This window comes from Lentisphaerota bacterium (genome assembly GCA_016873675.1).
Taxonomy (GTDB): domain Bacteria; phylum Verrucomicrobiota; class Kiritimatiellia; order RFP12; family JAAYNR01; genus VGWG01.
Genome location: VGWG01000016.1, coordinates 1 through 41,519, shown reverse-complemented (window position 1 = coordinate 41,519; position 41,519 = coordinate 1). Strand labels below are relative to the sequence as shown.

At 63.4% G+C, this 41,519-nt stretch carries 31 protein-coding genes; 10 read left to right on the top strand and 21 right to left on the bottom strand.

What is annotated here, in order from left to right; all coding sequences use genetic code 11:
* Positions 1-150 precede the first annotated feature (150 nt).
* The 3 genes from FJ222_03865 to FJ222_03855 are packed head-to-tail and all read left to right on the top strand — an operon-like array spanning position 151 to position 5,966.
* Positions 151-3,102, top strand: a complete 2,952-nt coding sequence (locus FJ222_03865; GenBank protein ID MBM4163563.1) for an FAD-dependent oxidoreductase — start codon at positions 151-153, stop codon at positions 3,100-3,102.
* Positions 3,103-3,137: 35 nt separating this feature from the next.
* Entirely contained in the window at positions 3,138-3,296 is a 159-nt protein-coding gene (locus tag FJ222_03860; protein ID MBM4163562.1) for an FAD-dependent oxidoreductase, read from the top strand.
* Positions 3,297-3,323: 27 nt separating this feature from the next.
* Positions 3,324-5,966 carry a hypothetical protein gene (locus tag FJ222_03855; protein ID MBM4163561.1) on the top strand — a complete coding sequence of 881 codons (2,643 nt, stop codon included), beginning with the start codon at positions 3,324-3,326 and terminating at the stop codon, positions 5,964-5,966.
* Between the two features lie 91 nt (positions 5,967-6,057).
* Here the strand turns inward: FJ222_03855 and FJ222_03850 are convergent, their stop codons facing one another.
* The 4 genes from FJ222_03850 to FJ222_03835 form a co-directional block, all read right to left on the bottom strand.
* The gene (locus FJ222_03850; GenBank protein MBM4163560.1) at positions 6,058-6,357 is read right to left on the bottom strand and encodes a hypothetical protein; all 300 of its coding nucleotides are present in this window, start codon (positions 6,355-6,357) and stop codon (positions 6,058-6,060) included.
* A 318-nt stretch (positions 6,358-6,675) separates the two neighbouring features.
* Positions 6,676-7,761: a hypothetical protein gene (locus FJ222_03845; GenBank protein ID MBM4163559.1), complete on the bottom strand. Its 1,086-nt coding sequence runs from the start codon at positions 7,759-7,761 to the stop codon at positions 6,676-6,678.
* 9 nt (positions 7,762-7,770) lie between these two features.
* Positions 7,771-8,538 (bottom strand): S-methyl-5'-thioadenosine phosphorylase, encoded by a 768-nt coding sequence (mtnP, locus tag FJ222_03840; GenBank protein MBM4163558.1) that lies wholly within the window; start codon positions 8,536-8,538, stop codon positions 7,771-7,773.
* A complete protein-coding gene (locus FJ222_03835) occupies positions 8,535-8,738 on the bottom strand; it encodes a hypothetical protein (GenBank protein MBM4163557.1) in 204 nt (67 codons plus the stop codon). The genes mtnP and FJ222_03835 overlap by 4 nt, the downstream gene beginning before the upstream one ends.
* 270 nt (positions 8,739-9,008) lie before the next feature.
* Here FJ222_03835 and FJ222_03830 point away from each other — a divergent pair, with 270 nt between their 5' ends.
* From FJ222_03830 to lpxA, 3 genes are read left to right on the top strand one after another with little or no spacing between them, the layout of a single operon-like run.
* The gene (locus tag FJ222_03830; protein MBM4163556.1) at positions 9,009-10,304 is read left to right on the top strand and encodes an OmpA family protein; all 1,296 of its coding nucleotides are present in this window, start codon (positions 9,009-9,011) and stop codon (positions 10,302-10,304) included.
* Entirely contained in the window at positions 10,304-11,398 is a 1,095-nt protein-coding gene (locus tag FJ222_03825) for a YjgP/YjgQ family permease (protein MBM4163555.1), read from the top strand. Before FJ222_03830 ends, FJ222_03825 begins: the two co-directional genes overlap by 1 nt.
* A 32-nt stretch (positions 11,399-11,430) precedes the next feature.
* Positions 11,431-12,204 carry an acyl-ACP--UDP-N-acetylglucosamine O-acyltransferase gene (gene lpxA / locus FJ222_03820; GenBank protein ID MBM4163554.1) on the top strand — a complete coding sequence of 258 codons (774 nt, stop codon included), beginning with the start codon at positions 11,431-11,433 and terminating at the stop codon, positions 12,202-12,204.
* Here the strand turns inward: lpxA and FJ222_03815 are convergent.
* Together FJ222_03815 and FJ222_03810 are read right to left on the bottom strand one after the other, a co-directional pair.
* A complete protein-coding gene (locus FJ222_03815; protein MBM4163553.1) occupies positions 12,182-13,324 on the bottom strand; it encodes a hypothetical protein in 1,143 nt (380 codons plus the stop codon). The two genes, lpxA and FJ222_03815, sit on opposite strands and share 23 nt — an antisense overlap.
* Positions 13,321-16,134: a serine/threonine protein kinase gene (locus FJ222_03810; protein MBM4163552.1), complete on the bottom strand. Its 2,814-nt coding sequence runs from the start codon at positions 16,132-16,134 to the stop codon at positions 13,321-13,323. The genes FJ222_03815 and FJ222_03810 overlap by 4 nt, the downstream gene beginning before the upstream one ends.
* A gap of 138 nt (positions 16,135-16,272) precedes the next feature.
* Between FJ222_03810 and lgt the strand changes: the two genes are divergently transcribed.
* Together lgt and FJ222_03800 are read left to right on the top strand one after the other, a co-directional pair.
* A complete protein-coding gene (lgt, locus tag FJ222_03805) occupies positions 16,273-17,121 on the top strand; it encodes a prolipoprotein diacylglyceryl transferase (protein MBM4163551.1) in 849 nt (282 codons plus the stop codon).
* On the top strand, positions 17,118-18,128 hold the full coding sequence (locus tag FJ222_03800) for an RluA family pseudouridine synthase (protein MBM4163550.1): 1,011 nt from the start codon (positions 17,118-17,120) through the stop codon (positions 18,126-18,128). The genes lgt and FJ222_03800 overlap by 4 nt, the downstream gene beginning before the upstream one ends.
* 32 nt (positions 18,129-18,160) lie before the next feature.
* On the opposite strand, the gene FJ222_03795 is transcribed toward FJ222_03800, so the two are convergent.
* Genes FJ222_03795 through FJ222_03785 form a run of 3 tightly spaced genes read right to left on the bottom strand, consistent with a single transcriptional unit; the run spans position 18,161 to position 23,186 of the window.
* Entirely contained in the window at positions 18,161-19,357 is a 1,197-nt protein-coding gene (locus tag FJ222_03795; GenBank protein ID MBM4163549.1) for a carbohydrate kinase family protein, read from the bottom strand.
* Between the two features lie 20 nt (positions 19,358-19,377).
* Positions 19,378-22,161, bottom strand: a complete 2,784-nt coding sequence (locus FJ222_03790) for a hypothetical protein (GenBank protein MBM4163548.1) — start codon at positions 22,159-22,161, stop codon at positions 19,378-19,380.
* Entirely contained in the window at positions 22,158-23,186 is a 1,029-nt protein-coding gene (locus FJ222_03785) for a calcium:sodium exchange protein (protein MBM4163547.1), read from the bottom strand. Before FJ222_03785 ends, FJ222_03790 begins: the two co-directional genes overlap by 4 nt.
* 321 nt (positions 23,187-23,507) lie before the next feature.
* Here FJ222_03785 and FJ222_03780 point away from each other — a divergent pair, with 321 nt between their 5' ends.
* A complete protein-coding gene (locus tag FJ222_03780) occupies positions 23,508-23,810 on the top strand; it encodes a TM2 domain-containing protein (protein ID MBM4163546.1) in 303 nt (100 codons plus the stop codon).
* 51 nt (positions 23,811-23,861) lie between these two features.
* Positions 23,862-25,241: a glycosyl hydrolase gene (locus FJ222_03775; GenBank protein MBM4163545.1), complete on the top strand. Its 1,380-nt coding sequence runs from the start codon at positions 23,862-23,864 to the stop codon at positions 25,239-25,241.
* Positions 25,242-25,263: 22 nt separating this feature from the next.
* On the opposite strand, the gene rimO is transcribed toward FJ222_03775, so the two are convergent.
* The 12 genes from rimO to FJ222_03715 form a co-directional block, all read right to left on the bottom strand.
* The gene (gene rimO / locus FJ222_03770; GenBank protein ID MBM4163544.1) at positions 25,264-26,706 is read right to left on the bottom strand and encodes a 30S ribosomal protein S12 methylthiotransferase RimO; all 1,443 of its coding nucleotides are present in this window, start codon (positions 26,704-26,706) and stop codon (positions 25,264-25,266) included.
* Positions 26,639-27,541 (bottom strand): hypothetical protein, encoded by a 903-nt coding sequence (locus tag FJ222_03765; protein MBM4163543.1) that lies wholly within the window; start codon positions 27,539-27,541, stop codon positions 26,639-26,641. The genes rimO and FJ222_03765 overlap by 68 nt, the downstream gene beginning before the upstream one ends.
* Before the next feature lie 6 nt (positions 27,542-27,547).
* Positions 27,548-30,202, bottom strand: a complete 2,655-nt coding sequence (locus FJ222_03760; GenBank protein ID MBM4163542.1) for a DNA translocase FtsK — start codon at positions 30,200-30,202, stop codon at positions 27,548-27,550.
* On the bottom strand, positions 30,199-31,311 hold the full coding sequence (locus FJ222_03755; protein MBM4163541.1) for a hypothetical protein: 1,113 nt from the start codon (positions 31,309-31,311) through the stop codon (positions 30,199-30,201). The genes FJ222_03760 and FJ222_03755 overlap by 4 nt, the downstream gene beginning before the upstream one ends.
* Positions 31,304-32,194: a TIGR00159 family protein gene (locus FJ222_03750; GenBank protein MBM4163540.1), complete on the bottom strand. Its 891-nt coding sequence runs from the start codon at positions 32,192-32,194 to the stop codon at positions 31,304-31,306. The genes FJ222_03755 and FJ222_03750 overlap by 8 nt, the downstream gene beginning before the upstream one ends.
* Positions 32,188-33,060, bottom strand: a complete 873-nt coding sequence (gene folP, locus FJ222_03745) for a dihydropteroate synthase (protein ID MBM4163539.1) — start codon at positions 33,058-33,060, stop codon at positions 32,188-32,190. Before folP ends, FJ222_03750 begins: the two co-directional genes overlap by 7 nt.
* An 18-nt stretch (positions 33,061-33,078) precedes the next feature.
* Complete coding sequence (hflB, locus tag FJ222_03740; protein MBM4163538.1) at positions 33,079-35,031, bottom strand: ATP-dependent zinc metalloprotease FtsH; 1,953 nt, start codon at positions 35,029-35,031, stop codon at positions 33,079-33,081.
* 234 nt (positions 35,032-35,265) lie between these two features.
* Positions 35,266-36,522, bottom strand: coding sequence for a hypothetical protein (locus FJ222_03735; GenBank protein ID MBM4163537.1), 1,257 nt, complete (start codon positions 36,520-36,522; stop codon positions 35,266-35,268).
* 7 nt (positions 36,523-36,529) lie between these two features.
* Positions 36,530-37,714 (bottom strand): UDP-N-acetylglucosamine pyrophosphorylase, encoded by a 1,185-nt coding sequence (locus tag FJ222_03730; GenBank protein MBM4163536.1) that lies wholly within the window; start codon positions 37,712-37,714, stop codon positions 36,530-36,532.
* 11 nt (positions 37,715-37,725) lie between these two features.
* Positions 37,726-39,075, bottom strand: coding sequence for a phosphoglucosamine mutase (locus FJ222_03725; protein ID MBM4163535.1), 1,350 nt, complete (start codon positions 39,073-39,075; stop codon positions 37,726-37,728).
* 30 nt (positions 39,076-39,105) lie between these two features.
* Complete coding sequence (gene glmS / locus FJ222_03720) at positions 39,106-40,947, bottom strand: glutamine--fructose-6-phosphate transaminase (isomerizing) (protein MBM4163534.1); 1,842 nt, start codon at positions 40,945-40,947, stop codon at positions 39,106-39,108.
* Between the two features lie 444 nt (positions 40,948-41,391).
* Entirely contained in the window at positions 41,392-41,517 is a 126-nt protein-coding gene (locus FJ222_03715; GenBank protein MBM4163533.1) for a hypothetical protein, read from the bottom strand.
* Positions 41,518-41,519: the final 2 nt, after the last annotated feature.

The following is a 41,519-nucleotide window of genomic DNA, read 5'->3' as shown; positions in this document are numbered from 1 at the left end:
GCTGTTCACCGGTCACGCGCGTGTAAGACACTTTGTCTCCTTTCATGTTTACCACATGAAGGAAGTGTACTTCACCGCGTGGCCGTTTTCAAAACCCTAAGTGTTGCACTGGCCGGTCGCGCGCGCGGTCTCTTTCTTAGGAGGTCCACCATGACTCGTTCCCTCTGCGAAGATAGCGTGCCCGGATGCAATTTCGATCATTCAGCGGGCAAGTCGTCAGGAAAGTCCTTCCGTCCGTTTGAGCGTCGCTACGACGTCGCCATCATGGGCGGTGGGCTCTGCGGCATCGGCGCCGCGCTCACACTCGCTCGAAACGGGAAGAAGGTGATTATCTGTGAACGCCGCCCGCTTCTGGGGTGGGAGATCACAGCCGCCTACACGTGCAATCTGGATGCGTCGGCTTCTGCGGCGGTGCATAGGATTCGTCGTGCAATCAGCGCGGTATATGGACTGCAGGGCGATGCCGTGGATGCAGTCGTTGCCGAGGTGGCCTTGGATAATCTGGCCGAGTCGTATGGCATCGATGTCCTGCTCTACTCGACCCCGACCGACCTCATTGCCGAGAGTGGCCGGGTCACCGGCGTTGTGATCGGCAACAAGGCCGGCGAGCAGGTTGTCCAGGCGGACGTCTATGTGGATGCCACTGAGGAGGCGCTGGTCTGGCATCTGACCGATATGGCGTGGGGGACGGGCGACACGCCGCACGTGTGCCAGTCGTTCTTCTTCAACCGCGCTGAGCCGGGCATGGACCTTCCGTCGGCGCTGGGCGACGCTTCGGCGCATGTGCGTGATGTCAGGTTGTACGGCTCCGTTCGCAAGGGCGAGGTACGCGTCGAATACACGGTGCCTGACGGATCCATCAGCAGGGCAAGACTGCTTTACCCGGATGCCGTGGCCTTTGTGCGCAAGACCGTTTCGCAGTTAGCCGATGGGCCGGCAACGCACGAAGGACTGGAACCGTTGCCCATCGGCGCGGCGCAACTCCCGGTCGAACCCGGTTCGCGTCACGCGACCTTCCAGAATCTCTACGGAGCCGGAATCTGGGCAATTGCCGATGCAGAGGAGCGCGTGCGCGCGACACAGCCGGCAAAGCGTATTGAAATTGGAGAAGCCACGGCGCAAGCGATTCTGACGGCCACCCCGCCCGCGCAATCGAAAACCGGGCCGTCGAAGCGACGGCGCGACGTGGCGGAACTGCCGGTGCGTGAGTGTGATGTCTTGATCGTCGGCGGCGGCACGGGCGGATCGCTGGGCGGTATTGTTTCCGGTCGCCAGGGCGTTCGCACGATCCTGTTGGAGGCCACGACCTTTCAGGGGGGCATCGCAACCGGTTCCGGGATGAACTGGGGCGGACATGGTGTTCACGGCGGATTCCAGGATGAGTTTCATGCGCGAATCAAGGAGGTGCTTCCGCTCTATGAGGCCGCCTATTCAGCCGACAAAATCCACCGTCCTCCGGATGAAATCGGCGCAGGCGGCGCGACGTACGCTGACCTCGAACAGACCACGGCGGCGCCCACCAGTGGCTGTCCTTTTCTGGCCTATCCAGCCGGCGCAGGCAGAGTTGTGCTGGAAAGTCTGTCGGCGGAAGCCGGCACCGAACGGGTGTATGGCGCTACCGCGATCGGCGTGGAGATGAACGGTCGGCGGGTCATCGGGGTGGTGGCGGCGACACCGTCCGGCAAAACGCTTTATCGGGCCAAGGTGGTGATCGACTGCACCGGCGACGCCGACGTGGCCCGCATGGCTGGGGCGCCGTTGACTATTGGGCGGGACTACGATGGCGTTCTTCACTGCTACAGCCAGGTCTGTGCTTTGTTCACGACACGCGGCGTGGTTAATATTACGAACTGGGACTCCGGCTTTGTTGACCCGTGGGATATTGTGGACCTCACACGCGCCCGGCGCGAGGGGATCCGGCAGGTGTGGGATCGTTTTGCTCCGGATCCGTTCGGGTTCCGCCCGCTTCTGTATCTCTGTCCGTTGCTCGGCCTCCGCGGCGGGCCGCAGATTGTGGGTGACTATGTCCCTGATTTCCTGGAGGGCATTCTGCCGGTAGAATTCGATGACTGTGTGGGCTATTCCGCAGCCAAGTTCGATTGCCACTCGCAGGATTTCGAGAACCATCAGGACGGCCCGATGCTGTGGGTATGGCTGCTGGGTAATCGCGAGCGGCGCATGGGCGGGCAGTTACCCTATCGCATGATGTTGCCCAAAGACGTTGACGGTGTGCTCGTGGCCTGTCGCGGCGCGTCCTGCACACACGAACATAACTACCAGTTCCGCACCATGCGCAACCAGCATCGCCTGGCGGAGGTCGCTGCCTACGCGGCCGCGCAGTGTGTCAAACGGGGGATTACCCCGCGGCAGGTGGATGTGCGGTTGGTTCAGGCCGAACTCCGGAAGAGCGGCGCGTTGAGCGAATCGCTGAAACCCAAACCGGTAGTACCGGCAATGCCCTTGGACCAATGCTGTGAGCGGCTGGCGTCCGATGATCCCAAGGATGCCGTCTGGCTTCTAGCCCACGGCGGCGAGCCGGCGCAACGCCTGTTGAAAGAGGCATTGAAAACAGGAGAGCACGGCGCCCGGTTCTGGGCCTCGGTGGCATTGGCCTGGCAGCGCGATGAGGCTGCGCTTCCCGAACTGGTCAAGGCGGTGGACGAACGCTTGTCGAAACGCCCGGACTACACACCGCGCAGCCGCAACATGGTGCCGTTGTGGCAATCGTGCATCGTATTACTCGGCCGCATCGGGTCCGCTACCGCCGTGCCGGCGCTGCTCGACGTCCTGGCGGACCGCACAGTGGCATTTGACGCCCTGATTGCGACGCTGCGCGCGCTGGGTCGGATCGGCGATCAGCGCGCCGTGTCGCCGATCCTGGAACTGCTCAAGCGGGACGACATTGCCTGTGAACGCAAGCTTCAGATCTATTCACTGAACGGGCGCTGGCCCCAGTGTGAAGATGTGTTCTGGCAACTCGAACTGGCGGCGGCGGAAATTCTGGGGCGTCTCGGGCATCCACAGCGGCACATCGCGGAGAAGTACGTGCAGTCACCCCACAGCCAGGCCCGGCGATATGCCGCGATGGTGCTGAAAATCTGAAACAGAGGTCGTGTAGACGAACTGGACGAGCAAGCATGAACACCTATTCCGAACCGAAAAGGAAACTTCCCATCGTCGGAGACTACGATGTCCTGGTGTGCGGCGGAGGCACCTCCGGTATTCCTTCGGCGATCAGCGCGGCGCGCGCCGGCGCCAAGGTCGCCTTGATCGAGCGGGGTATCCGGTTCGAGTGAAGATGAGGATTAAGGAGAGGATCGCTTATGAAACAGAAATGTTTTCTCGTCTGCAACGCGCATCTTGACCCGGTCTGGTTGTGGCCCTGGGAAGAGGGGTTGGCCGAGGCCATTTCCACGTTTCGCGTGGCCGCGGATTTCATCGACGAATACCCCGAATTCGTTTTCAACCACAACGAGGCGTTGTTGTACGAGTGGGTGGAACGCAATGATCCCGCCCTGTTTGCGCGTATACAGCAGCAGGTGAAGGAGGGGCGTTGGCATATCGCAGGCGGCGCTTACGTGCAACCGGACATGATAGCGGCCTCCGGCGAGTCCATGATCCGGCAGTTTCTGATCGGGAAGCGCTACTTTGCCGATAAGTTCGACGTGGAGCCGCGGGTGGCCTACAACTTCGATTCCTTCGGGCATCCGCAAGGCATGATCCAGATCCTGGCCGGTTGCGGCTGTGACGCCTATGTCTTTTGCCGTCCCACGGCGGGCCAACGACCGTTGCCCATCGGTAGCTTCCGCTGGCGGCACGCATCCGGAGCCGAAATCATCGCCCGCCGCAGCGACGATCATTACCTGACCCAGGGAAATCTTCGGCGATGGATGATGGGGACAGCGATCGACGGAGAGGGCGACGTGCCGAAGGATGAGGCGCGAACCGGCAGTTGGCCGGCCCACTACCGCGAGGCGGAAGGCGACTTCATGTATCTCTGGGGGGTGGGTAATCACGGCGGCGGCCCCTCCCGGGCTGAATATGCGCAGATTCCGGGCATGCGCGCCGATTTCCCGAACGTCGCGTTCATCGAGTCCACCCCGGAGGCATTCTTTGCGCACACACTCACGGTGCGCGGTCGCGAGAACCTCCCCGTGGTGACCGGTGATTTCAACAGGGTCATGGAGGGGTGCTACAGCTCGATGCAGCGCGTCAAGCAGCAGCACCGCCGCTTGGAAAACCTGGCTCATCTCACCGAAAAGATCTGCGCGCTCGCGTGGTGGCAGGGGCGAAGGGATTATCCGACCAAAGACTTGGAGGTGGCCTGGAAGGACATTTTGTTTGCCGAGTTCCACGACATCCTGCCCGGCTCGTGCACGCAGCAGGTGGAAGCCGACAGCCTGAAGCTTTTGGGGCATGCCGAGGAGATCCTGCGCCGCAAAAAGGTCGAGGGCATGATTGCCTTGCTGCGCGATGAACCCCTGACCGATCGTGAGATCACGCCGTTTTTCATCTTTAACCCGCACAACTGGGAGGTCACCCGCGAGGTGGAGATGGAGTACGGCACGGCCCGCCAGGCTGGCGCGGACGCCATCGTGCGCACCCTCACCTGTGACGGCAAACCGGTGGAGGCCCAGTTTGAAAAGGGCGATCTGAACCTTGACAATCCGCACTGGAGCGAGTGGCGGCAAAAGGCTGTCTTCCGCGCCACCATCCCGCCGTTGTCCTATAAGCGGTTCGATGCCGACTATCGGGTGCTACCGCCAGACCAGGTCGTTCGCTGGCAGTCGCCTGCGCTCCCTGCCGGCGACTTGCTCACGATCGACGGCGCGGCGATGCAAGTGACGATCAACCTGAGCACCGGGTTGATCGACAGCCTCATGGCCGAGGGTCGGGAACAGGTGCAACCGGGCGCGTTTACGCCTCGCATTTTCGACGATGTGCCGAGCTGTTGGGGCTGGAGCGCAGCCAAAGAGTGGGCTCAGTCAAAGGAAAACTTCCGCCTGGCCACTCCCGCAGAGACCGCGCGACTCCTGACCTCGGAATCGATCAATCCAGACTACGCGGAGCTGATCCCGCCGGTGCGCATCCTGGAGGACGGCCCGATCCGCAGGGTGGTGGAAGCGCTCTTTGTCTCCGGACGCACGGCGTTGACGCAACGCTACAAGATCAACAAGCAGCGCGCGGTCCTGGAGGTGGAATTAGACATCTTCTGGGCAGAGCGTGACAAGATGCTGAAGCTCGGATTGGTTCCAGCCGACCCATTGCCTCGCATCCGCGCGGAGAAATGTTACAGCATCGATGATGAGGCCGACGCAGTCGACCGTCCGGACCGGGAGCGCACCTATCAGCGCTTTCTGCGCCTGACCGACGCCGATAACCGGCACAGCATCGGGATGATCAGCCACGGAACGCACGGCTACCATCAGCAGGACGGCGCCACCTGGCTCAGCGTCTTGCGCAGTCCGGCCTACGCGTGCATGACGGTGACCGACACCTGGCAACGCTACCGTCACCGGTTCATCCCGCACCACGAACAGGGGGAACGCCAGGCGCGCTTTACTTTCGTGTTCGGCGAAGCAGCCTCCACCGACGAGCGCCTGGCGCGCCTGGCCTACGAAGCGAATGTGGGGCTTGAGCAACTGGTCTATTACCCCACCCGGCGCGCTGATCGACCTGTATGTTCCGTGCCGTTTGCCGTGACCGATCGCGATAACGTCATCCTGGGCGCCATGAAGAAAGCGGAAGCGGGCGATGCCCTGATTTTGCGCTTTTGGGAAGTGGCCGGAGTGGATACCGATTTCACGCTGACCGTGGACGGACAGGCCTACAAAACATCGATTGGCGCGCGGTGTCTGCAGACCGTTCGCCTAGACCGCCACACCCGAACACTGACCCTGACGGACCTTCTGGAACGGGAACCCTCTGGCGCGTGTGGCCCAGACATGCGTTCGCCGAGCACGTGATCGCGAACGCAACGCGCTTTCAGGTGCGGTGGGTACAGGCCCGTGTCCCCTGAAAAGCGAATGCCCGCCGTGAACGTCCCGCATGGCGTGTCTATTTAGGTCTGATCGCGGCCTTCATCTCCAGCCCCGTGTTGTAATCCAACTGCCGTGGCTCTTGTTCGTCTTCTCGCTGCCGAGTCATGGCGGTGTAATCCCAGGTGGCTGATCGGGCATCGGTGCGCCACGGGCGGCGTTCCCAGCAATAGCCTCGGAAGGGGTCGCGGGTACGATTCATCCAGTCCAGAATAGCGTCGTGCAACCGGGTTCGTATCGGGGCGTGATCGGCCGAGTCGATCAGATTGGTGAGCTCACCCGGCTCGGACTGCAGGTCGTAACATTCGTCGGTGGCCAAGAGATTGATGACCAGTTTATACCGGCCATCGCAGACCGCGCGAATCGGCTGGAATCCGCCAAACCCGTCGCGGTCCGCGCATCGCGCGGCACGACCGTCAGGATTGTGATCGTCACTTCAGGATCGCCCCACCCTGCCGCGCGGACCCAGCCAGCGGCCAAGCAGGCGAGCGTGATAATCCGCCGCATCGTTATCATCACCGTCTATCTCCCGAGACTCTTGCAAAAAGAACGGGGCCATCATCGCACATGACGGAGCCTTTGCCTATCCCCACCGCCGCCACGGCAGCAATTCTCATTCTCAGGGGCGAGGCACCGCCTACGATCCAAACCCAATATTAGAATTGCTGCAGTTCAAGGGGGTGATCGCCTTGATCAGCACAACCAGATCGCCCGGGTCGGCGTAGGCATGCATCCCCTGCAAAACCACGTCGGCTTTGGGCCCGTTGCGGGCAATCAGCCAGATCGCACCATCGACGGGCGAGACGATATCGGTGCGCTCGCCCGTCTCCACGTCGAGCATGTAGCCCAGCAATTCGCCGGCGCGCGTGACCTGTTCGAGCGCCTTCAGGGGGACGAACAGCCCGGCCTTCGGCGCGCGAATCAGGTGCTCCGCGCCCGCCGCGAACATCGGCCGCGGGAGTTCGAGAGGCCCGTCCACCATACCCAGGGTTACCATGACATTCCAAAGGCCCTGCCGGACGCGCTCCACAGCCTCGGGCTCGATACGGCACTGACCGTGTGTCTCGACCAGGGCCGCGGGGCGGCCGGTCTCCAGCACGCGGGAATGCAGGCACCCCTTCAGGTCATCCTCCAGAATATTAAAGACGTTACCAAAGCTCCCCGCCAGCGCCGCCGCGCCGGGAACCAGCCGGTCGGTGAACAGGCAACTGGCGCTGTTCTGCCAGGCGTGGAAGTTGACCACCACATCGGCGCGCGACACGACCTCGTTCCAGACGCGGTGGCACAGCCGTTCACCGGTGGAACCGTCGGGCCGCCCCGGCCAGGCCAAATAGGTGTCGTACTCCCCTCGCCTCTCCTGCGAGCCGTAGGTTTGGCCGTACGTATGGGCCCGGTGGCGGATATTGCCCGGCATCAGGCAGGGGATCGCCAGCACGGTTCCGCAGAAGGCGGCGCTGGCCAGACGGCGGCACAGACTGTCAATGCCGGCGCATCCCGAGAGTTCCACGCCATGCTCGCCGGCCGTCACGAGCAGCGTGGGGCCATCGCCACCACCGATGATCTCGCGCACAAAGACACCGCCGACGCCCGCGCCGTTGTCGGGCCAGTCAAGCGTGAAGCACCGTTCCGTGGTCGCCCGTGAATGAGGTCTGGAGCCGTGTGAACGTGTCTTCTTCATCCGCGTGTTCCTTTCATTGGACACCTGTTTTGCGATCAATTCCATCTCCGCGTGTCAGCGCGCCTCTCCGCCGGGGGTCGTCACCAGAGGAATCACCTGCATCAAGAGCCGGGCGACCTTTTCGGCGTTCTGCTTGAACACTGCGGCGATCGCCTCCCAGCTCACCGGCTCTTCATCCTCTTTCCAGCAGTCGTAGTCCGTGCACATCGCCACCGCCGCATAAGGGATGCGCGCTTCGTTGGCCAGGCCCGCCTCGATCGCGACCGACATGTTGACCACGTCGGCGCCCCAGAGGCGGAACATGCGCGACTCGGCGCGCGTGGAGAAGCGGGGCCCCTCGATCGTGATCACGGTTCCACGGGGGTGATGCGCGTAGCCCAACCGCTCGCACGCCGCGATCAGGAGGGCGCGCATGGCGCCGTTGAACGGATCGGCCATCGGCGCATGCACCGGGGCTTGCCAGGCGAAGGAATCGTGGAAGGTCAGATGCCGCCGCCGGGTGAAATCAATGAACTGGTCCAGAATCACCAGATCGCCCCGGTGGATTTCTTCGCGCAGCGAACCCACGGCGGTGGTCGCCACAATGTGCGTGCAGCCCGCCATCTTGAGCGCGTGGATGTTGGCGCGATCATTCACCTGCGTCGGCGGCAGGGTGTGCCCGCGGCCGTGACGGGCCAGCAGCACAACAGCGACACCGCCGATCGTTCCGTGCTTCAACGGCGAGGACGGCTCCCCATAAGGGGTGACGACCGCCTCGTCATGGGGGTTTGCGAAGAAATCGGGATTGTCCAGACCGGATCCGCCGATGATGCCAATGCTCATGGGATGCCCCGTGTGGCTTGGGGGATTTTTGTTTTCATCTCGGGGAAGAGGCCGAGAATCGCCCGCCAGACCGCCTCCACCGTGCGCCAATCCAGGACGGCAAAGGCATGGGGACGCCTGCGCTGGTCGATCACCTGCACGGCGGCGGGACCATTCGGGTTGATCCAGATGCTGCGGTAAGGCTTGCCGTTTACATTCATGCTCGGAAATCGCGTGTGGGACCGGACCAGCACGCGCCCCAGGACGCCTGCCCAATGATCCGCCTCTTTATTGAGAGCGTGCCAGAAACAGGCCGGGGGTGTCAAGCGCGCTGTTGCTGCTAGGGCTTGCAAGGGCATATCTTTTTCTGATGAAAGAGGGGGCAAAGAAAAAGCCATGGCCACGCAGATCGGCCACCGAATTTTTTTATTGCCAATTTGAGGCGTCATCCGCTACAGTGACACCGCACATAACAAAAGGAGTTTCCTCTCATGAAAACACTCAATCTGATCCTTCTGGCCACTGTAGCCAGCGTGGTTGCTTCGGCCCCGGTTTCCGCGCAGGAAAAATCGGATATTGGCAAATGGTATGTGAGCCCGGGCATCGGCGTGCTGATCTTTGAAGGCAACGAGCCCGCAAATGCCGGCAGCATCGGCTTGCTGCGGCTTGGGTATGAAGCCACCGACCATCTCACTTTTGAGTTTGGCGGGCTTTACGGACCGCGGTTTTCGAAAAGCAGTCAGAGCAAATACGGACCCGAGACGTTTAAACCGGCTGAGGCTTGGGGCGTGTCTGCCGACGTGCTGTATCATTTCAACCGCTGGGAGCGGTGGGATCCCTACGTCTCCGTCGGCGCCGGCTATATGCGCAGCCCGGATCGCATCTTTGCGGATCACTCGGTCGACGCCTGGATGCCGCGCGTGGGCGGCGGTGTGATTTGGCACTGGACCGACTCCGTCTCGCTGCGGGCCAATGCGACGCTGGCGGCTGGTATCCACAGCAAGGTGGAAGCCGTGCCCATGTTTGATCTGGGCATGATCTACCGGTTTGGCGGCCAGCCGGCCGCTGCGCCGACGGGCACCGGCGCAGTCGTGGGTGAGACCGACACCGACGGTGACGGACTGACCGACGCAGAGGAGGCTCGCCTGGGAACGAATCCCCGCATGAAAGACACCGATGGCGACGGGCTCACGGACGGGGAAGAGGTCAACGTCTACAAGACCGACCCCTTGAATCGCGACACCGACTTCGACCTGTTGAGTGATGGCGACGAGGTCTTGAAGTACAAGACCGACCCGCTGAAACCCGACACCGATGCCGGCGGTGTGTGGGACGGGCATGAAGTGCTGGAAGACAGCACGGACCCGTTGAACAAGAACGACGATCTGATGCTCTTCGCCGTGCAGGTGGAATTCGGTTATGACGAGACGGTCATTCGCGATCCGAAGTACTTTGCGCAATTCGATGTCATTGCCAAAGTGCTGACCCGACACCCCGAAGCCACCGCCGTGATCGAAGGTCACGCCGACCGCAAGGCCAAGTCCAGCCCGCAGTACAACCAGAACCTCTCTGAACTGCGCGCCAAGGCGGTGCAAAAGCACCTGACCGAGAAGGGCATTCAGGCTTCGCGGCTGAAGGCCGTGGGCTTCGGCTTCACCCGTCCCAAGGTGCAACCCGATCTGGTGAATGGCAATCCGGAGAACCGCCGGGTTGAGATCTACATTCGCGGCGCGGGCGGCCTGGCGGCGAAGGAAGCTTTCTTGAAAGAAGAAGCGTCCACCAAATAATGAAAATCCTGGAGCGTTATGTAACCGGTTCGCTGCTATCATCCGTTCTATTGGCGTGGCTGGTGTTGACCTTTGTTCTGGCCGTCGGGCTGATGATACGGGTGACGGGGCTCTTGATTCAGGGATTGCCGATCCACATGATCGGAAAGTACTTGGCGATCGGCATCCCTGAGACGCTCAATTTGACCATTCCCATGGCGATTCTGGTGAGCACGTTGCTGGTGTTTGGACGACTCTCCGCCGACTCCGAGATTGCCGCCATGCGGGCCTGCGGGATCAACCTGTGGCGGATTATGGTGTGGCCGCTGGCCGTGGGCGCGGCATTTTCACTATTCAGTTTCTACATCAACAACGAAGTGACGCCGCCCAACCACGAAGCGCGCCGCCGCCTGACCGCCGCCGCGGGGTTCGGATCCGCGCTGGACCTGCTCGAGCCCGGCCGGTTCGTCAACAGCTTTAAGAGCGTCAAGATCCGCTTCGATTCCAAGACCGGGCACTGGCTGCACAATGTCCTGATTTATGATTACAGCCATCCGAAGGTGGTCCGGGAGATCCGAGCGGAGAAGGCCAGAGTCGAGTTTGAGCAGGACAATCTGCAGATTGAACTCTATCGCGTGCGGATCGACCCCTTCCAACCGGACAAACCGGGGGCGGCGATGGCGGACCGGATGACGCACGTCATCCCGGATGCGCTGAAAGCGCGCAACTACCGGCAGCGGATCAAAGACATGCGTTTCCGGCCTCTGCTGAATCACTACCGCAGTCTGGCCCGCGACGTGTCGCCCGATAAGACTGAACCCCAACCGCCGTCGCAACGCGGTGCGGCGCTCTTTGAACTTCATAAACGCTTCGTGCTCGCCAGCGCTCCGTTGTGTTTCATCCTGATCGGCATGCCGCTCGGCGTCCGCTCCCACCGCAAGGAATCGACCATCGGCGTGGCGACTGCGCTGGGGATCTCGTTCTGCTTTTACATCCTGCTCATCGCCGCCGAGTCGCTGGCGCGCAAGCCGCAGTTCTATATGCACCTGCTCATCTGGATACCCGTGGCTGTCTGCGTGGCGCTGGCCTTCGTCCTGGTGCGGCGAAACCAATGATGACGGCCCCATCGAAGAAAAGGAAGGTCAACATGGCAACCATTCATCCCTCGGCTGTGATCAACCCAGGCGCCCAGATCGCCCCGGATGTTGAGATCGGCCCCTATTGCGTGATCGGCGAACAGGTCGTGATCGGCTCGGGAACCCGGCTGCACCCACATGCGGTGGTCGGCGGACGCACGACGCTCGGCAAGAACTGCGAACTGTTCCCGTTTGCCTGCATCGGCATGAAGACACAGGATTTGAAGTGGCGCGCGGAATACCAGACTTACGCCGAGATCGGAGAGGGGACGGTTCTTCGCGAATTCACAACGATCCACACAGGAACGAAAGACGGCGAAGTGACCCGCGTCGGCGCGGGCTGCCTGATTATGGCGTATTGCCATGTGGCTCACGGGTGCGCAGTCGGTAATCGCGTGATTATGTCAAACGGCGCCCAACTGGCTGGCGAAGTGGTGATTGAAGACGATGCCATCATCGGCGGCATGACCGGAATACACCAGTTCTGTCGCATCGGGACGATGGCCATGCTCGGCGGCGCATGTAAAATCCGCCAAGACTGTCCGCCCTACATGATTGTTGATGGGCTGCCTCCGCAGTCGGTCGGTCCCAACGTGGTCGGCATGCAACGGCACGGGCTCTCCGCGGACACACGGACAGCCATTAAAGAGGCTTATCGCCTCCTCTTTCGCGAAGGGCTGAACCGGTCGCAGGCGCTGGAGCGCATTCAGCTCGAAATCACCGATTGCCCCGAAGTCCGGCACCTGCTGGCCTTTGTCAAGGCTAGCGAGCGCGGGATTCTGTAACGGCCTTGCGCGCGCCTTTGGGTGGCCCGACGATTTTGAGGAGGGTGGTCTCCAGAAGGAATCGCGCATCGAGCGTCGTGGAGACGAGCTTCTCGCGCAGTTCCATCAGGTGGTGCCGGGCGGCACGCAGTTCGTTCAGCGTGTAGTTGCCGGCTTGCGCCACCCGCTTCGCCACGATGAACGGCGATTGGGATCGCAGATCGTGGGTCATCGCGGTGAGGGCGATCTCGGCCTCGCGGGGCAGATTCCCCTGCCAGGCCGCCCGGCCGGCCGACACCGACACCCATCGGTTGTCCAGCGCGACGCGCAAAACGATCAGGTCGCGCACGCGGCCATCCAGCATCGCGGAAAGCTTGATGGGCGGCTCGTCCTGCTCCTCCAACCGCCGCAGCGCGCCCGTCAACTTGCCAGGATCGCGCTCGCCGAATGCATCGGTCAGATCCCACGCTTCGGCCTCCCGGCCGACCGAAGTGACCGCCTCGATCATATCGGCTGTGACTTTGCCGGGGCCGCCCCGGTAGAGGCTGAGTTTCTCGATCTCCTGAAGGATCAGCCGCGTATCGACGCCGACCCTGGCCAGGAACGCCTCGCGCACCCCATCGCTCATCTCCAGACCGAGCCGAGCAAGCAAGTGTCCCAGATTCTCCTTCGCTGCCTTCTCGATCTCCCACGGCTTGCCGCCCGAGCCGAGATCGGACACCGCTCCATTCTTTTGAAAAACCTTGAACAACGCCGAATTGCGCGGTACGGAACGGGCGCTGATTAACAACGCATGGCCTTCGGGAAGTCCGCCCTTGATCCGCTCGGTCAATTCGGCGATCATCTCCTTGACCGTCTGTGAATCAAACGAGCGGCCGCCCCCCGCGAGGAACTCGGCATTACGCAGCCAGACGGTTTTGCCGCCGCCGAAGAAACTGGTGGTCTGCATGGCTTCGACACATTGACGCACCGCCTTCACCACGGCGTCAACGGTGTCGACCCGGCCGTCGATAATTTCAAGGCCGAAAGCCCGATCCGCCTCGGGCACCCATGCGTCCACGACCGCCTTGGCCTTCTCGGCGACCCAGTATTCGTCTTCGCCACACACCAATTGGAGCCGCGATTCCGCCACGTATCTCACTCCTCGATCTTGAGCAGACCGGGCATCAACCGGTCAATCTCTTTGCGACTCTGGGGCAAGAGGCTGATCGCTTCGCGAGCCAATACAACCGCCAGGTCATTGACCGATGGGCTGTTGGGGATAAACGTCTTCAGAAACAAAGCCGCATTGATATACTGTTGGATGCGGTAACGGAATCGCAAGGACGAAGCCTGCTTGCGGTCCTGGAGCAGGTGGCGAATGATCATCACCCGGATCACATAGTCCTTGTCGGCTTCCACCCACGTCTTCGTGATATTGTTCACCGTAATTCCTGTGGCATCCGCCTTCTGCACCGTCCAGCCCGACATCGGGTGGCGGAAGGGCGCAATCGGTCTTTCCGCGTCCACCACCCCCTCGCCGGGATGCTCCGGAACGGGGACCGGCACGCCGGGCACCGCGCCACCCAGGAACACGTAAAACGCCTCGATGCGGACGAGTTTATCCTGGGCCAGTGCCACCGCGGACTTTCCTTCTGAAGTCTCAAGCCCGTCCCCCAGCGTGCGCAGCGCACGTGCGGCCTTTCGGAAATCGAGCGCGTGCATCAGTTCGAGCGTCTCTTTCTCCGCATCCGCCACGCGTGCCACATCAGCCTGAATGCGGGCTTTGCGTTCGTCCGCCTGCCGTTCCAGATCGCGCGCGGCTTGCGCGGCGGCCTCGCGGGCCTTCACCTCACGCGCCTGACGCTCCACCTCGGCTCTGATCTCATCCAGCAGCCGCTGAACCACCGCCTGATCGTCCGCGATCGCCCGCACGATGCCCGCGACATCGGAAACCGGGGGCTGTGCCTCAATCGTCTCGCATGAATGGGTCAGTTGCGCCTGCAACAACCGCAGGGCTTCCAGCGGACGGCTGGCCACGTCGGGTGCCTGAATCGCCTGCTCGATCTCATCATGCGCGCGCGCCGCCAGATCGGCCGCGCGATCGAGTTCATACACCCCCCTGAACATGGAGCGTATGCGCTGAACCACCGGCGGGAGGTCCTGCTCCGGAATCGGCGCTGCTGCAGCGACTTCCGCATCGTTTGTCCCGTCCTCGCCCGTGGCGCCGTCCGCTGCGGCAGGTGTCGCCGACGCCGCAACCCCTCTTTTTTCCTCAATCTTCCGGATATAGGAGACGATGAAGTCCTTGGTTGGCGGCAGGCCTGCCGCCACCGCCGCCGCCACCGCCTCCGCCATCTGTTCGGTATCCAAGGCCATCGGTTGCTCATCGTTATTCTGAGGCGGGGCGGGCTCCTCATTCGCCGTCGCCCGTGGCGGCTCTGGAGGAGGCGGCACCAGATACGAACGCATCGTCTCGGGAATGAGCTCAGCCGCCTGAGCCGCCACGTTCGTGGCCTGAGCCCGGGCTTTCTGGGCATCGGCCGCACACTGATTCGCCAACGCTTTCGCCCGCTCCACAACAGGCTGCAATTGAGCCAGGGCATCCTCCCGCAACAGGACCTGCTGACGTTGCGCCGCCTCCGCATTGCGATCGCGCATTTTCTTCCAGACCAACAGACCGTACAGGCTGCCCAAAACACCCAGGATGCCGAGGAGCACCAACACCACGATCAAACGGACCACCCACATGCGTATGCCCGGTTTGTGATCGGTTGCGTCTGCGGACGCCGCCGGGTATCCCGACGCTTTCAGCTTGTCGGTCAGAGACCCCGATGTGTGGAAATCTGCCGACATCACCCCGCGACCCACCACGATCTTCTTGTCCGGAGACACCTGGGATGTGTTGGACATCGCCACGGGAGAGGTCGTGACAGCCGGATTGGCAGGCGTGGGATCGGCCGCCGTCCCCTTGCCCTTGCGGCGCAACACGATCTTTTTGCCGGTCGGCGGAGGCGCCTCGACAGGCCCCAGCCGATCCAACACCCGCCGCATGTCGCTCAGCAGCGATCCGTACGTTGGATAGCGCCGGCCCGGCTCAACCTGCAGCATCCGCGTTATGATCGCCGAAACCTCGGGATCAATATCCGGACGCACGTCCACCAGGGGCTTGAGTGGCTCTGCAAATCGCGCCCGAACCACTGCGTTCGCGTCCGGGCCGTCAAATGGCGGCCGTCCGGCCATCGCGTGATACAACGTCCCGCCCAGACTGTAAATGTCGGCCCGATGGTCGGTCTTCTGCCGTCGCACCTTCTCTGGCGCGATGTAATAGGGCGTCCCCCAGATTTCGTTTGACGCCGTTCCCGAGACCGACGCCAGCCCGAAATCGACCAGTTTGGCCACGTTGCCCTCAAACAGCAGGATGTTCTCCGGCTTGACGTCTCCATGCACCATCCCCTCATCGCTCGCGTGACGCAGCCCCTCGGCGACCTGCTTGCCGATACCCATCACCAACGCCTGATCGAGCGGCACGCCACCGGCCATCAGTTTCTCCAGGCCACCGCCCAGAACGAGTTCCATGACGATGTAGGGCTGCCCCTTCTCCATGCCGAACGCATGAATCTGCACGATGTTGGGGTGATTGATCCGGGCCGCCGCCTGCGCCTCGCGGAGGAACGTCTCGCTGAAGGCCAGATTATCCCCCAGACTCTTGCGCATCACCTTGATGGCGACTTGTCTGTTGAGCACTTCGTCATGCGCCTGATAAACCCCGCCCATGCCGCCCAGTCCGATGACCTTGAGGAGCAGAAAATGCCCGAGCCGAGCCGGAACCGTCAGGCCCTGGCCGCAATTCGCACACACCAGAGAGCTGAACGCCGGCAACCCCTGCACATCCGACTTATGGGCGCACTTAGGACAGGAAACCCGGTCCACCGGATCTGTCAGTATCTGGACATCAGTTGCTTCAGTCATGGACGCTACAGGCTGTTGAACGTGATGAAATCACTCGTGAGGGCCACTTTTGTCTTGCGAAAATAAGACATAGCGTGCATATAGTACCCGTCTTGGGGGGCGTTGTCGAATACAAACGTGAGCAGAGGAGCGGAGCGCATGCATTCGGAATTATTTCAGTTCGGGCCGATCACCATCCGGGCGTTCGGTCTTTGCCTGGCGCTGGGCTTCATGACCGCACTCTGGATGGCCACGCGGCTGGCCGCGCAAACCCCGCGCCGGACTCCCGACGCCCTCTCGACGCTGGCACTCTGGATGCTCCTCGCCGGCGTGGTAGGCGCGCGCACCGCCTATGTCGCCGAACACTGGACGACCGAATTCGCCGAGCCCACAGGCCACGGTTATCTTGCGGCGCTGCTCAGGCTGGATCAGGGCGGACTGATGTTCTACGGCGGACTGATCGGCGCGGCCACCGCGCTGGCCATTTTCGCCCGGATCAAGCGGGACTCGTTTCTTGGCCTGGCCGACCTGCTCGCCACCGTGCTTCCCCTCGGCCATGCGTTTGGACGCGTCGGGTGCTTTCTGCACGGCTGTTGCTATGGCAAGCCTGCAGACACCGCTATCAGCGTCTGCTTTCCCCGTTTCTCCCCCGCTTGGCATGACCACGTCGCCTGCGGCATCCTCCCGGAAACCGCCGCGCTCAGCCTGCCTGTCATCCCCACCCAGCTCATCGAGGCGGCCGGAAATCTGATTCTCTTCGCCCTGCTGGCTGGTCGCTATCGGCGCTGGGCAGACCGTCCCGGATTGGCGGTCGGCGCCTATGCCGTCGGCTATGCCGCGCTCCGCTTCGGTGTCGAGGCGCTCCGGGGCGACTCGCGCATGCCGGTGGGTCTCTTCTCCATCAGTCAAGCGGTGAGCCTCGCGCTCGCGGCTTTCGGACTCGCGATGATCCTGCGCGCCCGAAACCGTTCCGCCTCACGACCAGCACCCCCGCAGCAACGGTCATGATCCCCCACCCTCCACCCGATGCCGATCTCCTTCAGCCCCGCGCATTGACCGTTCCGGCCGAGTCCGCCGGATGCCGTCTGGACGCCTGGCTCGCCCAGACTCTGGCGGGGCTCTCGCGGTCGCGCATCCAGGGCCTCATCGCCGCTGGCCATGCCACGGTTGACGGCCACGCCGCCAAGGCGAGCGCCAGCCTCGTCGCCGGCCAGACGGTCTGCCTGACGATCCCGCCCTCCGGGCCAGCGACACCCCGGCCTGAGGCCATCGCGCTCGATATTGTGTTTGAAGACGCATCCATTCTGGTGCTCGACAAATCGGCCGGTCTGGTGGTCCATCCGGCCCCCGGACATGCAGACGGCACGCTCGTGAACGCTCTCCTACACCATTGCGACGACCTGGGCGGCATCGGCGGAGTCGAGCGGCCCGGCATTGTCCACCGGCTCGACAAGGAGACCTCGGGGTTGATGGTTGTCGCAAAAACCGACGCCGCCATGGCCGGGTTGGTCGCGCAATTCAAGTCCGGTGGCGTCCGCAAGGTTTATCTCGCCCTCGTCCACGGCGTCCCCAAAAAGACAGCGGGACTCATCGACACGCTGATCGGACGCCACCCGCGCGACCGCAAGCGGATGGCGGTCGTCAGCCGCAACGGCAAACAGGCCATCACGCGGTATACCGTGGTGCGCCCCTGCGGTGACGTCAGCCTCATCGAAGCCTGTATCGAGACCGGTCGCACCCATCAGATCCGCGTCCATCTCGCCCACCTGGGTCATCCGATCGTCGGCGACCCCCTCTATGGGTCACGCACGCGCGATCAGGCCATCGCCGGATGCCCCGCCCGCCAGATGCTCCACGCCGCACGCCTGGCCTTCTCCCACCCCGTCTCGAGAGAGCCGCTTGATTTCTCCCGGCCGCCCCCGCCCGACATGCTCGCGCTGATGGATCAGTTAGCGGGGGGTTCAGCTCAACCGGAATATTCCTCAAAACGACAGTTTACCCCGCGAAACGGGTAAGTGTGGCGATTGCTAAAGCTGAACGGCCGGATTTAGGCGTCATTCGGCCCGTGCCACATTCTGAAGGTCTTGTCCCAGGTCCAGCCCGGCGCCTGATTCAGCACCAAATCCTCCAGCGGCGGATTGCGCCGCAGGAAGGCTTGGGTGTCTTTCCAGTTCTTGATGCCGCTGACGGCGTCGAGCACCTGGATGTTCTGCCATCCGAGGGCATTGGCGGCCTTGAGGCAGGCCTCCACGTCGAGGCCCTTGAGATAGGCGTGCAGAAAGCCGGCGATGGATGAATCCCCCGAACCGGTCGCGCTGGCGACCTTCTTGCACAGAAAGGCCGGACACCATAACTCGCGGCCGGACCAGTTGTCCGGATTCCCGGGCCGGGCCGCGCCCAGGCCGCTGAATGCGTCTTTCGACTTGGACCGGAAATAAAAGCCGCGGCGGCCGGACTTGAGCGACGTCATCGTAGAACCCAGGGCCAGCAGCTTGCCCGACAACCGCGAGTAATCCTCGGCATGCAGAACGTCCAGCAAGTCCGACCCGTGATGTTTCGCCTTCAGCTTCAGGAACGTGTCACGTTCGAGCATGAAGAGGACCTCCTCCACCGACGGCAGGAAGATGTCGACATAAGGCAAAATGCGAGCCAATATCTTTTTCCACGGCGCCTTCCCTGCAGGGGATGCGGGATCAGGCAGCGCCATGTCGCACGACGTGGTGGCGCCTGCATCCTTGGCGATCTTGAAGATTTTCTCCAATTCGCGGCCCTCGTCGGTGTACATGCGGCGCATGAGCGGAGGATAGCCGAAATGGAAGTGACGGCATTGCGCGATCAGTTTCGGCTTCAGGTCTTCGGCGCCAAAAACGTTATTCGTTCCGGGATTGTGAAGGAAAATGCGATCAATGCCCGGAGGCGCCAGGGCGACGGTGTAGGAACTGGTCGAGCCTTTCATGACGCGGATGCCATCGGCATTGCCGCTCTTGCGGAGGCGCTCCATGGTCATGCGTCCGAAATCGTCCGCACCGACGCGGGCCGTGAAGACAACCTGGCTACCCAAGATCTTCAGGCCGATGCCGGTGTTGGAGACCGGCCCGCCGGTGCTCATCATCGCATCGTCCACATGCACCAGTTTGCCCGGTCGCAGAAGGTCGCCGATGAGGCGCGCGCCGGTGTCAGGAAAACTCGGAATCACGTCAAAACACAGATGTCCAGCCGCCATTACATCATACTTGCGTGTCATAGTGCATCCTTGTTAATCGCTCACTGTTTCCCCTGTGGGAACCGAAACAGCAACGTAATAAGCTTTCTCGGGCCAACTGTCAAGCGCACGGTGCGCCGGCCGCTCAGGCGCAGTTTGACCGTCGCATCGGCCTGCGCGTCTTCATTCAGATTCGTCGTGACCACCGAAGCGAACGGCAGACCCAGCGTCAGCTTGCCCGCTTGGGCCGCGCCCGTCGGGTTCCAGAGTCGCACGATCAACCCGTCCTCGCGCGCAGCCTTTTTCAGGCAAGCCACCTCCAGGTCTGCGGCGTCCAGCGCCAGCAGACTCGTCGATCCGGAGCGCACGGAGCCGATCATCTCTGAGCAGACCAGCGGCCGCGAGAAGTCGCGATACGCCTGCCACAATTTGCCTTCCTGCCAGCCGCCAGCATGCGGATAAATCGCGTAACGCACCGTCATCCGGCCCAGTTGCTGGGCACCGGCCCATTGCGCTTCGCCGGTACCCTCCGGCCAGCGCCGGAGCTGCATCGCGCGCATCAGCGTCAGGGTCAAGACATCGCTAGCGGGGCCGGCGACAAAGTATTCGGGAAGTCCGAGGTTGAGAATCGCCAGTCCCCGCCGCCCGTCGGACAGACCGGCAAAGCCGAAGTTCGGATAGCCGTCCACCGGTTCGATCCAGGTGGACATGTCCGGCTGTTTCGTGGGCCGTTCGTCCACGTTGAACTGGCCGCCTGCGTAGGTGGTGTCGGTTGTGATGCCGGTGGGGAAACACACCCTCAGGCGGTGATCGCGGCAGCCGTTGTCGATCGTCGTCTCGATATCGAGCCGCTGGCCCGAACGGGTCAGCGACACCCGCGAAGTGAGCAGCACCTGACCCTTCTCCGGCGTGCCTTCCGGTGCCGTGGCGGGACGGGCCAGAGGCAACTCCAGACGCACGGTGATCGCAATCGTGGCGCGCCACGGGGTGTTCTCTACCACGCTGATCTCGGCCGGGCCTGTGGGGGTGACGGGCAGACCCACCGGCTTGAAGAGCCACGGGTCGCCCACATCGCCCACGTCTTCGAAAGCGTGCAGTCCGGCATAAGTCGCCCCGGTCGCCCGATGCGTCAGATCCAACCGTCCGTCGTCACGGATCACCGCGCGGAGGCAATCATTCTCGAGCACGCGGCCACCTCGGACGAGGGCGGGAGGTGCCTTGGCCGCAGCCGCCGGAACCGCCTTCAACGTGAGCCAACTCAGCGGCGCGATGGTCGGCGCTTCGAACTGGAGCCGGTAGCGGCGGGTGGTCATCGGGCGTCCGACCAGTCCCAAGACCGAAGACCCCGAGGCATGCAGGAACTGCACGTGAGGCACAATGTCCTGGCCGGTCCCGGACACCAAGCGCAGGGATTCGACCGGCTGCGCGCCGGGGATATCGACCTCCATCTGGCAGAATCCGCCGCGCGGACGGGCGTCCAGATTGAAGAGCACCAGATGCGGTTCCGGCGGGTTGTTCCGGGCGCGCGTCGGCACAAGGGCCGGTTGCATGAGGCTGCGGCAGGCATCGTCCAGCAGCCCTTCGCTCATGGCCTGCACGTCGGCCAGGCGCGCCAGGATGTCATCCGCCACCCGGGTCAGGCTGCAGCCGTCGATGGAATCATGCGCCTGGCTGGCGATCAGGAGTTTCCAGGCCTCGGTGAGGGATGCGGCCGGATACGCCGCGCCCTTCAGCCAGGCCCACGTGCTGATGGGTTCGGCGACGTCGATCAGCAGATGCTCGCTGATGCGATTGGCGATTTTCAGGCCCATGCGGGCGGACAGCGTCGCCCACCAGACATCGCGGTCCCGCTCGGTTGCCCGGGCGTCGCGCAGTTCGCCGATGTGGACCGGCAAGCGTGATCCGGCCTCGCGGCGGACGGCGGCAAAATATTCAGGAAGCGAGCTGTCCTTCACCCGGAGGTCGGCGAAGACCTTGTCTGCAGCGGCGATCAGTTTCGGTGTGGCTGGGAACGGCATGGTGTGATCCATGCAGTTGAAAGCGGCCAGGTGGGAGGTCGCCGCACCGAGCGCCGTCGTATCGCGCAACTTGGTCAGGTAAGGGCGCAGGTGGTGGGCGTGCCATCCCTCCCGGCTGTTGAGGCACGGATAGCTGTAGGGGTCGTGTTGCGCCAGCCCATCCACGCGATACGGATACCAGTTATCGGTCATCGCATATTCCCAATTCTGATCCGGCGTATCGTGGATCACATTGGCGATGACCTCGTGATAGAGCAGGCAGTAGAAATTGGTGCGCCCGTAGCGCGCTCCCAAATGGAGGGTCAGCACCTCGGACCCATCGGGGCTTTGCCAGCGAAATTCGCGCGGGGCGCGCGCGTCCGAAATGCCCTTGTAGATGACCGCCGAACGAATGTCGAACCCATTGTAGAGCTGGGGCAACTGGGCGATTTGGCCATTGGAGCACGCGGTGTAGCCTTCGCGCATGGCACCGCCCAGCGACTCGGCGACACCCAGGCCGATCTGCAGGTTACGCGCGACGGCCTCGCCATGCAGCAGCGGCATGTCCGGCAGCGTGTACCACGGGCCGACGAGAATACGCCCGGATCGGATCAGCTTGCGCAGCCGCGTGGTCATCTCAGGCCGCAGGCGCAGGTAGTCCTCCACGCAAATGGATTGGCCGTCCATCTGGTAGTGCTTGAACGCCGGGTTGCTTTCCATCAGCTCGATCAACTGGTCGTTATGATGCAGCAAGTGCCGCCGGTAGCCCACGAACGAGAGCAGCCATTCGCGGTCCCAATGCGTGGCGTTGATCACATGCAGCGTGTGAGGCTTGGGTGTTGTTTTCAATGGAGTCCCAGTCGCTCGGCCAAGGCCTTGAGTTGTTTCACATTGCCTTCGGTCATGACTCCGTCACGATTAGGCGGAGAATTCAGGATCAGTATGTTGTCCTGAGCGGTGGCGCGTTTAAAGAGCGATTCAAGTTCACCCAGAGTTTTCAATTGGCTGTCTCGCGTGTTGAAGAACCATTTGCCGTTCAAACACACCGTGGCCTCGAAAGGCAGGTAGAAGAGTTGCCCATCGTGGGAGAAAAGCTTTGGATCAGGGTCTCCCGGAAGATACGGATCCCCCAGCCTGAAATCGCTTGGGAAGTAGCGAATGGGAAATCCCTCCTTTTGCTGGTCAGGTTTCACATTTTTGGCATCAGGATTATCGGGAAGTCCGATCGTCCAGTTAACTCCAACGGCACATTCCGGCTGGAGTTTCTTCACCAGCGCATAAACACCCGGAATATCCCAATTCTCTCGACGCTTGTCCCAACCACCGTCCAGCCACAGTTCGCAGACAGGGCCGTAGTCCGTGAGCAACTCCGTCAGTTGCTTCAGCATGTACGCGACGTATTTCTTGTCGTCTTTGTAGGTGGGTTCATGTCGATCCCACAGTGAATAGTAGAGTCCCATCTGGATGCCGTACTTCTTGCAGGATGCGGCCAGAGCTGCCACAACATCAGTTTTGTTCGGACTGTTCGCAACATCATAGTCTGTGTGCTGGCTGTCCCACAGGCAGAAACCGTCGTGGTGCTTGGCCGTCAAGATGACATACTTCATTCCGGCATCCCGTGCCGTCTGCGCCCACTGATCTGTGTCCACCGTTTTGGGATTGTAGCTCGTGGGCGGTTGGGTTCCGTCCGTCCACTCCTGGTTGTGAAAGGTGTTGATGCCAAAGTGGATGAACATTCCATACTGTCGGGCGATCATCTGTTGCTGAACGGCATTGGGTTTGTTTGAGGGGCGGATGACCCCATCCTGTATCTCGCCGCCGAATGCTGTCATCGCGAGCAAGCCGTTGATCGCTACCAACACCTCTCGTTTCATCCTGTTCTTCCTTCCTGTTGCCGAATGAATAACGCTCTTCCCTGCGCGTGGAAAGTGTATGACAGTTGCCGTTGGAAAACAAGCGGCTTCTTTGGGATGCAATGTCACGGCAAGCAGTAGAAACCGCTTTACTCCACTCAGGTGTGTGGTAATATCATCCTCTCGAATCGGCAGGCAAGGAGAAACTCGGATATGTATTGCAAAAACTGCGGAAAGGACGTCCACTCACAGGCGGTGGCATGTCCGGGGTGCGGTGTTCCGCCTTGGGTCGAGAACAAGTTCTGCCAGAATTGCGGGATCGCAACCCAATCGAATCAAACGATGTGCGTGAGTTGTGGGACGACGCTAGCCGCCCGCCCGGCGGTGTGTGGCGCGAAAAGCAAGGTTGCGGCGGGACTGCTCGGCCTGTTCCTAGGCTGGATCGGCATTCACAAGTTCTACTTGGGGTATTCTAAGGAGGGCGTGATCATGCTGCTGGTGTCGGTTCTTGGCGGAATGGTCACGTGTGGTCTGGCGACGGGGGTCATCTCTATGATCGGTTTCATCGAGGGGATTATCTACCTGACGAAATCTGACGAGGATTTCGACAGGCTCTATGCGCAGGGCCACCAAGGCTGGTTCTGAACCTCAGGAAGCCAGGCGCATCTGCGGCGGGCGGCAACCCAGGAGAACAGCATGAACCTATCCAAGCGCCTTATCCCCGCCGACCTGACCGCTTCGATCAACCGGTTCTGGGAGGTGTCGGCCGCGAAACTACGGCTGATGGAAGAAGCGTATGGTGACTGCGAGGGCGCCCCGGTCTTCACGATCAAGGGGCGTTATACAGCCCGCGGGTGGACGGAATGGACTCAGGGATTCCAGTTCGGCTCGGCGTTGCTTCAGTTTGACGCCACCCTCGATGCCGCCTTTTTGGAGATGGGTCGGCAACGCACCGTCACCCGCATGGCACCGCACCTCACCCACTTCGGGGTGCACGATCACGGCTTCAATAACATCAGCACCTATGGTACGCTGCTGCGCCTGATCCATGAAGAACGAATCCCTGAGCAGGGGTGGGAACGCCGCTTTTGTGAGCTCGCGCTCAAAGTCTCAGGCGCCGTGCAGGCCCGGCGCTGGACCGTTCTCCCCGAGGGCGGCTACGTCTATTCCTTCAATGGTCCCCACTCGCTCTTTGCCGACACCATTCGTTCCCTGCGCGTGCTGGCCGTCAGCCACCTGCTGGGCCACGTCATGATGGGCGAACGCGACGAGCGCATCTCCCTTCTGGCGCGCCTGATCCAGCATGCGACTGCCACCGCCCGCTACAACGTCTATTTCGGCGAGGGGCGTGACGTCTACGATGTCCGGGGCCGCGTGGCCCACGAGAGCCTCTTCAACCTCAACGACGGCTCGTATCGGTGTCCGAGTTCCCAGCAGGGCTTCTCGCCCTTTACCACTTGGACCCGCGGGCTCGCCTGGGTTCTGCTGGGATTCGCCGAGCAGCTCGAATTCCTGGCGATCCTGCCCGATGCGGAGTTTCTTCCCTTCGGGGGGCGCGCCGCCGTGGAAGATCTATTCCTGAAGACGGCCCGCGCCACTGCGGATTTCTACATTGCCGAAACCCCGGCAGATGGCATTCCCTACTGGGATACAGGCGCACCTGGCCTGGCGCGGCTTGGGAACGTTCTGGATCGGCCTGCAGACCCGTTCAATGATTTTGAGCCTGTGGACAGTTCCGCCGCGGCTATTGCCGCACAGGGATTCCTGCGGCTGGGCCACCACTTGAAATCAAAGAATCCCGGGGCCGCCACTCGCTACGAACAGGCTGGACTCCAGATACTGGCCACCGTGATCGACGAGCCGTATCTCAGTACCGCGCCCGACCATCAGGGATTGCTCCTCCATTCTGTCTACCATCGGCCCAATGGATGGGATCACATTCCGGCGGGCAGGAAGGTGCCGTGCGGCGAATCGAGTATGTGGGGCGACTACCATGTCCGTGAAGCGGCCTTGTATGTCAAGCGGCAGATTGAAGGCAAACCGTATCTGGCATTTTGGAATATCATGGCCGCTTAAGGACACGTCTGAATCGCTTATTCTAAACCGTCGCATACAGGTCGTAGCTGCGGCCGCCAGTGAGGGCGACCCGCGCCCAGTCCCCCGGCTTGGCGTGGGCCGGAACGCCGACGACGCGCGTGACGCCGTCCACATCGGGGGCCTGGCGCTCGAGGCGAGCCTCCCAGGTCGGACGGCCGCGCAGCGGACGCGAAGAACGGATGAGCAGGGCGTCGGCGTGTGTGCCGACCAGCTCGCGCCGTTTCTCATCAACGATCCGGCGTTGTGCCAGCATGAGCCGCTGCCGCCGTTCCGCAGCCACTTCAGGCGGCGGCACAGCGTCCATCCGGTAGGAGGCTGTCCCTTCTTCGGGGGAGTAGACGAAGACCCCCACATGGTCAAATCGCGCCTGTGTCACGGTGGCCAGCAAATGTTCAAAATGGGCATCGTTTTCGCCCGGAAATCCGACCAGGCAGGTGGTGCGCAAAACCGCCCCCGGAACGGCGTTCCGGATCCGCGCGGCAAGCGTGGCGACCGGCTTGATCGTATCCGCCCGCCGCATCGCCCGCAGGATGTCGGGGTGGCTGTGTTGCAGCGGCACGTCGAAATAACGGCAGACGTGCCGGGAGGTGGCGATGGTTTCGAGCAGCGCGTCGGAGATCAGCGACGGGTACCCGTACATCACGCGCAGCCAGAAGCGTCCGTCCAGGACATCCAACGTCCGCAGCAGCGCCGCCAGGCCGCCCGGCTCCCGGCACTCGCGGCCATAGGCGGTCGTGTCCTGTGCAATGAGGTTCAATTCACCCGCGCCGGCGCCGAGCAAGGCCCGCGCCTCGGACACCACCTCGGCCATCGGCCGCGAGCGGAGCGTGCCGCGTATTCCAGGAATGGCGCAAAACGCGCAGGCATGGCTGCACCCTTCGGCAATCTTGAGCCACGCGAAAGGCCCGCCGCTGAACGAGAGCGTTGGGCGGGTGGGGCTGAAGAGGCGCGAAGGCGTCGCTGTGACCGCGACAATGCCCCGCTCCCCGGCAGCTACGCGCCGAATGATCGCACCGATCCGGTCCAGAGCGTCTACACCGACACACGCGTCAATATCCGGAAAGCTCTGCAACAGTCGGTCGCCGTACCGCTGCGCCAGACACCCGGTAACCACGACCCCGCGGCACCCCCCCGCCGTCTTGAGCGCGCACACCTGCAGGATCGCCTCGGCAGCTTCTGCGCGCGCGTCACCGATGAAGGCGCAGGTGTTGACGATTACGACATCAGCCGCTTCGGGAGAGGGCGCGAGAACCAGACCGTCATCCAGCACGAAGCCAGCCATCACCTGGGCGTCCACCACATTCTTCGAGCATCCCAGGCTGACAAATCCAACGGAAACCGAATTTACAGCCACCACACCGCTCCCGTTTGAAGGCTCACTCAAAATAGGGAGGCGGCGGCGCGAAGACGCGCTGCGAAACCACGGGTTTGACGTCCGCACCAGCGGCCAGCGACGCGATGATCCGCAGGCCGATCAGCACGAGCGCGACGCCCGCAACGATCCCAGCCGCCAGCATCAGCCGGCGTGTCGTGAACCACTTCGCCTGCAAACGCGGCATGCCGCTCCAGATTCGGGCCACTTCCCTTACCACCACCCGTGATTTGGTCCAGACGGGTTCGGCCAGCCGTCGCGGCGGCGGGTCCAGCTTCTCCGCAAGGTCGGCCGGCGCCGCGTCCGCCTCTTTACGGCCGCTGAACGGATGAACCCGTGGCGGCGCGGCATCGGTTCCGCTTGAAGCGCGGGTTCTGCTGCGCGGCATGGCCGCCGGCCTCTGGGCATGCGCGAGTGTGAACAGGTCCGTGGGCGGTTCCTCATCGGGTTGGTCCAACGGCATCACTTCCGGCGCGGATTTCGGTGTCTGAGGGATCGGTTCAAACATCGCCGCAGGCGAGACCCGTTCTGGCAACTCCTTTGCCGGACTGGGCACGATCGACGGAGATGTGGGAGCGAACTCCGGCTTGCGCGTCCCCGGCTGAAGCGCTGCGGGAGCGGAGACGGGGGCTGGAGCGGCCGGGATCGCACGGCGCAAGACCTGAGGCGCGCGCTTCCCTGTGAATATCTCGATGAATTCCGTAACCAACGGTTCCGGATCGAGACCCACGCATTCGGCATAAAGCTTGATGAAGCCCCGGCCGTAAAGCGGGGCGGCAATCTTGCGAAAATCCTCGCGTTCGAGGTCTTCAACAATCTGCTCCATCATCCGGGTGGCCTCCGCAACCTGTTGCGGCGTCAACCCTTTGCGTTCACGAGCTTCTTTTAAAGTTGCTCCAAGAGCCATATGTTCTCACCCGCCTTCCCGCTTCTTCTGTCCGCTCCCAGCGTCTTTGGAACCGTCCGGTGGTTCGTCGGCATCCGTTCCCAACGCGCCTTCGTCCGTCTCCTCCGCCTGAACGGAAGATTCAGACAAGCCGTCAGTATGGACATATACGGCGTCCAAATCAACCAATATATCGCGGGGGGCCACGCCCTGCGGCGGGCCGATGATTCCCCGCTCTTCAAGCAGATCCATGATGCGCCCCGCGCGCGTGAACCCGATGCGCAGCCGCCGCTGCAGCGTGGATGTCGAGGCCCGGCGCGACTCCCGGATCACGCGGATCGCCTCGCGCACCATCTCCTCGTCCCCGCCCTCTTCAGCGGCCCCCTCCCCCTCGCCGGTCCGTTCGGCGCCAGCATGTCCGCCGTCACCGCCATCCTCGTCCTCTTCATGGTCATCGGCCCCCAGCTCACGCACCTTCCCCAGCTTGCTGAGGAATGCGTCGTCAAACGCCGGCTGGCTATGCTCCTTGACAAAGGTGACGACGCGGGCGATCTCGTCATCGCCGACCCAGGCCCCCTGCACACGCACCTGTCCGAGCTTGGCATCGAGGAAGATCATGTCGCCCCTGCCGATCAAGCTCTCGGCGCCCTGGGCATCGAGGATGATTCGGCTATCGTTGCGCTGCGCGACCTGGAAGGCGACGCGCCCGGGTATGTTGGCCTTGATGGTCCCGGTGAGCACGTCGACCGAAGGGCGCTGGGTCGCCAGAATCATATGGATACCCGCCGCCCGCGACACGGCCGCCAGGCGCGATATGCTCGCCTCGATCTCCTTGCCCACGGAGGACATCAGATCGGCCATCTCATCAATCACAATCACGATGTGGGGCAGTCTGCGGGGGAAGCCGTCGTCGACCGGAATGGCGGCCGAACCGGGGGCGAACAGATCGTCCTGCTGCACAACCGTGCGGGCGTTGAAAGCCGCAATGTTGCGGGTCTTGGCCGCCTGGAACATCTTCAGCCGCTTGTCCATCTCGCCCAGTGCCCAGCGGAGGGAATACGCCACTTTTTTGGGATCGGTGATGACCGGCACGAGCAGGTGAGGCAGATCGTTGTAGGGCGGGAACTCGACCCGCTTGGGATCGACCAGAATCAGGCGGAGTTCCTCAGGCGTCCGGCTCATGAGCAGGCCGATGAGAATCGCGTTCAGGCAGACGCTCTTCCCCGATCCCGTCTGCCCGGCGACCAGCATGTGCGGAAGCGTCGCCAGATCGAGCACCAAGTCATTGCCCACGACGTCCTTGCCCATGGCCAGCGGCAGGGCATACGTCCCCTTCTCCCATTTTTCACTCTCCAGAACCTGCCGCAGCGTCACCTTTTGCGCCACCAGATTGGGAACTTCAATGCCACAGACTTTTTTATTCGGGATCGGCGCCTGCACGCGCAGGCTGGCGGCACCAAGCGCAAGCTGCAGGTTGCGCACCTCAGCGGCGATCCGTTCCACCCGAACCCCCGGCCCGGGCAGCACCTCATACTGGGTCACGACCGGGCCCGGGATGATGTTGGTCACCTCGATCTGGATGTTGAATTCCTTGAATTTTGCGATCAGGTTGGCGGCCGTCTGCTCCATGTCGCCGAGCGTGGGGCGGTCATCGGGCACCGGGGACAGCAAATCGACCGGCGGCAGCCGATACGGTTCCGGCTGCAGATCCGGTTCGTCTGCTTCGCCGCCGGCATCCGCCACCGGGGGGACCGAACCAGCGCCAGCAGCGGTCGGCTCGGTGGGTGCCGTGATGCTCGCGCGCTGTTCGCGTTGCGCTGCTTCGCGCATCGCCGCCATTTGATCGCGCAGGTCCTCTGCCTGTTGCGGCGCGACGCGCAGACGCTCTTCCGCCATCACCCGTTTACGCTCATCGCTGGCGCGCCGGGACTCCTCGTCCTTCTGCTGTCTGAACAGCCGTTCCTGCTCGCGCAGCGCACGGGCGGCCTCCCTGGCATCCCGCGCCTGCTCACGCGCCGCGTCTTTCGCGGCAATCTCCGCATCACGGCCCAGTCGCTCCGCCTCTTGGCGCGCCTTGATGCGCCGATCCCGCAGCCAATGCAGGAGCCATCGCCCCGCGCACCACAGCGTCCGTAACCCAACCGCAAACATGCCAAACACCACGGCCAGCGTCACCGCCACCACCGCACCGCCCATCGGATTGAGCCAGCGCTTGAGAAAGCACGTCATGATCCATTGCCCAACGACACCGCCCGCATTCGGGGTGATGTTCAAGGCCGACATCCACGCCATCAGGGGCGCGGTGCCTGCCGCCAATTGAATGAGGGCGCACACCATGAGGAAGAACGGGAAGCCCCAGAGCAAACGCCTTCCGAGGTGCGCGGGATGTCCGAATGCCATCAGCACCCCGATGAGCATCAGCGTCGGCGGCAGCAGCCATAGCGCAAAACCAAACAGCGCATAACCCCCAAAGACCAGCCACGCGCCGACCACACCCATGAGGTTCGTGGGGGGCATGTTGGCGGGAACATGCACCCACGCAATGTCGCGGCAGTCGTAGGTCAACAACGCGAGCACGGGAAACAGGCTGGCCGGAATCAAGGCGGCGCCCGCCAGCCGCGCCGCCAGACTCGGCGGCGGAATCGAAACGTCTGCTTGTTCGTCGTCTGCCATAATCCTCATCCTTCGGGAACCTTTGCGGCGTCTTCAGGTCCCGACCCCGCATCCGCTTCCGACGCTACCGTTGACACGGTGACCGTCGACGGCTCTGTCTCGGCGGTCTCAACCGACAATTCATAGGGAAGAAACACCTTCACCGGCAAGACGTTGGTACCGAGGCGCTGTGCCTCGCGCCTGTCAACAAATACGGAAACCTGATCCGATTGGATGGCGTTGACCACCTCCGCCCGGCCCGTCAGCTTCACGGAAACCTCCGCCGGCGCGCAGGTCCACCCGGACCCCTCACCCGGCAACCCCTTCACCAGCACGGTGACGTTCGAAAACACACTCGTGAACCGATCCGTGATGATCTTGACCTCGGCGGTCACTTCGGCCGGTTCCAGCTTAACCAGCCGCGACACGCTGGGCTGCAAGATCGGCACCGTCTTTCTGTAACCCTGCACGCGGCCGTCCACGTCGACCGGCCCGGTTTGCAGTTGCACGCCACTCGCCACCATCTCCTCAAGCTGATCGCGCGAACCGGTCACACGAACGGTCTTGGGCGTATAGTCGATGACCACGCGCCCCCGATAAGGCTTGCCCACCACGACCGGTTCGGCCACGGGCAATTCGACCTCTACGCGCACGTCGTAAGTGACTTTCGCCGTTCTGGGATCGATCTTGGTCACCCGCATCTGCCGGTTGACGCCCTGCAGGTTGCGCGCGGAGAGCCGGAACTCCTCGGTATTGCCCCGCACGCGAGAACGGTTGCCGGCGGCCGACCGCAGTAGGCGGCTGAACCAGGATGGGGTTACCGCGCGTCCCTCTGAAAAACTGGGGCGGACCAGCATCCGCAGCTTACGGCTGTCCAACCGCTGCAACTCAGCCAGCGACCCTTGAAGGGTCACCGACACCGCGAGCGGTTCGATCGTGGCGGCCGTCACCTGCGCCTGCGGATCGATATCCAGCGGCACCACAACCGTCTCGGTATTCCGGATCCGCGCACGAATGAAGAGATAGAGGATGGTCGCCAGCACCAGCGCCACCGTCTTCCAAGGCCAGTCGCGCAGAACCCAGAAAACCACATCGCCCCAAAGCGCGGCACGGCGCCCACTCGTCCCGCGGTCAGTCATGATCCACCTCCCGCTGCCGCCTGACGCGTTGCCGCACCCGTTGCGGATTCCCGTTCTGCGAACTCCGGTTCAGTCGCTCCAGGAATCGTCCGAACATCATCTGTTCGGCGTTCCTCAGCGGATCCAGCGCGCGCAAATACCGGCGCAACGCATCCGGCCGAATATCCCGGTAGAACTTGCCGTCATGCGCAATCGATACGATTCCCGTCTCTTCGGAAACGGCGACGACGACCGCGTCGCTCGCCTCGCTGAGCCCCATCGCCGCCTGATGGCGCGTCCCCAGCCCCTTCATCTCTGATCGCAGCCGCTCCGAGAGCGGAAAAATGCACCGCGCCGCCACGATGCACTCGCCCCGAAGGATCACCCCGCCGTCGTGCAACGGCGCGGGGGGATAGAAAAGCGTCTGCAGGAGTTCGGGGATCAGCGGCGCGTCGATCCGCACGCCGGAATCCACAAACACGCTGAGCGATTCCGCCCGCTCAATCGCGATCAAGGCGCCAATCCGCCGCTCCGAGAGCCGGTCCACCACCTCGCAGAGTTTCTCCGAGACCGGTTCCGGTTGGATGTTCCGCGTCGTCTGCCAGGGCATCGCGCTGAGGAACGGCTGCCTCCCGAACATCACCAACCCCCGCCGGAATTCCGGATGAAAAATGATCACGACCCCAAACGCGAGGTAAAGGGCCAACCCCCCAAACAACCAGCCAAGCACATCGAGATTGAAGATGCTGATGGAGGCGATGACGCCCAGGACCACGACGCCAAACCCCATTAACAGAGCGGCGACCCGTGTCCCGCGGATGAATCGCAACACATAATAGAGCGCCACGGCCAGAATGGCGATTTGCAGACAGTCGCGCAACTCGATCTGGAGGGGTGTCAGCATCGTGCGCCCCCCCTTTCCGAAGCCCCAACCGCGCCCAGCACCCGCAATGCGTCAACGGTTTCGCGCACATCGTGAACCCGGACCACGGACGCGCCGCGCTGCACGGCGATCATCGCGGCCGCGACGCTGCCGGCCATCCGCTCAGCCGGAACCGTCCGGCCGGTCAGCGCGCCGATGAACCGCTTGCGCGAGACCCCGACCAGAACCGGACCCAGCGCCGTCAGCCGAGCCAGATCGCGCAGCAGGGCCACGTTGTGTTCCGTCTCCTTGGCAAAGCCGAATCCGGGATCGATCAGAATCGCCTCCCGCACCACGCCTGCCGCGCGGGCGGCGTCAACCGCTGCGCGCAAGGCCTCGCAGACCTCCTGCACCACATCCTGATATACGGCCAGAGCGTTCATGGTCTGCGGCGTTCCGCGCCGGTGCATCAGCACCACGCCCGCGCCGGTTTCGACCGAAACCCGCCGCATCTCCGGATCCCCGCCGAGCGCCGTGACGTCGTTGATGATGCAGGCGCCAGCGTCTATCGCCGCGCGGGCGACCGCCGCCTTGCGGGTGTCGACCGAGAGCGGCGCGTGCGTCTGACGAGCCAGCTCGCGGATGACCGGAATCACCCGGTTCAACTCCTCTTCGATCGACACGTCGGCCGCGCCCGGCCGGGTCGACTCGCCGCCCACATCGAGGATGTCGGCGCCGGCTTCAAGCAGCGCGAGGCCGTGGGCCGCCGCGCGGTGCGGGGCGCCGTCCCACAGGCCTCCGTCGGAAAAGCTGTCGGGCGTGACATTGACAATGCCCATGACCTGCGGCCGATCCAGACTGACTGACCGCCCGCGACACCGCCACACGTTCTGAAAGCCACTGCCCATCGCGCATGTTCCCCCGATTCAGACAGGCGGCGAGGGTGGCTGAAACGGCGCTTCGCCATCGATCTCCGCAGCGTGCGTCGCCGGCGTGGGACGGGCGGCCCGAGCCTCGGCCTCCGCCTCCGCCTCTTTCTCGGCGCGCGCCCGGCTCTCCTGATGCTCCCGTTCAGCCAGCTCCTCGCGCGTGAGAAACCGTCCCAGCTTCGCCAGATCGGCCACCTCGCGGCCGTCCATCGTCTCCTCTTCCAGCAGGCGCTCGACCAGAATCTGAAGCTTGTCACGGTGGGCCGTCAGCAGCGCGTCGGCCCGGTCGCACGCCTCGCGGATCAACCGGCTAACCTCCGCGTCGATCTTCTCAGCCGTGGCCTCGCTATGCGCCTGCGTGCGCGAGACTTCGCGTCCGAGAAAGATCAGCTCCTGATTCTCGCCAAACGACTGGGGTCCGAGCACCTCGCTCATGCCGTATTCGCAGACCATGTGGTGCGCGATCTGGCTCGCCATGCGGATGTCCATCCGCGCGCCCGTGGAAACATCGCCCGTGTGAAGTTTCTCGGCAATGCGCCCGCCCATCAGCACAACCATTTGATCCAGCAGCTCTTTGCAGGTTCGGTTCAGCACGTCGTGATCGGGCAGCGACATCGTCGCTCCCAGCGCCTGCCCCCGCGGGATAATCGTGACTTTGTGCACCGGCTCGGTGTGCTCCAGCAGGACCTGCGTGAGCGCATGACCCGCCTCATGCCAGGCGGTGATGGTCCGCTCCTTCTCGCTCATCGCCCGACTGCGCCGCTCGCGCCCCCACAACACCTTGTCGCGGGCCTCCTCGAGATCGGCCTGATCCACTCCCTCCTTGTTCTGGCGCGCGGCCAGCAGGGCCGCCTCGTTGAGCAGGTTGGCCAGATCGGCGCCTGAAAATCCGGGGGTTCCACGGGCGGATCGCCGCAGGTCGGCGGTCGGACCCAGCTTGAGCTTCTGCGCGTGCATCCGCAAAATTTCCTCGCGGCCGTCGAGCGTCGGCAGGTCAATCATGATCTGCCGGTCGAACCGCCCCGGCCGCAGGAGGGCCGGGTCGAGGACGTCGGAGCGGTTCGTCGCCGCGATGATGATCACCCCTTCGGAGGTCTCAAATCCGTCCATCTCGACCAGGAGGGCGTTGAGCGTCTGCTCGCGCTCGTCGTGCCCGCCCCCAATCCCTGTGAAGCGACTGCGGCCAACCGCGTCGATCTCATCGATAAAAATGATGCAGGGGGCATTTTTCTTACCCTGCTCAAACATGTCGCGCACCCGCGAGGCGCCGACACCCACAAACATCTCCACAAAGTCCGAGCCGCTGATACTGAAGAAAGGCACGTCGGCCTCGCCCGCGATCGCCTTGGCCATCAGCGTCTTGCCGGTGCCCGGCGGCCCCATCAGTAGGACCCCCTTGGGAATGCGCCCCCCCAGCTTGGAGAATTTTTTCGGTTCCTTCAGGAACTCGACGATCTCCTGCACCTCCTCCTTCGCCTCCTTGATCCCGGCCACGTTGGCGAAGGTGATCTTCTTCTTGTCCTGATTCAACATCTTGGCCCGGCTTTTGCCAAAATTCATCGCGCCCATGCCCGACGAACGGACCTGCCGCATGAAGACGAAATAGAGCAGCCCGATGAACAGCACCACGGGAAGCAACTGAAACATCAGCGCCATCCAGACCGATTTGGTCTCCACCGACGGATGCACTCCGTGGACACGCAACCGCTCGGTGAGTGCGGTGCCGTCGGAACCCAGGATCGTCAGCCTGACCTTCTCTCTGCTGCCTTTCTTGACCGCGCTCACATGGAGGATGCCGCTCGATGGGTCCGGGACGAATGAAACTTTCTCAATCTCACCCTTCGCGGCCAGTTGCTCCAGATCTCCATCGGATATCTCGCGCGTGCCGCCAACGGTCCGATCACCAGACACCATCCACACGGTCATGCCCAGTAAAAAGAGCACAGCCATCCAGGCCAGCAAAAAACGCTGCGGCGGCACCCCTTCGGGACGCTTCCCCCCCCCGCCGCTCTTGGGCAACTGGGGCGGCGCGCTCGGCGCCTCTTTCTTCGGTTCGTCGTTCATCATTGTCAGGCAATTGCTCCCACTAAATGGACGTAGTATAGACCACCGATGCGCTGGGGTCAACCATCAGCATTGCCGCGTTCAAAAGCCTCTGCAGACCTCTGCAGCGCCCTGCGGCCATTAATCCGCCACGATGACAAAATCGGCCGCGCATTCGAACCGGACGGGGTCCGTCCCGGACGACGAGTAGACGCGCAGGATGTGCGTCCCTGCCGGCACCGATTCCACAACCATGTCGCGTTGATGGCCCTGCTGCCGCACGGGCAGCATCCGGGTGTTCGTGCCGTCCGCCTGACTCAGGGTGGCGATCAACCTCACCCCTTCGGGCGCCAGAAGGGTGATGCCGGCTGGCGTGCCGGGCTCCAGATGCAGCGTGTCCGTGAAGGCCGTCACGAGCCGCAGGCCATCGGTGAAGAAGGCCGGCTTCAGATTGGGCAGCGCCGCAAAGCTCGCGACATCCGGAACCGGATTCAACAGGAGCTGCCACTCCGCCGATTCGGGGAGATGATCGAAGATCAGTTGATTGGCCGGCGTGTTGAAGTAGTAGGCGCGGCGCGGCGCATAGGCATCTTCGATCTGTCCGCTCTGGCTCGCCCCCCAGGTCGCGTCCAGGAGCAGCCACGTCTGGTCCACTTCGACGGCGTTCCACGCGTGCTTGAAGGCACTGACGAGCGTATCATCCTCGGTGCCGCGGTACCCGCGCACATCGCCGATCAGATAGGTCGCCCGCAAGCCGACGCTCTGAGCCAGCGCGTTGAAGAGCCACGCGTAGCCGATGCAGACCGTCGTGCCGCGGCGGATCACGCTCAGCGGGTCGTGGTCGTGACAGTAGTCTTCGCCGCCGCCGACCACGTGCGCCCACTCCTCCGTGTCATACCGGATATTGCCGGTGAGCCAGTCGTAGATGGCGCGGGCACGCTGCAGATCGTTGGTGCTGCCGGCCGTGATCTGAAGCGCCAATGCGCGCACTTCGGCGGGAATGGGCTGTTCCGCGCTGGCGCGCAAAGCGGCAAACAGGGGGTGCTCGCCCGGAACGCCCGCAACGGACTTCCCCGCGCCATCCAGACCGGCGGCGCCAGGGCCGGCCGGCGATTCGGCGCGCGCAGGCGGCAAGGAAGTGGAGACCGCAGGCGGCGGCAAGGTCCCACGGCCTCCGACATCGGAATTGCGCGATACGGCCGGGACGGCTGCGGTATGCAGCGCACGAGTCGAGGCGATGCGGGCTTCGGCCAACGACGGCTGGGCCGCGGGTTGATCACCTCCGCTCACCGGACGAACCGGCGACCATGCGATCCGGAAAGCCCCGTACAGCGCCAAGGCCGTGGCGAGCGCCAGCAGCCTGCGAACGGCTACACTCCGTTTTCCGCGATTTTGCACAACACCGCTACTCCGTCCTTCCCCCGCACGGCTTGCCAGCGCCATCGACGATGATCGACACGACCGACTTGAGCCAGGCGCGCACGGCGGCGGCGGCATCAGCGTCGAGCCGCTGCACCGCTTCCGTCCAGTTCGCGCCGGCCAGCGCAGCGACCATCGGCGCGAGAGCCTCGGAACAGCCGATCTCCGCGCGCGCGCCCAAAGCCTGCGCGACCCGTTCGCGAATCGGCTCCCATCCGGCGGGGAAACAGGCGCGCTCGGCATCCGTCCCGATGATCCGGACAAAAGCGTTGAGCCGCTCCATCCGTTCGCGCAAGGCCTCGTCCAGACGCTGCATCGCGCCAGCGTGACACCGCGCGCTCCACGGGGTGCTGGCCATGAAACCGGCCCGGACGCGGCGGTACCACTGATCCAGCGCCAGCAGGTTGCCGATGTAGATCAGATTGTTGCGGACCACCCGCTCCGGATGGCGGCAGACCACGTCGTAGACCCGCTCCCCCGGCGTGGGGGGCGGCGGCACCACGAGCAAGCCCGGCGTCTCGACATCGTGCCGCAGCACCTGTCCTGCGGCCAGCACCGTTCCATAGGCCACACGCACCGGGCCGACCGCCCCGCACTGACCGCCCAGAAAGATCCGCCGGCTCCGCAGCAGCACGCCGTCGGGGACGCAGCCGAAGAGCGACGCCGTCGCCTTGTCCCCGTGCGGCGTGAAGTTGAAATGGATGAAGGACGAACCAACCTCGGAGTGGTGGTCGCTGCCGGTTCCGCCGGCGAGCAGGCAGTCGCAGAAATTGACCAAGCTCCCCGTCGTCGCAAACGGCATGAGGAGGGTCTGCTTGAACCCGCAGCAATGGCCAAAGGTCGCCCGCTCTTCAAAGAGGCACCCCGGACGCACGAGCGCCTGGTCCGATCCGGTCACCCCGTCCAACAGCGTCGCCCGCTCGAAACTCCCGCCCCCGAGCACGACGCCCGCTCCAAGCTGGCACTCGTTCAGCCGGAGGGGCCCCTCGGTGCCCAGGCGGCAGTTTGGGCCCACCGCCAAATCGCGTCCCTCGAGCCGGCATCCGGGATAAAGCACCACGCCAGCCTCGATCCGGCCGGGGTCCACATCGGGCGCCACATACACGGCGGCGGGATCCACCAGCACCACACCGCGCTCCTGCAGACGACGTTTCATCGTGTCTGTTTTCATTCGACCTCCATTTACACCAACGTTTGACTGATGACGGCGACCACATGATCGTGCCACCGGTCGACCAGCGCCTGCGTCCGCGCCTCGACCAGAATCCGGATTTTCGGCTCGGTCCCGGAATACCGGACCACGATCCGGCCCCCATCGGCCAGCGCCTGTTCGGCCTCCCGAATCGCGGCTGCAAGCGCCGGAATCCCGCTGATCGGCCGCTTCTCGCGCACCTTCAGCCCCGTCAGTTTCTGCGGATATTCCTCCATGCAATCCGCGAGCGCCGCCAGCGGTCTGCCCGATTGCTTCATGACGCGCATCACCTGCAGCGCGCTGATGATGCCGTCGCCGGTTGTGGCAAAGTCGTGAAAAATCAGATGCCCCGATTTCTCCCCTCCCAGCGACAGGCCTCGCGCGCGCATCCGCTCGATGACGTACCGGTCGCCGACGTCGGTCACCTCGACGGCAACGCCGTGCCGCTTCATGGCGTCGTGCAGACCGAGGTTGCTCATGCTCGTGCAGACCAGCGTATTATTCGCCAGCGTGCCCGCCTCGCGGAACGCCAGCGCACAGATCGCCAGAATGCGGTCGCCATCGACGACGCGCCCCTCCGCATCGCTGAAAATCACCCGGTCGGCGTCGCCATCCAACGCGATTCCCAGATCGGCGCCGCACTCCCTGACACGCCTGGCCATCACTTCGGGATGCAGCGCGCCGCACTCGTTATTGATGTTGTAGCCGTCGGGCTCGGTGTTCATTTTCACGACCGACGCGCCCAGTTCCCGAAAGATGTACGGCGCCATCTGGTAGGCGGCGCCGTTGGCGGCGTCGAGGACGATCCTGAGCGGATTCAGCTTCTCGCTGCGAATCGTGCTTTTGGCGAACTCGATGTAGCGCCCGCGGGCGTCATCCACGCGATAAGCCTTGCCGAGCTGGTCGCTGCGGATGTGCTCCGACAGGATGCGGCCGCTCAACACCCGCTCGGCGATCGCTTCCTCCTGGGCATCATCGAGCTTGTAGCCGTCGGTATTGAAAATCTTGATGCCGTTGTCATCAAACGGATTGTGCGACGCCGTCACCATGATCCCCGCGTTGGCCGCAAGCGAACGGGTCAGATGCGCCACCGCCGGCGTGGGCACGGGGCCGACGAGAAAGACGTCGGCGCCCATCGAGACGAGCCCGCTGGTGAGGGCGCTTTCGAGCATGTAGCCCGACAGCCGCGTGTCCTTGCCCAAAACCACCCGCGTGCTGCCGTGGCCGCTGGAGCCGATGACCGCCGCGACGGCCTTGCCGATCTGCATCGCCATCTCGGGGGTCACCGGATCCCGGTTCGCCTGCCCCCGCACACCATCCGTGCCGAACAATTGACCCATGTGCAACCTCCCTATGCCCCGTTCCGCAGGTTATTCGACTGTGACGCTCTTCGCCAGATTGCGGGGTTGATCAATGGCGCAACCGCGGAGACGCGCGACATGATAAGCCAGCAACTGCAGCGCGACCACCGTGACGATCGGCGTGGTGTACAAGCCGAGCCGCGGCACCGCAATGACGGCATCCGAGACGGCGCACGCTTCGTCGTCGCCCTCGGTGACGATTCCCAGCACCGGCGCGCCGCGCGCACGGCACTCCTGCGCATTGCCAATCGTCTTGTCCTTGCCCGGCATGTCGTTCAGCAGAGCCACCACCGGTACCTGCTCGTCAAGGAGCGCGATCGGCCCGTGCTTCAGCTCGGCCGCATGGTACCCCTCGGCGTGGATGTAGCTGATCTCCTTGAGCTTGAGCGCGCCTTCCAGCGCCACCGGATAGAGCGCCCCGCGGCCGATGTAAAACATGTCCCGCGTCTGCACAAACCGCTCGGCCAGCTCGGCGATCCGCTCATTCTGCCGCAACACGCACCGCACGGCGTCGGGGAGCGCCTGTATCTCGCGGCATAGCCCGAGCCCCTCTTCGCGGGAGAGCCTGCGGCCACGGCCAAACTTGAGCGCGAGCAGCGTCAGCACCGTGAGCTGGCTGGTGAAGGCCTTGGTCGATGCGACGCCGATCTCAGGCCCCGCATGGAGGTAAACGCCCCGCCCGGCCGCCCGGGCGATGGTCGATCCCACCACGTTGCAAATGCCCGCCACCCACGTCCCTTTGCCAGAAGCCTCGCGCACCGCCGCCAGCGTGTCGGCGGTTTCGCCCGACTGGCTCACGGCGAGGACAAGGTCGTCGGGCGAAAGGATCGGGTTGCGATAACGAAACTCCGCCGCCTGCTCCGCCTCGACCGGGATTCCCGCCAGGCCCTCAATGGCGTATTTGCCGGCCATGCCCGCATGGAGCGACGTGCCACACGCCACGACCACGATGCGCCGCACGGCGGCCAGCTCGCGCGGCGACATTCCCAGGCCGGCACACATCGCCGTGCCCGCCTCCAGATCCAGCCGGCCGCGAAAGGCGTTCGTGATCGCTTCGGGCTGCTCGTAGATCTCCTTTAACATGAAGTGCGCAAAACCGCCCTTTTCAGCCGCGCCGGCGTCCCAGTCCACTTGGGCGACGCTGCGCGAGACCGGAACCCGGTCACGGGTGCGTATGTCGGCTTCACCGTTTTTGATGTGGACCACATCGCCATCCTCGAGGTAGACGACCTGCCGCGTCCGGCCGATCACCGCCGTCACGTCGCTCGCCACCAGCGTCTCGCCGACGCCCATGCCCAGCACCAGGGGGCTGCCCTGGCGGGCCGCAACCAGTTCACCGGGATGGTCGGCCGATGCGACGGCGATGCCGTAGGTTCCCGTGACATGGCTCAGGGCCTCGGCGACAGCTGACGTCAGATCGCCCCGGTAACATTCGCCGATGAGCCGGGCCAGAGCCTCGGTGTCTGTCTGGGAGGCGAACACATGGCCGCGCGCCTCGAGTTTCCGCCGCAGCATGGCGTGGTTCTCGATGATGCCGTTGTGCACCAGCGCGATCCGGCCCGACCGGTCCAGATGCGGGTGGGCGTTCGCTTCGGTTGGCGCGCCATGCGTGGCCCACCGCGTATGGCAAATCCCCGTGCCCGCCCGGCGGCACACATCCTCCCGCCACTCGCACGCGATCCGGTCGGCCAGTCCCTGCACCTTGCCGACCGACTTGCCGACGTGCAACAGTCCGTCATCCACCAGGGCGATCCCCGCCGAATCGTAGCCGCGGTACTCGAGTCGCCGAAGACCGGCCAGAAGGACGCCGCACGCGCCCTCAAGCCCCACGTAGCCCACGATTCCGCACATCACGGCCCCCAATTCGATACCGATCAATCATCAACAGCCCGTACCGCCCAACATAGCCGCAGTGACGCAGTGATACAGTGATACAGTGATACAGTGATACAGTGATGAAATCACAATGCGCGTCCGTTGTCAAACGTTCAGGTGGTCGGCGGGCGACAGGGCGTGTGAGTATGTGAGTATGTGAGTGTGTGAGTCTGCGTGGGTTTCACCACTCAGATCACGAAGGTCGGAATCAGCCAGCAATGACACAGACTTGCGCCGGAAAAGCGGTGCCGAGCTGCGCTGGCCACCGGAAAAAAGCAGCGCCCCGACGGCAGCGTCTCGGAGTGCGGCGGCAAGCGGTATCCCGCGCGACGCCGCTTTTAGCCGCTAATCGAAATGAAAGGGCAATGCTCCCCGACCTCACACTCCCACACACACTCTCCCATGTGCACGCGAACGGTTCTAGCTCGCGCCGAGCTGGAAGCGGACAAAGCGGGTGACCGTGATCGTGTCGCCCGCCTTCTTGGCGGCGTCGTTGACCACCTGCGTAATGGTCTGCTTCGGTTCCTTAACGAACGGCTGGTCAATGA

What these genes read in the sequence shown, in the direction of transcription:
- FJ222_03865 (MBM4163563.1), top strand. Translation starts at nt 151, where the DNA reads ATGACTCGTTCCCTCTGCGAAGATAGCGTGCCCGGATGCAATTTCGAT.
- FJ222_03860 (MBM4163562.1), top strand. Translation starts at nt 3,138, where the DNA reads ATGAACACCTATTCCGAACCGAAAAGGAAACTTCCCATCGTCGGAGAC.
- FJ222_03855 (MBM4163561.1), top strand. Translation starts at nt 3,324, where the DNA reads ATGAAACAGAAATGTTTTCTCGTCTGCAACGCGCATCTTGACCCGGTC.
- FJ222_03845 (MBM4163559.1), bottom strand. Translation starts at nt 7,761, where the DNA reads ATGGAATTGATCGCAAAACAGGTGTCCAATGAAAGGAACACGCGGATG.
- mtnP (MBM4163558.1), bottom strand. Translation starts at nt 8,538, where the DNA reads ATGAGCATTGGCATCATCGGCGGATCCGGTCTGGACAATCCCGATTTC.
- FJ222_03835 (MBM4163557.1), bottom strand. Translation starts at nt 8,738, where the DNA reads ATGAATGTAAACGGCAAGCCTTACCGCAGCATCTGGATCAACCCGAAT.
- FJ222_03830 (MBM4163556.1), top strand. Translation starts at nt 9,009, where the DNA reads ATGAAAACACTCAATCTGATCCTTCTGGCCACTGTAGCCAGCGTGGTT.
- FJ222_03825 (MBM4163555.1), top strand. Translation starts at nt 10,304, where the DNA reads ATGAAAATCCTGGAGCGTTATGTAACCGGTTCGCTGCTATCATCCGTT.
- lpxA (MBM4163554.1), top strand. Translation starts at nt 11,431, where the DNA reads ATGGCAACCATTCATCCCTCGGCTGTGATCAACCCAGGCGCCCAGATC.
- FJ222_03810 (MBM4163552.1), bottom strand. Translation starts at nt 16,134, where the DNA reads ATGACTGAAGCAACTGATGTCCAGATACTGACAGATCCGGTGGACCGG.
- lgt (MBM4163551.1), top strand. Translation starts at nt 16,273, where the DNA reads ATGCATTCGGAATTATTTCAGTTCGGGCCGATCACCATCCGGGCGTTC.
- FJ222_03800 (MBM4163550.1), top strand. Translation starts at nt 17,118, where the DNA reads ATGATCCCCCACCCTCCACCCGATGCCGATCTCCTTCAGCCCCGCGCA.
- FJ222_03795 (MBM4163549.1), bottom strand. Translation starts at nt 19,357, where the DNA reads ATGACACGCAAGTATGATGTAATGGCGGCTGGACATCTGTGTTTTGAC.
- FJ222_03785 (MBM4163547.1), bottom strand. Translation starts at nt 23,186, where the DNA reads ATGAAACGAGAGGTGTTGGTAGCGATCAACGGCTTGCTCGCGATGACA.
- FJ222_03780 (MBM4163546.1), top strand. Translation starts at nt 23,508, where the DNA reads ATGTGCGTGAGTTGTGGGACGACGCTAGCCGCCCGCCCGGCGGTGTGT.
- FJ222_03775 (MBM4163545.1), top strand. Translation starts at nt 23,862, where the DNA reads ATGAACCTATCCAAGCGCCTTATCCCCGCCGACCTGACCGCTTCGATC.
- FJ222_03765 (MBM4163543.1), bottom strand. Translation starts at nt 27,541, where the DNA reads ATGGCTCTTGGAGCAACTTTAAAAGAAGCTCGTGAACGCAAAGGGTTG.
- FJ222_03760 (MBM4163542.1), bottom strand. Translation starts at nt 30,202, where the DNA reads ATGAGGATTATGGCAGACGACGAACAAGCAGACGTTTCGATTCCGCCG.
- FJ222_03755 (MBM4163541.1), bottom strand. Translation starts at nt 31,311, where the DNA reads ATGACTGACCGCGGGACGAGTGGGCGCCGTGCCGCGCTTTGGGGCGAT.
- FJ222_03750 (MBM4163540.1), bottom strand. Translation starts at nt 32,194, where the DNA reads ATGCTGACACCCCTCCAGATCGAGTTGCGCGACTGTCTGCAAATCGCC.
- folP (MBM4163539.1), bottom strand. Translation starts at nt 33,060, where the DNA reads ATGGGCAGTGGCTTTCAGAACGTGTGGCGGTGTCGCGGGCGGTCAGTC.
- hflB (MBM4163538.1), bottom strand. Translation starts at nt 35,031, where the DNA reads ATGGCTGTGCTCTTTTTACTGGGCATGACCGTGTGGATGGTGTCTGGT.
- FJ222_03730 (MBM4163536.1), bottom strand. Translation starts at nt 37,714, where the DNA reads ATGAAAACAGACACGATGAAACGTCGTCTGCAGGAGCGCGGTGTGGTG.
- FJ222_03725 (MBM4163535.1), bottom strand. Translation starts at nt 39,075, where the DNA reads ATGGGTCAATTGTTCGGCACGGATGGTGTGCGGGGGCAGGCGAACCGG.
- glmS (MBM4163534.1), bottom strand. Translation starts at nt 40,947, where the DNA reads ATGTGCGGAATCGTGGGCTACGTGGGGCTTGAGGGCGCGTGCGGCGTC.